The sequence below is a fragment of the Cytobacillus kochii genome, assembly GCF_020171845.1.
In the GTDB taxonomy this organism is placed as follows: Bacteria; Bacillota; Bacilli; order Bacillales; family Cytobacillaceae; genus Cytobacillus; species Cytobacillus kochii.
Genome location: NZ_JAIVAM010000001.1, coordinates 115,343 through 173,013, shown reverse-complemented (window position 1 = coordinate 173,013; position 57,671 = coordinate 115,343). Strand labels below are relative to the sequence as shown.

The window sequence follows — 57,671 nt, the reverse complement described above, 5'->3', positions numbered from 1 at the left end:
TTACTCCTTGACCTGCTTATATGGCAATAACTCGTTGATTCTCGAACTGACTCTTCGTACGTATAGTATCATTCTGATTTATACTCTTCCTTTTCTTCACTAATCATTCCAGGGAGCTCCATTAAAGGAACGGATGATTGCTTATTTATTGAATCTTGAATTTGTCCACGAAGAAGGCGTGCTTGGTCCCACCTTTTCTTAGCTTTATTACAGCTTATAGAAAGATTGAAATAATAACCGCTTGTTAAAATTATTTTTGTCATATTTTTATTGAATGGTTGCATTTCATGAATATGGGCTAGAGAAACAAATGTATTATCAATATCGTATTGAGATGAAAAATAGAACCAATACATATCCTGAGCCCCCCAAATACGAATAGGCGGTGTACTTTTTTTATCTAGCTTGTACTTAGCAGCTTGGAGAGCCCCTTTATAGGTCATTCCATACTCTCTCAAACTGTCTTTTACAATGGCTATTGGTGGTTTTTCCACAATAAAAGTTGTATTCTTTCCTTCGATTACTTGTGTATGAATATAGTTATTATGTACATTTATCGCTTTTAAAGCTTCCGTTTTGCCCTTCAGTAAATAATCAGTACGGTTTAGCATTTTTATCCCCTTTCTTATTTACTTATTTTCAATTAAGTAAATTAAGGGTATACTAACATCATGTTGGTATACCAACTGCACAGCGCTCAAGTCCGATGTCTGCCAGGACTGACTTGAGTGCTTTTATTTTAATTAGCTCTCCCCTAAGCTTCACCTCCTTGTCTATCGAACCAAAGAATGAGGTTACAAAAACAATGCATGTTATTATCAAGAAAAACATCTGATTACTTGCTTTCAATACCCCTTCAAATGTCTTCCAACTGGCTATTGTATACTCGAACGATCCCTTAAATCCCTCCATTCTTTTTTTATGAGCTTCGTATTTGAAAGGGGAGATTCATAAACAATATTCATAAATGGCAATTGCTTCTTTGCCAACAGGGGACCAAAATGAAATGAAGAGTTCTTTATGCCCCAATGATTCATGTCGGCAACTAATGGTTGAACCATCTTCTCGTCTCGATATTTCTCCGCTAACTCTTTCTCTATACGTAACTGTGTTATTACTTTTTTAAAATGGCGCGTTCTATGAAGACCTTTAATCTTAGCCCTTATAACATATGGAACAAATTCTCAACCTGACATTGTCTTCATGTTAAAATAAAAAGTGAGAAATAAAATGGTTCGTTATTCTTTAATACTCGAATAAAGTCCCTCATCTCCCACCGCTCACTTATCTCTATCTTTCTCTTCACACTCTCATCAAAAGAAATAAAGATATTCATCGTTTCTAAAAGACATTTTGTCGTATCTCCACCTATTGACTCAAACCCAAGCACAAGCCTTTCACTGCGACTAGTACATCAATACTATAAATATGATTAACTACCAAGACCTTTATCTTAGTAATTATACATATTTTTCTAAATATTTAAAATATATTTCGTCATATTTTTTCATTTTTTTTATTTACTTTAACTCTAGCAGTTAAATCCTTCTAGTTATTCACCTTTATCGCCTTCATACTGACAAGACTTATTTGATCGTACACAATTGGTCTTAGATCTTACATAATAGTAAGTTTTAGAAAAGCTAAATAAACACCAGGACACAATCCTGGTGTTATCTGAACCGTTTATTTATCCTTATCTAACCATACAAGGTTTCTTCGGATTAAACTGCCAATTTGGAATTAAGTATTGCATACTTTTGGCATCATCTCTGCTGCCAAGTCCGTATGTTTGATAGAGTTGATGAGCATCTGCTAGTTTCTCTCTATCTATCTCAATGCCTAAGCCCGGTTTTTTTGGTACTTCGATTTTTCCTTCTTTTATTATGAAGGGGTCTTTTGTTAGATGCTGACCTTCCTGCCAAATCCAGTGTGTATCAATAGCAGTTACTTTCCCTGGTGCACTAGCTGCGACATGGGTGAACATCGCCAGCGATATATCAAAGTGATTGTTAGAATGCGATCCCCATGTTAAGCCAAAGTCCTTGCATGTTTGAGCAACTCTCACAGAGCCTTGCATCGTCCAAAAATGGGGGTCGGCAAGGGGTATATCAACAGCTTGTAAGCGAATACTATGTGCCATTTGTCTCCAATCTGTGGCAATCATATTAGTTGCCGTTGGTAAGCCTGTTTCTAAACGAAACTCAGCCATAATTTCTCTAGATGAGAAGCCATTTTCAGCCCCACATGGGTCTTCTGCATAGGCAAGTATATGATTTTTCCCTTTACATAATGCGATGGCTTCATTTAAGGACCAAGCCCCATTAGGATCAAGTGTCACTCTAGCATGAGGGAAGCGTTCTTTAATGGCTATAATGGATTCCATTTCTTCTTCTCCATTAAACACGCCGCCTTTTAGTTTAAAGTCTTTAAATCCATATCTTTCGTATGAAGCTTCAGCAAGGGCTACCACCTGCTCTGGTGTGACAGCCTCTTCATGACGTAACTGAAACCAACGACTATTATCGCTTGATGGTGATTCATACGGGAGATCTGTTTTATGGCGGTCACCAATATAGAATAAATAGCCTAATACTTCAACTTGATCACGTTGCCTACCTTCTCCTAGCAAGTCCGATACAGGTACATTCAGATATTTACCAAGTAAGTCAAGGAACGCCGATTCGATAGCTGTAACAACATGAATGGTTGTACGTAAATCAAAAGTTTGTTGTCCTCTTCCTGCTACATCCTTGTTAGCAAATGCTTCATTGACCTGTTTAAGCACTTGTTGATAAGCACCAATTGAACTCCCCATGATTATTTCTGTTGCAGCTTCTAGCGTTTGACGAATAGATTCTCCTCCAGGAACCTCACCTACTCCCATTCGTCCAGAATGATCATGCAAAATTAAGATGTTTCGAGTGAAAAAAGGGGCATGCGCGCCACTTAAGTTCAAGAGCATGCTGTCTCTACCTGCAACAGGGATGACCTCCACCTTTGTGATAACGGGTGCTTCTTTAGCTATCATTTTATCTACTATATTTGCTTCCATACCTTTCTTCCTCCCCTATTAAACTTTCTTCAATTCTACTCGCTTAATTTCACCTACAAGGAATAAATAACTTAATATTGCGACTAAAGCGCTCGCACCAACAAACAACAACGCCATATTAAAAGATCCAGTTGTGCCTACAATATAGCCAATAATGATTGGAGTAGTAATACCTGCTACATTACCAAAAGTATTAAACAATCCTCCACTCACACCTGACATCTCTTTCGGAGAAGTATCCGCAACAACGGCCCATCCCAGAGACCCAAATCCTTTGCCAAAAAAAGCAAGGGACATTACAAAAACAACTACCCATTCTGTGGTCACATAGTTAGCAATGACAAGGCTCATAGAGAGAAGTAAACCAGTAATAATTGGTATTTTCCTTGCTGCCGTTATCGAGACACCCTTCTTCAATAAGAAATCAGAGAACGTTCCTCCCAATATACCACCAATAAATCCACAGATAGCAGGTAATGAAGCAACTAAACCTGCCTCTAATATATTCATACCTCTTTGATCCACTAAATAGACCGGGAACCATGTTAAGAAGAAATAGGTCAATGTCGTTATGCAATATTGTCCTAGGTAGACGCCGAGAAGCATTTTATTGCTTAATAATTGCTTTATATATTGCCAGTTCGGCCCTTGCTTTTTCTCCACTTGATTGGCCGCAGTATCCATATCAACTAATGCGCCGCCTTCTTTTATATAATCTAACTCTGCTTGATTAATTTTAGGGTGATCTTTTGGATTGTATATCGTTTTTAACCATACAAAGGCTACAATGATTCCGATGGTCCCCATGAAAAAGAAGACATATTCCCAACCAAAAGTGAAGGTGATATACCCCATAATAGGTGCGAATAGAACGGTAGCAAAGTATTGGCCTGAATTGAAGATTGCTGCGGCGGTCCCTCTTTCCGCACTCGGAAACCATGCTGCTACAATTCGGCTATTTGCAGGGAAAGATGGTGATTCTGCCAACCCTACAAAAAATCTTAAGGCAAATAAAATGATGACAACTGTTGTGACTGATTGAAATGAACCTATTAATCCTTGTACCAAAGTAAACAAAGACCATAGGAAAATACTCCAAAAATAAACACGCTTAGAGCCAAATTTATCAAGCAACCATCCACCAGGAATCTGCCCTAATACATAGGACCATGCAAATGCAGAAAATAAATACCCCATCATAACAGAATTTATACCTAGATCACTTGATAGCGCTGGACCGGCAATTGATAAAGTAGCACGATCAGCATAGTTGATAACTGTGACAATAAAGATCATTAAAACAATTAACCATCTCGCTTTTGTTTTCTTTCCGGTTGCTGGTGTTATTTGTCTTTCCGATTTAAGGACTGCCATGGTAATCACCCTCTTTTATTTTATTGAATGTAAGCGTAAACAATCTGCTGTTTTTTTAAATGATGAGTAGGTCACGCTGCCTACTCATCCTGATGCTAGCCTTTTACAAACACCGTTTTAATAGATGTAAAGAACTCTTTTGCAGCCTCTCCTTGTTCTCTTGAATGTGAACTCGATTCCTTCATACCACCGAATGGTGCTTGTAATTCAACACCAGCACTTTCAGCGTTAATCCGAATTAATCCCGCTTCCATCTCTTGAACAAATTTCAGCATTCTTGTAATATTTTGCGTAAAAATCGAGGCACTTAAGCCATAAGCAGAATCATTAGCTACTTCAACTGCGCTCTCTAATGACGAAACTTTTATGAGAGCGATAACCGGTCCGAAAATTTCTTCTCTAGCAATAGCGATTTCTTGATCTGCTACTTCAAAGATTGTTGGTTCGACAAAATAGCCGCCACTCTCCTTGTCTTCATATGGCTTACCACCTAGAAGAAGCTTTGCACCATCACTTACCCCTGTTTGAATAGCTTGTAATACATTTTTATATTGCGACTCACTTGCACATGGTCCCATCCAACTACTTGCATGAAGACCTGATCCAATCGTAATCTTTTTCGTTTCAATCACCAATTTTTCTACAAATCTATCATATACCGCTTCTTCTACAATTACTCGGCTCGTTGCTGTACACTTTTGTCCAGTAGAGAGAAATGCACCTTTAATAACGGCGTCAACTGCTAACTCTAAATCAGCATCCCTGGCAACGATTACTGGGTTTTTACCACCCATTTCAAGTTGATACTTCACGCCTCGTTTCATTGCCTCATTTGCGATTGATTTACCAACTGCATTTGACCCAGTAAAAGTAATTCCTTTTATATCTGGATGTTTAGCAATCCCTCCACCGACTACAGCGCCAGAGCCAGTGACCATATTTAGTACACCCTTTGGTAATCCTGCATCAGCAAAGCATTGAGCAATTTTCGCAAAAGTAACAGCGCTTTCACTAGCAGGCTTAATGACTACCGTGTTTCCATATATCAGTGCTGGTGCCACTTTCCATATTGGAATAGCAACAGGGAAATTCCAAGGAGTAATAACGCCCACAACTCCAAGTGGTACTCTTGTCGTAAACATCAATGCTTCATTATCGGTAGATGGAATGACATCACCTACTTTTCTCATTCCTTCTCCTGCATAATATTTTAAAATCGCTATGCCACGTTTCGTTTCACCCTTCGTCTCCGCAAGTGTTTTACCCATTTCCCTCGTAGCACATTCAGCAATTTCTTCTAACCGCTCCTCCATTAACCCAGCTACTTTATAAAGTATTTCACCACGCTGGGCACCACTTAAATTTCTCCAAGGTTTCTGCGCATGTTTTGCTGCTTCAACAGCTTTATCTAGATCATCAGTTGTTGACGATTGAATCACACCAACTATTTCACTCGGTGCCGCCGGATTGATACTTTCAATTGTTTCATTTGAATTCGACGCTATCCATTCCCCATTAATATAATTTAAGTAGTTTGTCGTTGTCACTGTACTCATTCCCTTACCCCCTGACAATCTTTTGCTTTTTTGGATACTTCTCTTTTGCTCGTTGCAAAATACTTTCTAATTGTTTGTAATGTTCAAGTTCTACAGGTGTGAAAGGTGCACGAACCTTGTTCTGAACTGGTAATCCTGACAGTTCCATACCTGCTTTAATTAAGGAGACTGCATAGCCTTTTCGCTGCTTACGGATCTCATTTATTGGTAAAATAATATCTTTATATATCTCGTGGACAATTTCATTTTCCCCTTGTAACAAAGCATCATAAAACTGTCTAGAAATATGAGGGATATAATTCGAAATTGCAGAGGAATACGAATCAAACCCTAATGGAATATAAGCTGGCATTGTTACCTCAGCCATAGGCATGCCATTCAACCAGCTTAAACGTTTACCGATACGATTGGTTAAACAAATATTCAGTTCCATATTCCCTACACCATCTTTTAGGCCAACAAGCTGCTCTAAATCTAGTAATTTCTCTAATGTGCTAGGTTGTAGAATCGCGTTATTCCTTTGATAAACAATAGCATTAAGTGATGTTTCTGAAATTACTTGATACAGATAATCATATAATCCCTCTTGTTCACCTTCTGCTAAATAGGGAGGTAATACAAGAAAGCCATCTGCTTTTTTATCTTCTGATAAGCGCGCATATGAAAGGGCATCCTGAATATTTCCACCTACACCTGTATAAACAGGTACCTTACCACCTGCTTCTTGGATGGCAACATCAAGCATGATTTCATATTCCTCTTTACTTAATGATTGGAACTCTCCTGATCCACATGCGATAAAGATTGCCTCTAATCCTTCTTCAATCAAAAATCGAATATTAACTTCTAACGCTTTTTCGTCTAATTTTCCATTTTCATCAAATGGAGCTACAGGAAATCCGAGAATACCTGTAGGTGCTTTTCTAGGTGAATGCATATTTCATTCCTCCCCTTTCAATTTGTTATGTATAATTGTAAGACAAATTAAATTAACTGACAATATGTTTTTTGAAAATTTTTATTTATTTTTCTAAAGGGCTTGCTATTCTTTTAATTCTATTTGTATTACAATTAGATTAATTAAACTATAGTAATTTGGATGGTGGACAATTGTGAAGAAAGATGCGCTTGATTTAATTAGTAGCCAAGTCGTACGAAAAACATTGGCTCAGCAAGTAGAGGAACAAATAATTGATTTATTAATTTCAAATAAACTTAAACCCGGTGACAAACTTCCTCCGGAAATGGAATTAATGGAACTTCTAGGTGTCAGTCGTCCCGTCATGAGAGAGGCGATGACTTCACTGGAATCTCTTGGTATTGTAAAAAGAAAAACGAGAGATGGTACTTACTTTACTGAGAGTATAAGTAATAAACCATTTTCAACCATGCTTTCCCTTGTTAGTGACAATATTGAAGCAATCGTTGAAGCACGCACCTCTTTAGAACTAGGACTTGTTACATACGCAGCAGAAAAAATGACAGATGAAACACTTGAAGCATTGAATGATACAATTATCAAAATGGAAAATTCAGTCGACAACGAATATGGTGAACATGATCTTATGTTTCATCGAATTATAGCCCTTAGTGTAAATAATCCTGTCTTACAAGGAATGATTGATTCGCTTTTACTCTCACATGTAAAAATCAACGCACAAATCAAATATCGTGAAAAAGAAAAAACGATCAGACATCATAAAGCCATTTATGAAGCACTAAAGAAAAAAGATCCTCAGGCTGCATTTCAAGCAATGTACAATCATTTGAAGTTTGTTGAAGGAAAAGTATTAGAATAAAAAACGAACCCAAACCGTATGTAAAGAACGGTACTGGGTTCGCTTTTTTTATCTAATTAAGTAATCGGTGCAGGATTAAATAGAGCTAAATCATTATGAAGCCCCCATTGATCTGCCCATGTCTTTCTTTCTCCACTTGCTACTTCAATAATGTGATGGAATATTTCCCATCCTACATCTTCAATTGTTGATTCACCTGTGGCAATCGTTCCCGCATTTACATCAATTAAATCATTCCACTGTTCTGCTAGAGCATTTCTTGTGGATACTTTTATGACAGGTGCCATTGCTAATCCATACGGTGTGCCCCTACCAGTTGTAAATACCTGTAGATGCATGCCAGATGCTAACTGTAATGTACCGCATACGAAATCGCTTGCCGGAGTAGCCGCATAAAGGAGACCTTTCTGTGTTGCTTTTTCTCCTGGTGCAAGCACACCAGAAATAGCACTACTACCAGATTTAACAATTGAACCCAATGATTTCTCTACTATATTAGAAAGTCCTCCTTTTTTATTGCCAGGAGATGGGTTCGCACTTCGATCTGCTTCACCTTTTTGAAGATACTCATCATACCATTGCATTTCTTTAATTAAAGCGTTTCCAATCTCTTTCGTTTCGCACCGAGGTGTCAAAAGATGGACTGCATCCCTTACTTCAGTTACTTCAGAAAACATGACTGTCGCACCAGCTCTTACTAAAAGGTCAGCAGCATAACCAACAGCAGGATTAGCTGTAACACCTGAAAAAGCATCACTTCCCCCACATTGTAAGCCAACCACTAAATCGCTTACTGAGCAGATTTCTCTTTTGCGAAGGTTTAGTTTCTCTAACTTTTCTTCGGCCATATTCATAATATTTGTTACCATATCTGAAAAACCTGCTTGTTCTTGTAAAGACAATATGTCGCGATCTTTACCATCAGGTGCGAGCATTAATGGTGATAACTTTTCACACCCAAGACCGATGATTAAAGCTTCCCCTCCAAAGTTCGGGTGCTTAGCTAAATTCTGCAAAGTCCTTATCGGGATGATTGCTTCTGGCGCTTGAATGGCTACTCCACATCCGTACTGATGATTAATAGCTACGACATCATCTACATTTGGATAGTTTGGCAGTAATTCATTTTTTATTCTCTTCACAGCAAAATCAAGTACACCTACAACACATTGCACACTTGTTGATATTCCCAAAACATTCTTTATTCCTACACTTCCATCAGGATTGCGAAATCCTCGGAATGTATACCCCTCTAATGGTGGGAGGGCATCAGGCACACGAGTTGCTATACTTAACTTATGTAAATCTGGTGGAATAGGAAGCTCAACCATCGACTCTTCTACCCAACTTCCTTTCTTAATAGGTTTCAACGCTTTCCCTATCACCTCTCCGTAACGGATAATCTCATCCTTTTCAGCTATTTCTTTAAGTGCTACTTTATGTCCTTCTGGTACTCTACTAGTAAGAACCAGACCGTTAGAAAAGGTTGTACCTTCCTTTAACCCACCAGCATTAACAACAATTGCTACATTGTCTTTTTCATGGACTTTTATAAAAAGGGGCTCTTCTTTTCGTTCTGTGTTCAATCGCATAATTCATCCCTCCTCATTTTGTATTATTGTAAGACAAATAAACTAAATGGTCAATAAATAGTGAGAATATTTTAAATAATATTCTCTCATTTGCATTGGTGACAAACTTTTCTTATAGAAAAGTAAGTCTAGAGGAAAGCCAGTAATATATTGCTATTTTTGATTCAGTATACAGAATAAACAAATAGCGTTATAATTTATATTGTCGACAATGTACAATTGTAATATCAATTTAATCGGCAAATCCAGGAACCATGGTAAAACTTTTAGAAAGAAGGGGTTAATATGAAAGGCTGGGAATTTACAGCAACCAATGTACCATTGAAAGTAGTTGAAAAACCAGATCCAGTAGCAACTGAGGGTCGTGTAATTATCGATGTGAAGGCAGCTGGACTTTGTCATTCTGATGTAGGAGCTTTACATGATCCAAAATGGATGGATATTATCGAGAAAAAACCAATCATTATGGGACATGAAGTAGCAGGTATGATTACTGAAGTTGGCGAAGGTGTAACCGATTTCAAAGTAGGTGACCGCGTTGGTGTTTGTCCTGTTAGCTTAGTTGGTATGGGACCTGGATATGGTTATGATGGAGGCTATTCAAATAAAGTATCTGCTCCCGCGATTGACCTTGTACCCATTCCTGATGGTGTAACTTATGCACAAGCGGCAGCTGGCACCGATGCAGGAATGACCTCTTATCACGCAATGTTCAAACGTGGTGAAGCTAAACCAGGAATGAAAGTAGCAGTAATTGGTATCGGAGGATTAGGTCAAATTGCTGCTCGTGCAGCTGTTGTGGCTGGCATTGAAACGTATGCAGTAGATGTAAGCCCTAAAGCACGTGAATTAGCCAAAGAAATTGGTGTAAAAGATGTATTTGAAGATATTAAAGAATTAGCCGATATTGCACCAGATTTAGTAGTCGATTATGCTGGCTTCGGTACCACAACAGCTGGCGCAATTGATGTAGTTGCACCAGGTGGTAAAGTTGTATTAGTAGGTATGGGGAAACTAGAATCTACAATTAATACTGATCCACTTATCTTAAAAGCTGCAAGCCTACTCGGAAGTGTTGGTGGAGATAAATACGATATTGCAGAAGTATATAAATTAATGGCTTCAGGCGATATCGATCCAGCCATTACTGAAATCACCTTTGATGAAATTGGAGAAGGTTTAGCTCGTTTAGAACGTCATGAAGTGACAGGACGTTTAGTAGCGATTATGGATTAATCAGACATTTAAGATACAAAATGGGTTTGGATTATCTTCTAAGCCCATTTTATCTTTTATAGATTCATTCAGTTATAGCTACTTATATTAATTCCTTAACAACGAATTTAGTAGGGTGTAAGAGGTGGACATGCAAATAATCCTTGTTCCTCAAAATGCTCAATACGTTTAAATCCTGATCATGATTACTTTGACATATCACATTCAATACACTACCGGTTTTAAATCCACTAAAAAGTGAGAAAACTTGATAATTGCAACCTTAAACTTCTAAAAATTCTTTATTCTAATTCAGAAAAAAAACGCACGGCTCAAGCCGTACGTTGTTCTATCATTATGCCTTATTTATTTCCTCTTTCAACTCTCCTCTCATTTTCTCTGTCCTTTGTGCATCCCAAGCAAAATAATCGCTCATAAATGTCACAACTGCTTCACTATAGTTCATTGCCCATTGTTTATTAAACAATATGGCACTTGTGCGTCGCATAAAGTAATCGGTTGGGGTTTCGGTCATTTCTTCTTCTAGGCTATAGATTAATGTAGCATAGGCTTCAAGGGATAGATTGACTTTATCATGCTCACCCTTAGCTTTTTTAGCAATTTCAAATACGTTTTTGACATTAGAGCCATAGCGTTCGACTATGCGCTTTGCTTCTTGTTCTGTGAATCCGATTGCTTTACCATTCTTTATTTGCTCTTCCACAAAAGACTGGTAGCCATTAGAACCACCTACATCACCGCCTGATAGAATGATGTGATCTGTTTGACATGATTGGGTGTTTCCTAATCTCTCTGCGACAACATCGACTGTTTTCTCGGCCATTTTGCGATAGCCTGTTAGTTTGCCACCTGCTATGGTGATGAGCCCAGTATCAGAATAGAATATTTCATCTTTACGTGAGATTTCGGATTCTTTTTTTCCTTCTTCGTAGATGAGTGGACGAACACCCGCCCAATGTGATTCAATTTGGTCTTTAGACAGTGATAATGTTGGAAAAACCAGTTCAACTGTTTTTAGTAGATAATCACGGTCCTCTTCTGTCATTTCTGGATTTACGAGGTCTCCCTCATATTTAGTATCTGTTGTACCTAGATATGTTTTTCCATTACGTGGAATGGCGAACACCATTCTTTTATCTGGTGTATCAAAGTAAACAGCGTTTTGTAACGGAAAGTCTTGTTGGTCGAATACTAAATGGACACCCTTTGTATGAAATAATTTCTTACCACTTAGAGAGCCATCTTTTTTTCTTAGTCCATCTACCCAGATACCTGTAGCATTAACAACTTCCTTCGCATAAATAGGGAAAGCTTCGCCAGATAATACATCAACTGCATTTATACCAATGACTTTGCCATTTTCATATATAAAGTCGTCTGCTTTGACATAGTTTGCCAAGGTTGCACCGAGTTCATCTGCTTTTTTAGCGACTTCAAGTGTGAGACGGGCATCATCCGTTTTATATTCTACATAGTAACCCGCACCTTTCAGGGTGTCTTTTACAAGTAATGGCTCTTTTTTTATTGCCTCTTCTTTAGATAGCATCTTCCTTCTTTCACTTTTCCTAACACCTGCAAGAAAGTCGTAAACCCTTAATCCAATACCAGTAGTAAACGGTCCAAAGGTACCTCCTTTAATTAACGGAAGCAGCATCCATTCAGGATTGGTAACATGGGGTGCGTTCTCATAAACGATGGCTCTTTCTTTTCCGACCTCTGCCACAACACCTATTTGCATTTGTTTTAAATAACGTAGCCCGCCATGAACAAGCTTTGTTGAGCGACTACTTGTGCCAGCAGCAAAATCCTGCATATCAATTAGTCCTGTATCTAAGCCACGTGACTGGGCATCAAGAGCAATTCCAGCTCCGGTAATCCCACCTCCGAGTACAAGTAAATCAAATTTTTTGTTTTTCAATTCGTTTAAGTTTGCGTTTCTATTCATCATCTATCCATCCTTCCTTGAATAAAAAGAAAAGACCGCAAATAGCCCTTATGTACAGGGTTGATTTGCGGTCTCTCATTCTCCAACATTTTATATTAACTTGTTTTATTGAAATGCGATTGTTGCTTTAATTGCTTTCTTCCAGCCGTTATATAGTTCGTCACGCTTGCTTGATTCCATTTGATTTTCAAAGGAATCTCCAATTTTCCAGTTATTAATGATTTCTTCTTTTGTCCAGAAGTCAACAGCTAAGCCGGCTAAATACGCAGCCCCTAAAGCCGTTGTTTCATTAATTTCTGAGCGCTCAACAATAGTGTCTAGTATATCACTTTGGAATTGCATTAAGAAATTGTTTTTCACAGCGCCACCATCGACACGCAATTTCTTTAGCTCAATACCTGAATCACTTTCCATTGCTGTTAACACATCTTTTGTTTGATACGCGAGGCTCTCTAATGTGGCACGAATAAAATGTTCCTTCGTCGTTCCACGTGTCATTCCAAAAGCAGCTCCTCGAATATCACTTTCCCAATAGGGTGTCCCAAGTCCAACAAATGCAGGTACAAGATAAACACCATCAGTTGATTCTACACGCGTTGCGTAGTTTTCGCTTTCTGGGGCAGTCTTAATCATTCTCATGCCATCTCTTAACCATTGAATAGCCGATCCGGCAACAAAAATACTACCCTCTAATGCATATTCTACCTTACCATCCAGTCCCCATGCAATAGTTGTGAGTAAACCATTTTCTGATTGCACTGGATTTTCACCTGTATTCATAAGCATAAAGCACCCTGTGCCGTACGTATTTTTTGCCATGCCTTTCTCAAAACAAGCCTGACCGAATAAAGCAGCTTGTTGGTCACCAGCAATACCGGAAATGGGAATCGTGATATCCCCAAAAATCTCTTTCGCTGTTTCCACATACACTTCAGAACTGGATTTCACCTCAGGCAGCATAGACTTAGGTACTGTAAGAATATCTAATAATTCGTCATCCCAGCTCAAGTCGTAAATATTATACATTAATGTTCTTGATGCATTCGTGTAATCTGTTACATGTGCTTGACCGTTAGATAACTTCCAAATAATCCATGTATCAATCGTTCCGAAAAGCAAGTCGCCATTTTCTGCCTTTTCACGTGCTCCTTCAACATTGTCTAATATCCACTTTACTTTTGTACCTGAAAAGTATGCATCAATTAATAAGCCCGTTTTCGAACGAAAAGTATCATTTAATCCTTTTGCTTTTAATTCATTGCAGATTTCACTCGTTTGTCTTGATTGCCATACGATGGCGTGATAGATCGGTAAACCGGTATTTTTATCCCATACAACCGTTGTTTCCCTTTGATTAGTGATCCCAATAGAGGCAATATCACTGCCTTGTATGTTATTTTCACTTATGACACCCGCCATAACAGAAAGAATAGAAGCGTAAATTTCCATCGCATCATGCTCAACCCAGCCTGGCTTTGGAAAATGCTGTTTAAACTCCCGTTGATATTCACCTACAATATGACCTTCTTTATTAAAAAGTATCGCTCTTGAACTTGTTGTTCCTTGATCTAGTGATAAGATATATTTTTTTGTCATGTCGGCATCCCCCTATTTATTAGAATAAAGATTGAAATACAAATGTTGCAAGAACAGCCCCAACTAATGGACCTATAACCGGAATCCAAGCATAGCCCCAGTCCGAAGACCCTTTGCCTGGGATGGGTAGTAATGCATGGGCAAGACGCGGGCCTAAATCACGAGCTGGGTTTATCGCATAACCTGTTGTTCCCCCAAGACTCATACCAATTGCGGCAATAAAGAATCCAACGATAAGAGGATTTAATCCCTCAGCAAATGAATTTAATCCAATGGCATTCAAACCAAAGACTAAAATAAATGTCCCAAGTACTTCACTTATAAAGTTAAATGGTGTATTTTTAATTGCTGGGCTTGTTGAGAAAACGCCCAGTTTCGTGCCTTGATCACTTGTAGCTTTCCAGTGTGGATAGAAGTATAAGATAACAAACGCTGCACCAATAAATGCCCCAATCATTTGTCCTGATACATAATATGCAACAGCTCCCCACTCAATACTACCAGCTAAAGCCGCTGCCAATGTTACCGCTGGATTAAGATGACCACCCGCACCAAAGAAATCTGAAACGTAGACACCAAACGCGACAGCAAACCCCCATGCAAATGAAGTGACAATCCAGCCACCACCATTAGCAAATGTCTTGTTTAAATTCAAATTGGCCCCAGCACCAACACCGAATACGACTAATATGAAAGTACCAATTAGCTCTCCTATAAAAATATCAGACATTCAGTAATCCTCCTAATCATTTAATAGACTATAAAACTACTTTTTAACATTACCCTTTCAAGAGAAAACAAAAAGAGGCATGCGAAAGAAAATAACGATCAAACGTTATTTCGCATGCCTCTCTAAATCTCCGACAAAATAAATTAACTTGTACGAACCATATTATAATAAAATGAAAACGATTGCAAATAAATAATTAAATTTTTTAGAAGAATAAGATAAGAGACATGTAAAGAAAAATCACCAGACCGATCGGTTTTTAGCAACAAGTAAGATACTTATCCCCATATTCACAGCCTTCCGAGTCGATAAGTAAACAAATCTGACTGAAGATGAGCGCCCTTCCAAGTCATTATATTTCTTCAGCGAATAGAAAATGCAATCTTTTTTTCAGCAATAAAAAAAGCCATCCTTTTCTACCAACCTGCTGCAAGTAGAAAAAGATCGCAGTTAATTATAGCTCCCATAGATCCCTGTTAGATGTTGAAACAGAGATAGCACCGGATTCGAGGGCTGATTCAATCTCTGATTTCTCCCTCACCAAGCCACCAGCAATTATTTTTATATCCGTTTTCTCATGAACTTCGCGAATGATTTCTGGAATAATGCCAGGTAATACTTCAATATAATCTGGCTTTGTATTCTTCAACAACTCTAGTCCATTCTCTAACGCCAGGGTATCAATGGAGAAAAGCCTTTGAATGGCTAGTACTCCTTTTTTCTTGGCTGTAATAATCGCTTGTCGCTTGGTCGAAATAATCCCAGCTGGTTTAATTTCTTGGCAAACGAATAAAGTGCCACTTTCATCATTCTTTAAACCATCAATCATATCCATATGAATGAGGATTTTTTTATTATGCTTCTTAGCTGTTGCTACAACACTTTTTATTTGTGTAATGTGAGAATCCAGTAAAATCATATACTCATATTGCGAAGAAATGACTTTCTCAAAATCCTTCATATTACGAATAGCTGGTAGGATTGATTGTTTGATCACTAAGATCAACTCCTTCTTCATTGCTCATATCTATCCATTAATAATAGAAACAGGTAAAGAAAAAAGCAATTACACTAAATACCTGTCTTAATCGTTAATCATTGGCTTCATTCATTATAAAGCATCTTCTGCACAAAAAAAAGAAAGCTAGATACTTGCTAAACCCAGATTAAAAGTGTTCCCTATTGATTTAAGAAGAAAACCTCAGGTATATACAGTAAATTATATAAAAGATAAAAAGACCAACATCTTTATAAGATGAAGGTCTTCTAAACAATTATATAATCGCTTCCTTCACAGCAACAGCACCTTCTCGGTCTCTTAAATCTTCATAAAAGTGTGCATGCGCTGTTAAAAAGTATGGGCCAAGCCAAAGAAACCCAATTCCAAGCGTTAAGATACATAGAAAAGCCCAACCGATGAAGCTTAGGTTCAAACAAAAATATCTCCACTTATGACCCTTCATCATTTTTCGACTTTCAGTTATCGCTTTGTTCACAGATAATTCTGGGTGGTCACGTAATATGTACATCGCTTGAGAATATGAAAGCGACTTAATGATGCCTGGGATAACCAATAATAAGGACCATAAGAAAATATAAATGCTTTGTAAAATCGTTAATCCCAAAGCTCTTAAGAAACTCAAATACTTAAATCCAGTAAATAATTCCTCCACTGGAAGCTTAGACCCTCTGATTAATGTAATGTACGACAATGAAAGACTTACACCAAATGGAATTAAGATGATACTAATTGCAATACTAATTAAATTATACCCTGCAGCATACTCCCATTCAGGATAAGGAATTAACAGGATTTCCATAAAAAATTCGGGGATGAACGTAATTAGAAAATATAAGAATGAGAGCAATACACCCTTTCCCCAATTGTCTCGCAATGATGCGAGAGCAAGTTGTTTAATTTGTTTACTTTTCATCTCGTTTCTCTCCTTTCACAACCAACATATTGTAACATAAGAAAAATATCCCATCAATTGCATATTTTTCTTTTTATATTCAACTATTAATCTTTAAAAAACGAACAAACATCTTTGATAATATCAAAAAATTTACCAATACATATTAATTACATTAATTACTACTAAAGGTATAAACGTATGTTTCTCATTCTAGCACCCGGTAATGCGCATACTCCCCCTCTAATAAGTTGTCATTATCCTTGTCATCTTGGCTATTTCTTAATTAAAGAAAGTAGCGTTACGAGATAATCACCACTAGAGATTCCAAGAAGGTTACTCTATCCCAGTGCTCTTTTGTTCTTTTAAGAAATTAATTACTTATGATTAATGCTTAGAAAATTTATTGGAGGTAAATTGCGTTTTTTATTTATCCTCTTACTCTTTCCCTATAAATGCCCGATAAATTTCACCGATGAGCCCATCCATTTGATGAATACCAAGCTCAGTATTCGTCAAAATTATTATCCCTTCCTTCTTTTGCGGGTATAGAGCAAGCAAACTTTGAAAACCTACTCCCCAACCAAGGGAACTCAATTCAAATCCATTGGATGTACTTCCTAAAAAGCAACCAAGCCCTAACCATTCACACTCTCCCTGTGATGTAAACATTTCATTTATAGTTAGGGGTGAGAGGCCGAGCTTACTATCACCAACGATTGCATCCATGAGTTCAATCATCAGCTTACTAATGTCTTTAGATGTTGACCATAACCCTGAAGCAGCTGGATAAGGATAATGTGGGTATTTCTCTTTCACTGTTGCTCCGTTCCTATCATGTCCTTGAGAAATATTTTCCCCATAAGTAACCTCATAGGTACTACACGCCATACCCAGCGGCTGCAATACCTTCTCTTCCATTAATAGCGTGAAAGATTTACCTGTGACTCCCTCTATTAACTTCTCTATCAAGCAAAAATTCGCATCTGCATAATGAAATCTCCCCACCTGATTCTCTTGCCTGATGATAGGCTCTCGACAATACTCAGTCTTCCCAAGAAAAAGTTGTTCTACTGTAGGGTAACCCCAACGTTTTTGATAGGGTAAAAAACTATTTGGCGGATCAATGATACCTGATTGGTGACTTAATAATTGTCTAAGGGTGAGGCTGGGTGAGGGTGTATTAGAGGATATTGTCCATGTTGTGACCAATTCATTTATTGGTGTATCAAGTTGGAGGAGCTGTTCATCTATTAGTTTGCAAGCTAAGACCGTAGTAAGCAATTTACTTATAGAGCACACATTAAACATCGTATTTCCCATAACAGGAAATTGGTCGTGTTTATTACGCACTCCATATTGTTCACTTTGAAAGATTTTCTTATTTTTAATCGTTGTTATTGTTAACCCTTGTATGTGTAACGCCTTCATTCTTTCTTCTATATTTAATGCTGTCATTATATATCACTCCTTTTTTAAAGGTAACACAAACATATGTTCTGTTCAATAAGAAAAAAAATCCCGCTTAATTAACGGGATCTCTTTTCTATATAGTTACTTCTTCTGTTTGCTGATGTTCATTATTTAAAAAACGAATGGTTTGAGGGGTAATGGCTAATATGACATAGTTTGGATCCTCAGGCCCTTCAAACCAACGGGAGAAAGAATCCTGCCAAATCTTCTTTTTTATCTCTTCATCTTCACTGACTCGACAATGTCCCTTGACTTCAATGTATTCATCATTCAGACCTTTACCAGTATAACCCAAAAGAATGGAAGTATGTCCATTCTCCTCAATCTCTTCAACCTTTTCTGTATTTTTCTTTGTCGCACTATAAAGAGTGAACCCCTCACTATCTTCACAATAAAAAGCCATATAACGAATATGTGGCGCATTTGATTCTACCGTTGCCAATACACCGATAGGATGATTCTTGATGATTTCTTTTGCCTTTTTTATTACTTTTTCATTTGACATCAATTTCAACTCCTAGTTTAACGGTTTGAATTCATTGATACAATTTTGCACTAAAGTTACCCCTTGACTAATTGACGCTCCTCCACCAAAGGCTGACGAAACAGCAATGGTTTCCATAATTTCTTGTTCTGTACATCCTTGATCGATACAGCCTTTCGTATGAAAGATAATACAATATTCATCTTGTGCTTGCACACTAATTCCTAGTGCAATTAACTGCTTTTGCTTGGCACTAACCGCACCTTCTTTGAAACATTCCTCTGTAAACTCGTTAAATTTCTCTGCATATGTTGGTAAAGTGTGCGATAAATGTGCCAAACCCTCTTTAAATTGAAGAATTGATTCTGCCATATTTGATTGTTGTTCCATCTCTTTTTCCCTCCATTTTTTTCAATATGTACAGATGTAGTATGTACTATTTCACATTTCTTAAAACTCGATCTAATGAAATCATGAAGAGGCTTAGCATTCAAAAAAAGGCTCCTCAAAAAATTTGAGAAACCTTGTGTTCGTATCTATTTTATTTACTACTATAATCATGTTCGTTCTTCGATGATGAACTCGATTGATTTTTTTGTTTCTTTCCTACTTTTTCCTCTTTTACTTCTAGTTCAATATCTTCAAGTGGTAATGGATCAACATGAGGATCTTGTTCTATTTTTTTCTTTTGCTCTTTTTTAACAGATTCTCTACTCATCTTTTTAGCCACCTTCCTTATTACTTTTGTATTTACCCTTTGAGGGAAAAATAAAACAAGGATAGCTTCAATAAATAGGTAGGCCTCATTTTAGAAAAAAATTTTTGGGGATCACATGTTATTTATTTTACTATTTAAGTATATGCTATTTTCTTCATACTCAGTAAATTGCTCCTCAGCATCCATTTGATAGGCAATTACTTTCTTATTCGTTTGTTTTACAACTGTTAGATATTTTTCTTCAATATAAAGGTATAATTGTATCTTTTTCTTTCCTTTACTATAACAAATGTGATAGGGGACTGTTTTTTGATTATGCGGCATAAATAAGTCTTCATTACCAGGGTAAATATGAATTCTCTTCAAAAAACTAGCTTCATTAAACATCATAACTACTTTCTCCTTAACCTGTCCCTCTATCAGATGGTTATCATATTCTAATGTAATCTCTTTTTCATTTATTTCTTGATGAATGGCAAATTTTTTTAATACCCATGCGACAGCCGCGCTTGGTGGACTAGTAATCATCTTGATTAAAATACCTAGTATTAATACAAAACCCATTGTCCATGTCATGCCTTGATCCTCCTAAAACTTTTAGTCATAAGCAATATATATAGCTAAAGCAATGATGGACAAAGCAATCACCACTATATAAATCATTGTTAAGTTTCGATTATTTTTTCGTGAAGATGATTGATAATTATCATCACTCCTATTCGTAATTAATAGGGTAGCAATAATCGCAACCATTAGGATGCATATAATTACGCCGTATAATATAATCATCTTTTATGCTCCTTTTTTTTGTATATTTCACTTTCTCCTTTATCTTAATTGAAACGAGCATTTTAATGACCAGCCAATTCATCTATTTTTTTACCATCCACTTCATTTAAGTAAGTGCTAATGCGGCACTAAAACGTTGGATACCCGTTCTTATTTGTTCTTCATTTGCTCGTCCAAAGGTAAACCGAACAAATAACTTCTTTGATCCCATCATCATTCCAGGAAAATAAATAACTCCTTGCTTAATGGCATTCTCTAACAACTTCATTTCATCAACGTCTCTGTTTATTTCACACCAAATATGAATACCACCTTGAGGAATGGTAAACACCACCTGATCCCCTAAATATTTCTTTAAACTAGCAACTACTTCGTTTCTTCTTTGCACTAGTTCTGTTTTGATCCTATCTAAATGTACAGGGAAATGCTTTGACTCCAAAAAATCATTAGCAATCCATTGTGTATAGCTAGCATGACCAAAATCAATCTGCTGCTTTGCATCCGATAATCTTTCTATTACCGAGTTCGGCCCGATAATCCAGCCAATCCTTAAACCAGAAGCAACTAGTTTTGATAACGAACTGATGTACAATACATTTCCGTTTTGATCCATTGATTTCAATGTAGAGACAGGATTGTTATTAAAAGAAATTAAGCTGTATGGATCATCTTCAATCACTGGGATTCCGTATTCAGATGAAATATCCAAAATCTCTTGTAATTGCTCTTTCCTAAACAGCCTCCCTGTTGGATTTTGGAATGCTGGATTTAAAAAAATCATACTAATTCGGTGTTTTTTATGTAATGAAAGAAGCTCGGCAGAAAGAGCCCTATTGCTTAGTGCTGATAGGGTATAGACTTGAATGCCTGCTGATTTAAAAATAGGCAGGTTGTAATGATAAGATGGATCTTCAATCACAACAGCATCACCAGGTTTTAATAAGCATTGCACAACAAGATGCAGGGCTTGTTGTGCTCCAGAAGTAACAAGGATAGAAGCTGGTGTTGTTTGAATATTTCTGTATTTCTCCACATGTTTCGTAATGGTATTTCTTAATGCTTCACTACCCTGAGGATGGTCGTAACCTAGTCTACCAATAAACGCTTGCGTTTGCGTAATTTCTCTTAAAATATCGATTGGATATAAATCTTCTGACAACTCACCACTCGCCATATTGATAAGTTTTCTTTTTTCCATTTCCTTACGAATTTTTTGCGTAATAGGCAAATTAGGTAAGAACGAACCTGCTTCAATATATCTGTTCCAACTTGGCATACGCTTTTTTGTCATGCCCCAAATATCTTTACTTATGACTGTACCACTTCCGATTCTTCGTTCAATTAATCCTTTTGATTCAAGGTCATCATAAGCAGCAACAATCGTACTTCTATTGACTTGAAAAGTTTTAGCTAACTGTCTTTCCGAAGGTAGATTTTTATCAGCTGGAAAAGTACCGTCAGAGATTCCGTTCTCTATTTCATCAGCAATTTGTTTATAAATCGGCTTCTTCAATTCACGGTTGATTTTTTCATCCATTATATACATCCCTTTTTAGTTAATACATATAGTGTAACCAACTTATCTAATAATGGAGTAGTACTTTGTTTTCTAAGTGAAATGAATAACATAGATCTTCACAACTCTATTTAGCATTGAAAAAAGGAAGAAGTTAAAAGACAATACACTAGTATCCGCTAATGCTTCCTATCCGTTTCTCTTTTCACTTTTTTAATTCCCTCCGTCCCAACAACACAACCAACAAGTGCAAGTATCATACTAGTTGAAATGGCTTTAATAGCATAATAAAACGCTGTGCCAGTTACACAGTCTAAAATAATGAAACGTTTAATCGTTGATGCTTTTATCGAATAAAATACGACTTGGTTTTCTTGAACTCTTTTCAGCGCGGCTCACGCACCTTTCACCTAGACATACTAAAAGGTACGTAAAGAGATTTTGTCCTATACCTACTATAAGAAATACGATGAATTTACACACCAAGAGTTACATTCATAAGAATTTATCTTTTTTTATACGCAGGACCCTCATACAAAATCCACTGGCAGCTTTTTTTCATCAAATCTTTTTTCCCTCTACAAAACTTAAATTTTTCATAAGTTTAAATTGATGGGGCATTTTCTACGTGTCAATGAATACAAAAACTTTGATATTAAAAAATGGACAGATATAATAGTTGCTAACAGATGTTTATAGAGGAAGATGAGTTTGGAGGGTTAGAATGACAGGCAAAAAACGTTTTACCAATCTAGATAATGTAGAAAACACCAAATCATTCAATGATTTTCGTCGCTGGCAAAAAGAACGAAGACAAAATAAAAAAGATCTTACTATCCAAATTGAGCAATCGCCAACAAAAGAAATTGTGCGATTAAACAAAAATAGAAAAGATGCTTCTATTACATGGATTGGACATTCTACTTTTTTCATTCAAATAGATGGATTAAATATCGTTACTGATCCTGTGTGGGCAAACCGTATGGGTCTCGGTAAACGATTAACAGCACCCGGTATTTCTATAACTGATTTACCCGATATCGATATTGTCTTAATCTCTCACGGTCATTATGATCATTTAGATTTTCCATCAATCAAAAAACTAAAAGGCGACCCCACTTTCTATGTACCAATTGGTTTAGGGAAAAGTTTTAGCAAACGGGGATATCAGCATATATTTGAAGCGAACTGGTATGATTCTTATAGACTTAATTCGTTGTCCCTTTCTTTTGTACCCGCTCAACATTGGACGAAAAGATCACTAACGGATACGAATACATCTCATTGGGGTGGTTGGATTATAGAAAATGAGCCTCACTCTATTTATTTTGTCGGTGATACAGGTTACTTTCGTGGGTTTAAAGAGATCGCCGAAAAGTTCAAGATCAAAACTGTATTAATGCCCATTGGCGCCTACGAACCAGAATGGTTTATGAAAGTCAGTCACATTAACCCAGAAGATGCAGTGAAAGCATATATGGAATTAAATGGCGCAACCTTTATCCCTATGCATTATGGTACTTATCATTTAGCAGACGATACCGGACCAGAAGCTATTGCTAGACTAGATGCTGAATGGGAAAAGCAACAATTAGATGCCAATCAACTAAAAAAATTATTCATCGGCGAAACATTTTGGTTATAACCGATTTGGATCGACTATCAAAAAGCATATTGATAAAGTTAACTAGGAAAGAGATTATGCATCCGGACGCTTCAGTAAAGATATCTAATAACTGATAAGCATCCTCCCGCTTCTTTACTGAATCCACTTTTTCGATAAACATCATGACATTTCATCCGTCTCTCTTTTCTTTAATTGATACTTGTTTGCTTCCTCCTTTTATCCAATGATTCTCTAGGCTTTTTATTTTCTTTTTACAGTAAGTATCTATGCAACATTATAGGCAAATCAAAAGCTCGCCATCAATGACGAGCTTTTATTTAACCTGATATTGTTTGGTCTTCTTTTCTTTTTCTATTTTTAATCAACTTCAAAATAAGTGGATAGCATAAAGATAATACTGTAAGAATCATTAAAATAACGGAAATCCCAGAAGAAAAGAAAATACTTAGACTGCCATTAGATGATGTCAGAGCCATACGGAAATTTTGTTCCATATCTGTTCCCACGATTAGTGCTAGTACTAATGGAGCAATTGGAAAGTCTAACACTTTCATAACTAAACCAATGAGACCGAACAACAATAATAAATAAAAGTCAACTGTAGAATAACTCAACGTGTAAGTGCCAATAAAAGCCAACATAATGATAAGCGGATACAGTACTTTAGCTGGCGTGTGAAGCACCTTTACGAGTAACCCAACTAATAGTACATTAATAATCACTAAAGCAATGTTACCGATAAACATACTGTTAATAAGTCCCCAAACCATAACCGGATCATTTTCAAAAAGCATCGGACCAGGTCTAACGCCGAGCATGATTAATGCGCCGAGCATAACAGCAGTGGTTCCTGAACCTGGAATCCCCATTGTTAATAACGGAATCATTGCTCCAACTGAGGCAGAGTTATTTGCCGATTCTGGTGCTGCTAAACCTTCCACAGCTCCTTTACCAAATTCCTCTGGTTTTTTAGATAACTGCTTTTCAGTAGAATAGCTAATCATTGATGCAATGGTTCCCCCCGCTCCCGGAAGTACACCAACAATAAATCCAAGAGGTGCACTCCTGAGAATTGGCCATTTAGAACGTTTCCATTGCTCTTTGGTGAACCATGTTTTACCCATGTCTTGATTTTCTTTTTGCTTTTTCTTTTCTTTATAAATCGTTAAGAAATTATAAAATACCTCACCTACCGCATAGATTCCAATGATGACAATTAGAAAATCAATACCTTCTGCTAAATGTGGCATCCCAAGGGTAAAACGATGAACACCGGTCTGCGGATCAATGCCAATTGTACTTAATAATAACCCTAAGCACATTGCAATAAAACCTTTGATCATTTTTCCTGTTGATAGCGAAACAATAGCTGAGAGGGTTAATAGCATAAGTAAAAAATATTCCGATGGACCGAACTGCAAGGCAAAGCTTGCTAACGGTTTAGCTAAAGCGACAAATCCAAAGGTGGCTAATATCCCCCCGATAAAAGAAGCTACTGCTGAAATGGCCATTGCTTGACCAGCCTGGCCTTTCTTTGCCATCGGGTAACCATCAAAGGTGGCAGCAATTGCCGAACCATCGCCAGGTGTATTTAATAATATAGAACTTCTAGATCCGCCGTACATCGCACCATAATAAATGGCAGCCATTAATATAATGGCACTTGTTGGATCCATTCCAAAAGTAACTGGGATTAAAACCGCAACAGCCGTGGCTGGACCTAACCCTGGTAACATACCAACAACAGTCCCCAAGAATCCTCCTATTACAATCCAAATGATATTAATTGGTTGTATGGCTGTCATCAATCCTTCTACAAAACCCTCCATATGATTCCCTCCTTTTCTATGGCAAACTTACACCTAATAGTTGACTAAATCCGTACCAAGTAATGAAGGAAAAACTCACAGTAACGATGACGTTAACGAGCCATTTTCTCCAACCATTCAAATAAAATAATAAGACACCTAAGAATAAAATCGTCGAAATTAAAAATCCTAGTGTTTCAAATGTCAGTGCATAAATGATACCGAGGATGATTGTAACAACAATTAACTGTATGGCCCTCTTACTAAATACATCTGTCAGTTTCTCTTCTTTTTCATGGATATTTCTCAGCTCATTCACCAGATAAATAACACTCAGGATAAGCATCAGTGCACTGATGCCAATAGGAAAATATAGAGGTCCATTAGCACTACCTAATGTAGCTTTTGGGATCTGAAATGAGCTGATTAGGAAAACTAAACTAACGGCTATCATTAATATGGGTAAACCTATTTTGATGATTCTCACTTAACAAATCCTCCCTTACTGAACCAGCCCTGATTCGCCAATTAAATCCTTATATAATTCTGCTTGTTCATCGAAAAACGCTTTCGTATCACTACTATTCTGGTAAAAATCATCCCAATCATTATTTGTTAAAAGTTCAGCCCATTCTTCACTCTTAACCATTTCTCCCAATTTTTCATCCCAATATTTGATTTCTTCTTCTGTCATATCTGGTGGCCCCATAATACCTCGCCAATGGGGGAAAACCATGTCAATACCTTCTTCTTTTAATGTAGGTACATCTTCTAATTCTTCTAATCTATCTTCCGAAGACACCGCTAAAATCTTTAGCTTGCCAGCTATATGTTGTTCCTTAACTTCTGATAATGAAGTCGTGACCGCATTTACATGATTTCCCAAAAGGGCTGTCACTACGTCCCCACCACCGCCATCATAGACGAGGAAATTTAAGTCTTTTGCTGCCACATCCCTCATTCCTGCCGCTTGCACAAATGATAGATGATCATCATTGCCTAGACCTGGTCCTACGCCAATTTTTATAGATGCTGGATCATTCTTAATATCTTCAAACAAGTCATTTATATTTTCATATGGAGCATCTACTGATACAGCAATAGCCTGCCATTCAGTTGCTAAAGTCGCAAGAGGTGTAAAATCCTCATAAGTTAACTTACTTTGTCCTAAGAAATGATTGGTTAATAGTAGACTAGAGTTTACAGCAAGATAATGACTATCCTTCGTATGCAGATAGCTCCACCCAACTTCACCACCGCCGCCTGGCTTATTAATAACATTAATATTATTATCTACTAGGCTATTATCCTTAAGAATTTTTTGCACAGATCGAGCTGTTAAATCCCATCCGCCACCAGGTGATGCCGGAGCTACTACTTCTATATTTTTTGTTGGATATTCCCCATTTCCTGAAGTTGAATTGGAAGAACACGCTGTTAATATAAGAACAGCTAGAACGAAAACTACCAGCTTTTTCACTATATCCACTCCCCTTATCTTGTTAAATTCTGAGTTAATATTAAATTCTGAATAAATAAATGTAAACGTTTTCTTAAAATTGTCTATTAAAAACTTAAAATCAATTAAATTCATTGTGTTCATTTGTGCTTTATTTCACAATAACTATAAGTGACAATACGACATACCATACACCGACCTATGTTTTCTCTCTTATACATAAAAAAACCGGTCCCTTTACGACCAGTTTTTCAACGATAAAAATAGTTTCTCTCGGGTCTCCCCACAACCCCATATACTTGTTCAACATAAGCTTTGTTTATACTTACTAAATATTCTAAGTAACGGCGAGCTGTTGTACGAGATGCTCCCATTTTCTCTCCGACCTTGTCAGCTGTTAAACCTGTTCCTCCCTTTTGTAGAATGGAGCGCACTTTCTCAAGCGTAACGTGATCGATACCAGCTGGCAAACCCGTTTGTTTATGTAATATGTCTGTTTGCGTGCGACCAAAGAAATAATCGGCAACCTGTTGATTGACTTCAGTGACAGAAGCGAATTTCCCCTTTTCTTCTTTGTACCTTTCTAAGGTTGCAATAAATACATCCAATGAAACCGGTTTAATTAAGTAAGAGATCACTCCATATTTTAGTGCTTTCAATAAATAATCTTTCTCGTTCGCTGCTGTAATTAAAATAATATCTACAAGAGGATACTTCTCCCTTATTTCCTCTAATAGATCAATTCCTAAACGATCTGGCATATATATATCCATAAGTAATAAATCAACTGGATGCAGTTGTAACAGTTCCATCATTGCATGAGCATTTAAACCTGTTCCAATTACCTTCATCCCATCTATTCTAGTTATATACTCTTCATGAAGTTGCGCAATCCGATAATCATCTTCGGCTATTGCTACTTTAATGATTTCCATTTTTACTCCCCTCTTCCTTTGGTAAATATACTGTAAAGATTGTACCCTTATGCTCATCACTGCTATATTCAATCACACCATTTAGAGATTCTATCTCTACTTGAACATTAAAGAGCCCGTAACCACGATTTTTCCCTTTAGATGATTGTCCCTTTTCGAATAGTTGCTGTGTCATTTCTTCAGCAATTCCCGTTCCATTATCTTGGATTTCAAAAATAATCTCGTCTCCAATATCGGTAACAAAAAATTTCACTTCCTTGAGCGCATTCTCTTTTACTGCATCGAAAGCATTACTAATTAAGTTTCCTAGAATAATAATAAGGGACGATAAAGTGAGGTTATCTGGTAACCCTTCTAAAGAACTCTCTTTATCTATTACAAAGTCTATTTTCTTTTCGGAAGCTTGTCCTAATTTTCCTAATAATATCGCTTGCACTCGTTCATCCTTTATTTTTGTAAAAATGATTTTTTCTTCTTTTTTTAATAATGTTGCTTCGCTGTTTATGAATTCAATCGCTTTCTCCTTTTTATCTAATTGAAGCAAGCCTAAGATGGCATATAACTTATTCGTAAATTCATGTGATTGTGCTCGTAAATCATCAGAGTACTGTTTCACTTCAGATATGGCATCTATCATTCGTTTAATTTCAGTACGATCTCGGAGGCTTGCTACTGTACCAATTCTCTTCCCAGCTTCTATAATCGGTTGTGTATTCATGATAATGGCTTTCTCATCAATTTGTATTTCAACATTTACTTGTTTCTTACAACTCTTCAGTCCTTCAATCATTACCTCTGAAGAAATGACTTCCTCTACTAATCTCCCTTCTACTCCACTCTCTAATGTCAATAGCTGAGCAGCGGAAGTATTGACCATCGTAATCATCCCTTTTTCATCAATAGAAAGAATCCCTTCCTTCACTGAATGGAGTATAGCGTTTCTCTCTCTGAACATGGCAGCAATTTCATAAGGTTCTAAGTTTAATGTGTCTTTCCTAATACTATTAGTCAATGAATAACCAGCAAAGATACCAAGAAACAAGATGATCACAGATACTTTAAGTATTTCTCTAATATCCTCCCAAATGGCTTCATATAAATGGTTCACTTCAAAAAGGACAATGACTGCTCCCTCTACTTTTTTATATTCACCATAATCGACCATTATAGGCGCAACGGCCTTAATCACTTTTTTATCTTCTTCTACTGTTTGCATCACATAAGAGCTTCCATAAATAAGTGCCTTTTCATGCTCTTCTATTGTTAATTCTCCAAAAGTATATTCATCATCAGTCGAGGCGATAATCATGCCATTGCGTTTTTGAAAAAACACTTCCATATTGTCTATCTTTTTTACTTGATTTACTACATTTCCTAAAGTATTTACTAGTTTATAAGAGTTGTAATAGTCATGTAATGCCGGCATATAAGAAATGGTCTTTGCTGTCTGCATTGTTAACTCTTCAGCCTTAGCCATATCATCATTTAATTTCATCACGATATACATCGCCGATAACAATACAATAATAGAAATAATTAAAATAACTATAAGGACGAGAATCTTAATTTTTATAGGAACTTTCAATAACTTTTTCATACAGTTCTCCAGTATTTATAGATTCTTTACATTATAGCAGGATTCTTTCTGAATAATCTATCTACTCATACAATCAATTCTCTATAGTGTGGGCAGAAGCATACGAAATAAGACGATAAAATGATACAACCTATATTTTATTGATAGCGTAAGATTATACCGAAAATTCCTCATGAAATAATCACTAACTCAAAAAACGAACAACCCAAGATTAGAGATTGTTCGTTTGCATTTGCCCATCCTATATAAACTCATTCTCCTGATGGCTTTAATATTACCTTTACCGCTTCTTTACTTATGCCTGCTTTAAATCCTGCTTCTGCCTCTTCCAAAGCGTACGTATGTGTAATAAGTTTTTCATATGGATACTTTCCTGATGCTGCCATGGCAATCGCACGTTTCATCGTTTGTTCTGTCACTCCGTATATTCCTTTTATATCAATCTCACCACGTACAATTTCACTAGTAGCTATGGTACTTTCTTGCGGGCTAATACCAATAAGTAAGACTTCCCCACCTTTTTTGCATATTCTCACAGCATCTGTCAGTGAACCATTAAACCCACTCGTTTCAAAAACATGATCTACGCCATTTCCATTCGTCTTATGAGCAATGGCCTCTAATAAGTTTTCATCATCAACATACACAATATCAGTAGCACCTAGCTCTAATGCTAATGTCAAACGATCTTTGTCCTTTGTTAATCCAGTGACAATCAATTGTTTAAATCCATAGTTGGATAGGGAGGCAACCATTGATAATCCAATGGGTCCCGGTCCAATAACAACCGCTGTTTCACCCGGCAGAATGTTCGCCCTTTCTATTGCGCGTACACCAATTCCAATTGCTTCTAGCATCCCTGCCACCTCAATAGCAACCTCCTCGGGAAGTGGGAGTACATTTTGATAATGGATAGAAGCATACTCTGCCATTCCACCATTTTCTCTAAAACCGTATCGTAATGATTCTGCCGGCACTTTACTCATGGAACCTTTGCCATGGTCACATAGATTCGTTTGCCCTTTCAAACAATTCTCACAATGGCCACAAGGAATATACGGATTAATGACTACATTTTTGCCAATCAAATGAGCATGATCCTTATGACCAACTTCCACGACCACTCCAGCAAATTCATGTCCTAGCGTGACAGGGGTAGATACCCATTCATACGCATTCATCCCTTCGTACATATGAAGGTCACTTCCACAAATGCTAGCAGCTAGCACTTGTACTAGCACATCATTCTCTTTTAAAGTAGGCGATTCTACATCTTTTATTTCAATACCTCGTGATCTATTAGTTTTTACTACTGCTTTCATACAAAGCTCTCCCTCTCTCTTTTACCATTCTTCTATCGCTAAAGCTCTTATTGGTGAGCCCGTCATTCCTTTTAGGTTTAGTGGCGTTCCCATAAAATAAAAATGTTTCTTTGTTAACTTCTCTAGATTTACTACATTCTCAAAAATCATGATATTTCGGCCAAGTAACTCCATATGAACATTACGTTGCATATTTGTATTAATATCGGCATTAGGAAGATCAAGACCAATCGCTTTTACTTTATGTTCCACTACCCAACTAGCAACAGAAGGATCTAATGATAAGCAATCATGAAAACCTGCAGCATTCCATTCACCTGGCCAGCAGCGAAATAAAACGATATCATCCTTCTTCACTTTTAGATTGTCACGACGAACAACCTCTTCTACCATATCTCTTGTTACAGGCTCATTTGCACTCTTATGAGAAACATCTACCAACACGGCATTCCCCATTGTTGCCTCCACAGGGATTTGCTCAATTGTCCAACCATCTTTAAAGAAATGATAGGGAGCATCCATATGTGTACCACTATGATCAGACATGATAATCGTTTTACTCGCATATCCTTCACACGGAGCTTGATATCGCGGTTTGGAAAAGTCATGTGTAACATGATCCATAAATACCACCTTTGGATGAGACGGGAATGATACCAGACCATCATATAAAACAACAGATAAATCGACTACTTTCATTATTAGCTCCTCCTTTTATAGTAAGTAACCCCATATTAAACAAGCTGCAATATAAATAATTCCTACATAAAACATAATCATTACTAAATAACCCATTATATCTTTAAGCTTTAGCTTTGATAAAGCGAGCGCTGGTAAAATCCAGAAGGGTTGAATCACATCATTCCATGCATTACCAAGCATAACAGACATAGATGTTTGGCTAAGACTTGCTCCTAACTCCTTCGCCGCATCAATCATAAATGGTCCTTGAACAACCCAGTGACCGCCGCCAGATGGAGCAAAGAAATTAATAAAGAAAGAACTAATAATTCCCCAGAACGGTAAACTTTCTGCCGTTGAAAAATTAACAAATATAGCAGCAATTGTATCAACTAGACCCGATGATGCCATAATCGCCATGATTCCTGCATAAAACGGAAATTGAAGAATGATTCCTGATATTGTACCAATTCCACTATTTAAGCTTTGTGTATATTTCGCAGGTGTTCCAAGAAGAATAATTCCTAAGAAAAGAATAATAAAGTTAATAATATTAAGATTCATTGTGTTACCATCGATGAAATAGAAAAGGATATAAACTAAACCAATGATACCAATAGCATAACTAAGTAATCGGCTATTATTAATCTTAGAAGCAAAAGTATCATCGCCTAATATATTCACTGATGCTTCTTTTTTCTCTTCGTATAAAGCAGGATTTATCTCTCTTACATTCTCTTTATTCTTTGGGTGAAGAGCAGCATTAACAAGTGGCAAAGTAATTAATAAGACAACCGTTGTAATTACCATTGGTAAAGAGAAAATGGTTTCACTTAAACCGATTATGCCCATTGCCGCTTCCATTGGATGACCTGGTGTAGAAATGAGCACAGGAATACTAGCTGATAAACCTAAACCGTAAAAGGTAAAACCACTATATGCCGCTGCAATAATTAAGGGATAATGCACACCTTTTACATTCATTGCTAATTTACGGGCGATAATTCCTCCGATAACTAACCCAAATCCCCAGTTTAGATAGCTACCAATCGACCCAACTAAAGTGGCCACTATAATTGCACCCTTAGGTGTTTTTACTTTAGCCGCAATTTTATTTAATAACCTATCCGTTAGAGGTGCAGTTGCTAAAACATAACCCATAGCTAAAATAACAGCCATTTGTGTCGTAAAGGCTAATAAATCCCAAAACCCATCTCCCCATGCTAGCACAAGTTCTTTTGGTGTTTGTCCCTCAATCAACATGGCTAGAATCATTGTTAAAATCGTTAATCCAATAGCAAATACAAATGCATCAGGTAAATACTTCCTCATTAAATTCGTGAAGAAGTTTGTCATTTTTTCCATCTAGTTCCCCTCCTTGTTGTCTCTATCTTTAAGCGCTTTCATTATTTGCAAAATTGCGTGATTCTTTTCTTCTACAATTGCTTGTACATTTCTATCTTGCCAATCATAAAAACCTTTCCCACTTTTTATACCCAGCTCTCCTGCTTCTACCTTTTTCACAAAAAATGGATCAGGATCTGTCCGATTTTCGAGATCTGGATATAAGTATGAAGCAATATGAAAATGAACATCTAGTCCATTTAAATCTCGTTGTTCAAGCGGTCCGCTAAATAATAACCGAGGCGCTAAACTATAACGAATAACAGTGTCAATATCTTCTGCTGATGCGACACCTGAAGCTAATAGTGAAATGGCCTCTCTTGCCATTGCATGTTGAATGCGATTGGCAATAAATCCTGGGATGTCTTTCTTAATCAGTACTGGCTTTTTGCCAACCTCTTTTAATAGTGACATCACTTTGTCTGTAGCTGCTTCCGATGTTGCTTTTGCTTTTACCACTTCAACGAGTGGAATGACATGAGCTGGCATGAAAAAATGTGTACCCATCATCCTTTGTGGATAGGTTAGGCATTCAGCTAAGCTATCAATAGACAACCCTGATGTGTTTGTTGCAATAATCGTCTCCTCTGCACAAAACCTCTCTATTTCCTGTAGCACCTGTTGTTTCAGGTCTCGTTTTTCGGGGACTGCTTCAATAATGAACTCAGCTGTTTCCACTTCACTCATTTCTACAGTCATAGAGACAGATGCCATTACACTTTTAACATCATCTGAATTGGAAAGAAGAGCAGAAAGTTGATATTCCATTCTCTCTTTTGCTAAATATAATGCTTCTTTATTCACATCTACTAACGTAACTTGATACCCATTTGTAGAAAACAATTGGGCAATCCCTATTCCCATTGTTCCTCCACCAATAACAGCGATTCTTTTAGTCATTCTAATAACTCCCCCCTCCAGCATTTATATGAATTACCTTAATTTAACAAAAACAAAAAAACCTAGCTATCCCAGGAAAATAAGAAAATTACTCGACTCTTATCTCCTTGAAAAAGCTAGGTATCCTTAAGTGTTATGAAAGGTGAATTTCATCGTTAAGAAGACGCTTTTCTTCAGAAAGAATAATATATTCAAATCATTTTGATAGTATTATCATATTTTAAAAGATTTAGATAGTCAATGGAAAATTTTCAATTCTAAAAACCTTTTAAGTTATATGATAAAATAGAACTGTTTAGTAAACCGAAATAGAAGGGAGCCACTATCATGGCACAAAATGAACTTAGCTCCGTACTTGTTACTGCTTATGCCAAAGCTCCACAAGGCACAGCGATGTATGAAGTATACAAACACGCAGGTATTGTACTCGAAATCAATTCTACTAACCATAAAATTATCAACGCAGAATTTACCTTTATAACTGGACTGACGCAAGATTTCTTTAAGAGATTAATGATTGGATTTGACATGAGTACAGACCTTCAAGGCCTTATCAACCGGATAGAAAAGCACTATTTCGCACCATCCACCACAGCAGTAATTGTTGCCTTAAAAGGAGCCCATAAAAGATATCATGAGAAATTAAAGCAATTGGAAGAGGGAGAATCAAATTGAGAACCGGTTATATTGCCGGTTTGTCTTTTATTCTCCTCCAACTAGATTAGCGTAAACAACAAAATATCTTTCTTAACTAAAAAATAACCAGCAAGGCATCCCCATCCCTCACTGGTTATGATGAATTATTTTATATTACCCCTTAGTTAATCTTACTTAATTCCTCTTGTGGCTTTGCCCACAGCCATTCTTTTAACGGTACTTCGTATAATTTTGTCATCCAACCAAGGATCTTACCAATAAAATAAGCCGCTATAACTGTGCCAACCCCGATAGCTCCTAGTGAATGGACAAAGATGAGGCAAACAGCACCGGCGACACAGACATTCAATAAATCGCTTGTAATTTTCGCCTTACTAAAAACCATCTTAAAACGCGCACTGATGGAATAGGTTAAGGCATCATAAGGCATAAGTGGTAACTTAGCATTAAAATATCCTAACAGGCCTACTGCCACAACAAATAAACTAATAAGCAAGAAGATAATTTTCATCCCAATTGTTTGTGGTGATGGAAAAAGTTGGACTAAAAGCAAAGTTAAATCCATAAATCCACCGAATAAGAACGAAATAATCAGTTGACCAACAACCTCTTTCACAATAAAAGATTTAGTCAAAATGCTTCCAACAATAATAAATAGAATATTCGCAGCGACAGTCATCATACCGATTTTCATACCAGTACTTAAACTTAACGCATAAGGTAATGATGATACTGGTGAAACCCCTAAATCAGCTTGAATAGAAAAACTAACGCCTAGTGATAAAAAAAATAAGCCTAGTACATAAAGAACTAGTCTTTTAGCCATAATTTGTTTCACCCGATTCTAATTTGTTCAATGTTTCACTTACTCATTTTATCATCGAAACAAATATATAAAAAATATATATATGATAAACTAGTTATATCAAATTACATATGATGAAAGGGGAGAAATAATGGATATCAGACAGCTTCAATATTATAAAACAATCGTCGATCAAGGGAGTATTTCTAAAGCAGCAAAAGTTCTGCATATGGCGCAACCCCCTTTGAGCCAAGTTTTAAAAAAGCTAGAAACCGACTTAGGTTCTACCTTAATTCATCGTTACCGAGAAAAATGGGAGTTAACAGAGACAGGAATCATTTTGTACAAATATGCAACACAAATGTTAATGGAAATGCAAGTTGTAGAAGAACAAATACAAGAAATCGAACGAGGAGATGCTGGAACTGTGCGAATCGGGGTATCTTCTTCTTGCTCAAATCTGCTGCTTGATTATATCAGCTTATATCGAAAGGAATTTCCCTATGTCAAGGTCAGTATTTTAAACGGTAATACCGAGGAATTATTGAAAAGACTCGACCAAAGAGAAATCGATATGGCTTTTCTATTAAGACCAATGAATAATGAGCAATACAAAATAAAAAGTTTGAACAAACGATCTTGTGTAGCGATTATTCCAAGTGAATGGGCAGATCAACTGTCTCCTGACAGAACAACTTTTGAAGAAATAGCTTCCTTTCCTTTCATCTTATTAGGAGCACTAGAAGGTTTGACTTTCACTGAAAATATCCTTAAGTCCTTTGAGGAAAGAAATTTAACTCCAAATATCATTATTGAATGTAAAGATGTGATGATGGCCATCCAACTTGTCAGTAAAGGCCTGGGGATATCGATGATTCCGCAAATGGACAATGCTCCTCAGCTGTTTGAAAATATTGAAGTTCGAGCAATACAATCTTATGAATATCAAATGGAACCTGTTATTTTGCGCCTCAAAGAGAAACAAATGTCCAAAGCCTCTTGGCACTTTTGGGAAATGATTGACGGCAAAAGTTAAGGCACTATCAGCCGCTCTACCTGCGGTGGATCCAACAGAAAACTGGCTGAGATTGTAAAATGGTCTTAGTAGTTAATAATAGAGGGGTTAAAAATCGAAAAACTAGATATTATTCATACCCTTTTACTAAAACCAATCCTCTTCCTTTTGCCGATAAATAATTTAGTGTACTTCATTCAAAAACCCCCTATAGAAAAAACCACAGATTCCTCTGTGGTTAATATCGTTAGATTCATTTTTTAAAATCAACTTGCTCAACATGATCTCCAAATGTAATATTAGTTACTTGTGGCTTCGTTTCAGCTATCACTTTACCTCCGCGAATAGAATAAAGGACTGTCGCTTGTTTCCTAACGGCCTCATATTCATTTTCTGCTTCAAGGATAATAAAATTCGCCGGTTTACCTTTATCAATACCATATTCATCCTCGATTTGTAATGTCTTTGCACTATTTTTCGTAATCAAATCGATTGAATTGACAATTTGTTCATAACCGAGCAACTGGGAAGCGTGAATACCCATATGAAGTACTTGTAACATATTGCCTGTTCCAAGAGGATACCAAGGATCAAAAATATCATCATGACCAAAGCAAATATTAAGTCCTGCTTCTTGGATTTCTTTTACCCTAGTCAATCCCCTTCTTTTTGGATACGTATCAAATCTACCTTGCAAATGAATATTGACTAATGGGTTTGAAACAAAATTAATGTTAGACATCTTTAGTAAGCGGAACAGCTTATATGTGTATGCATCATTATAAGACCCCATCGCTGTCGTATGACTTGCTGTTGTTCGTGTTCCTAAACCCCGCTCATACGCCTCTTTAGCTACAACTTCAACAAAACGTGACTGTTCATCATCTATTTCATCACAATGGATATCAATTAAACGATTGTATTTTTCGGCAAGGTCAAAAGCAATCTTCATCGACTCTACGCCATATTCTCTTGTAAATTCAAAGTGTGGAATGCCACCAACGACATCGACACCCATTTTCAACGCTTCTTCCATCAGCTCTGCCCCACTTGGATACGATAAAATCCCTTCTTGCGGGAAAGCAACAAGCTGGATATTAACATAGTCTTTCATTTCTTCTTTTACTTCCAATAAAGCTTTAACAGCTGTTAAGGTTGTATCAGTGGTATCGACATGTGTGCGAACATGCTGAATCCCTTGGGCAATTTGCCATTTTAGCGCTTGCTTCGCCCTTGTTTTAACATCTTCTGGAGTTAAAAATGCTTTACGCTCTGACCATCTTTGGATTCCCTCAAATAAAGTACCACTTCTATTCCATTCTGGCTCACCTGCTGTTAAAGTTGTATCCAGATGAATATGAGGTTCAATAAATGGAGGTAAAGTGAGCGCCCCATCAACATCAATTACTTGTTCACCATCTGGAACTTCAATTGTTTTTTGAGTAATCTCGTGAAAAACACCATCTTTAATAATTAATTGCCATAGCCCTTCTTTACCCCGTAATTTCGCGTTCTGTATGATCATTTGTTGTCATCCCCTTAGATTTTGATATTTTTGCTACAATGAAGGTTAAAACGATATAAATGATTGCTGTGCCAAACAATGCATTAAGAGGTGTAATGCCCGGCATAATTTGAGCAAAAGTAACCCCTAGTGCCCATGCTCCCATGGCCACCCAATTAATGACTTTAAATTTCACTTGCTCAAATTCTACATAGTTTCTACGTTTAATGAAGAAATAATCTGCTATGATAATCGCACCGATAGATGGTACGGCAGCACTTAGGATATTTAAGAAACCAACGAAGTTATTGTACATCCACATAGCAAAGATTGTACCAATCAAACCATTTACGACAACAAATACTTTCTTGGAAATCTTCGTAATATTGGCAAAACCAAGCCCCGATGCATATAAGGCGTTATCATTTGTTGTCCAGATGTTAAGTCCTAATACAAGTACAGCTGGAATCATCAATCCTTGTAAAAACATGACTTCAGATATATCAGCTAAACCATATGCCATCGCACCGACTGCACCAAATAAAAACATAAGTGAATTTCCTAAGAAAAAGGCGATGACTGTTGCTGTTACGGCTTGCTTAGAAGTCCTAGCAAACCTTGCAAAGTCAGGTGTCAATGTTCCGCCGCTTATAAATGACCCTATGCAGATGGACAATGCTGCAGCAACCGTCATCGTTTGCGCAGGTGTGTAATCCATTAAGCCTTCTAAGCCACCAAAAGAAGAAATTCCTTCTATAACTGAATAACCACCCAAGAGCGTGATTGCAGGTACTGCAATAAACCCTAAAATAACCAATGACTTCATCCCGTAGAGTGAAGTGATTGTCATCGCAATACCGAAACCAAAGATAAGTGCATACACATTCCAATCTAGCGCTGTTGCTACAGGAACAGCAAACATAGCCACACCAACACCAAACCAACCAACTTGTGTAAATCCTAGTAAAAAGGAAGGCAAATACGACCCTTTCTCTCCAAAAGCATATTTAGCTAATAGATGTGTGGACAATCCTGTCTTGGCAGCAATATGTGCAAGAGCACCTGTATATATGCCTAATAGTAAATTCCCTAAGAGGACGATGACAATAAACTCACTAAAGCTCAGCCCTATACCAAGCTCTCCTCCTGCTAACATACTTGCTGAGAAAAACGTGAACCCTAACATAACGAATAATGTCTTCCAGAAATTATTTCTCTGCGATTTTGGCACCGCTTGCCACGAAAACTCTTGATCGATTTTACTCATGTAAATCCCTCCATCAGTTTTCTGATACCAAAAAGCAGAAAAAAAGAGACTAATCATCAGTAAGATCTGACAATTAGCCTCTAATTTCATTATCTGTATATGATTATATATAGTATTTCTCTCTAGAAAATACTATATCACTACAGAAATAATGTTATCCGCTGCCCTTGCCAGCCTCTCTGGACTGAATTAAAGGTACCAGTATTTAATTGAGTTTATTATTGCAGATAATCAAGCTGCAGTCAATAGTATTTCATTTATGAAATATTTTACAATAACATTCCATTCAATGGTATTTACCTGTGGAATATCTATACGATCAAGATGAAATAATAGAGCAGAAACTTACGTTTTTATAAACCTAGGTAAATTCAAATACCTTCGTCTCTGCTTTATAAATATATTAAATATGTAATAAAAAGGAAGACAATAATCATTAAGTTAAACGATCACAAAAAATCTCAAACTAGCGAACAGGAAGTAACATATCTTGCGAAAGCCATTTGCATTTACTATTTTTATTTTTTATCTATTAAAGAAAGAGCAACACATAGACTTTTTGAAGGAAAATCATCTATCAAAAATGAATATTTCGAAATAATTTCTTATTCCGTTAATGAACAATTCGTGATACACTTATTGAAAGATATTGTCCACGTGGACGTGACAACTGTACATTATATTAATATATTAAATTTGAATTTGGAGGATCATCATGAAAAACTTCATACGTAAATGGAGCGAAATTAGTTTAGTAAAGCGTATTCTAGCTGGTCTGATTATTGGTATTATATTAGCTTTAGTTGTTCCACAAGCTAGTTGGATTTCTATATTTGGTTCTCTATTTGTCGGTGCTTTAAAAGCTGTTGCGCCTGTATTAGTCTTATTTTTAGTTATTAACGCTATCAGCAGCCACAAAGTTGGGCAACAAACAAATATGAAGACGATCATTTTACTATATGCAATAGGTACATTCTCAGCTGGTGCTATCGCTGTTATTGCTAGCTTCATATTCCCTGTTAACCTGACACTTCAAACTGGAGCAGAAGATGTTACACCTCCAGGTGGTATCATGGAAGTATTGCAAACATTGTTATTTAATATAGTAGATAATCCAGTTAACGCATTAATGAATGCAAATTATATTGGTATTTTAGCTTGGGCAATCGTACTGGGCGTTGTTTTGAAATCGATTGCTGCAGATACAACAAAAATTGCATTAGCCAATATCTCAACAGCTATCACCACTATTGTTAAATGGGTAATTGAGTTAGCACCAATCGGTATTTTAGGTCTTGTTTTTGATGCGATTGCTACAAATGGACTTTCCGCATTAACAGAATATGGACAGCTTTTAATCTTGCTGCTTGGCTGTATGTTCTTTATTGCACTTGTAGTAAATCCATTAATCGTTTTCTTTTTCACAAGAGAAAACCCTTATCCAATGGTTTTACAAACATTAAGAGAAAGTGCGATTACTGCATTCTTCACTAGAAGCTCTGCTGCTAATATCCCTGTAAACTTAAATCTTTGTAAAAAGATGGATTTAGATGAAGATACTTATTCTATCTCTATTCCACTAGGTGCTACAATTAATATGGCAGGAGCTGCTGTGACTATCTCCGTATTAACACTAGCCGCTGCCCATACTCTAGGTATTGAAGTAGATCTATGGACAGCCATTATTTTAAGTGTCTTATCTGCTGTATCTGCTGCCGGTGCATCAGGTGTGGCTGGGGGGTCTCTATTATTAATTCCTCTAGCAGCTAGCTTGTTCGGGATTTCTAATGATGTAGCCATGCAAGTCGTTGCAGTTGGATTCATTATTGGAGTTCTACAAGACTCTTGTGAAACCGCATTGAACTCATCTTCTGATGTATTGTTTACTGCGACTGCAGAAAAGGCAAAAAAACGAAAACAAAATCACGTGGCATAAAGCATAGAGGTTGGGACATAAGTATATAGCTAATAATTTATCCGAATGATTAAGGCGTATCTAACATCTAATCATTCGGTTTTTTTCTGTGATTTGAATCCTTATATGAATAAGAATAGTGAAATGAAGCGGAAGACACTCGACTCCTGCGGGAAATAGAGGGAAAGCTGAGACCCCGCAGGCAATGCCGAGGAGGCTCAGCCCCTCCCCGCGGAAAGCGAGTGTCTGTAGTGCAATGGAACGGACTTTTTTGCAAATAATTTTTTATAAACTATAATTTGTTATTGTTCGTTTTTGAAATTAGTTCATCTAGTAATGTCGTGACTCCTTATTTAAATAACTGCTGATGAATTTCACTTACCTGCGCTTCTAAATCCTTCATCATTTGTTCAATTAAGAATTTCACAGTTGGGATTCTGTCAATAAGCCCAACAACCTGACCACCATTTATGAAGCCGTTTTCAAAATCACCCTCAATAGCGCCTAATACATGCTGTGTTTCTGATGTTTTTGCTAAATATTGTTCAACTGAATCATTTTCCTGTTCCGCTAGCACTGTTTGAGCATACGGCACAGTGATGACTCTTCTTACTTTCCCATGTGGTCTGCCCAATATCATTGTTGAAAGGTCGTCACCCTGAATGATTTTTTTCTTATAGTTTTCATGAAAAGGTGCTTCTTCTGTGGCAATAAACCTCGTTCCCATTTGGCAACCACTTGCTCCTAACATCATAGCTGCTGCTAATCCGCTCCCATCACCAATACCACCAGCTGCAACAACTGGAACATTAACAGCCTTGACGATTTGTGGAATTAACGTAAAAGTCGTAAGTTCTAAGCTTGAGTTAATTCCTGCTGCCTCAAAACCTTCCGCTACTAATATATCCGCTCCTGCTCGTTCCGCCTTCATAGCATGTTTCACTGAAGCGACAACGACAATGACTTTTATCCCCACCTCATGTAGCTTAGCTATGTATGGTGCTGGATTACCAGCTGATAGAGAAACAATCGGCACTTGCTCTTTTATAACCAATTTCATCATCCCTATCACGTCTTCTGTAACAGTCAGGGGAATATTGACGGCAAACGGTTTTGTTGTCATTTTTTTCACTGCTTTAATCTTTTCGGCTACTTCTTCAACGGATGATGTCCCACACCCGATTGTCCCTAAGCCTCCTGCTTCAGATATAGCCGCTGTTAATTGTGCAGAGCTGATATTGCCCATCCCTCCTTGAATAATGGGATATTGAATATTTAAAAGAGTTGTTAAGTATTTCATTTTTTCACCACCTGTAATAATTATGTTATAATAAATTTTAATGTATGACAATTCTAAAAAATATAAAAGTGAGGAAAAAATAATGATCATACCTTACCGAGACAAAAAACCTTCTGTAGATCAAACCGTATTTCAAGCACCAGGGTCTTATATTATTGGTGATGTAATCATTGGAAAACAATCCTCTGTTTGGTTTAATGCTGTCATTAGAGGAGATGAAGATAGAATAATCATTGGAGAACGTTGTAGTATTCAAGATAATGCAACCATTCATCTATACGAAGGTTCACCAACAATTATTGAAGATGAAGTAACAGTAGGCCATAATGCTGTTCTTCATGGTTGCCATATTGGTAAGCGCTCAATTGTAGGTATGGGATCAACCATTTTAGATGGGGCACACATTGGAGAAGAATGTATTATTGGTGCCAATACGCTTATACCAGCCAATAAAAAAATTCCGCCACGCTCCCTTGTGATCGGCTCACCCGGAAAAGTTGTACGTGCAATCGATGAGAAGGATCTGGCGTTAATACAACTTTCTATTGATAGTTATGTGCAAAAAGGCGCAGAATTTCAAGGGCAACAAGTGAAAAACGATGGCTGAAATAGCCATCGTTTTATTCTTCACTCATTAAAGGATGCTTCGACACATCATAATCAGCATCTTTTCGTTTGATATCATTATCCTTCCGAAAAATCTCTTCGAAGAATTCATTAGCAGGTTCTGCAAGTAATTTATAATATTGCGTAAATAAAAGTGCTGCATGGTTCCCATTCCACTCTACAGGAAGAAGCTCCTTCGGTAGACCTGGATCGATAAAGAGAAATTTACGGTATTCATGAACAAGTAATGTCCTTTCGACAAAACATTCTGCTTTAGTCATTTTCCCATCTTGGATCATACTTTGATGAATAATATATTGCTTACTATATGTAGAAATAAACTCTTCATACTTTGCTTGAATTTCATCTACAGGCCAACTTCTCTCCACTAATGACAGGCTATCTTGAGGCCCCTTATATTCTGAAACAAAGAAGTCAACATAAGACTCTATCTCATACTTCTTAACAAGTTGCTTGACTTCTTTTTCTAGGTTATTTGGTGAGATCCAAAAACCATTTTGAAAACTACCGAATCCACTCCAAACAAGCTCTTTTCTGAACTCATCACGAACCTGGCGTTTTTCCTCTGGAATCGAATACATAAGGAAACACCATTTACCTTTCCAACTATGCGGGTTCAGTTTAAATATCCTACCCGCAGCTTCCTCCATCCGATCTTCTCCACGCAGGGTCAAATAGTAATAGCTTTTATTCCCTTTCTTTTCAGACTGAACCCAGCCTTGCTTGTACATTCGGGACATTGCTACTCTTGTTGACTGCTCATTATGGCCAAATTCTTTCAGTAGGTGGATGAGCGTACCTATCCAAATCTTATTGCCATAATGACGCAAGTAATCTCCATATATCGTAAAGATTAAAGATTGCGTATTATTGCCCATTTCTATCACACTCTTTTTCCATTCGTACTTTATCTTTTATCTTATCTAAAAAAGACAAAGAAACGCAATAGTTATTTCCCTTGAAACACCGGTTGTCTTTTTTCACTAAATGCTTGCAGTGCCTCGACACGATCATTTGTTGGTAACGTTAGTTCATATGCCTTCGATTCAATCGCCATCCCAGTTTGAATATCTGTGTTCATCCCTTGTGAGATTGCATATTTTGCCTGGATAAGCGCAACAGGCCCGCTTTTCAACATTTGTTGTGCGAAGTTAATACAAGTCGATTGTAAAGCCTCTTTCTCTACTACTCTTGTCAAAATTCCTAATCCATATGCTTCATTAGCTGATATTTTCGCGGCTGTGAAGATTAACTCCTTCGCTTTCATCTCTCCAACCACTCTCGGTAAGCGCTGTGTACCACCTGCACCTGGAATGATGGCCCAGCTCGTTTCGGTTAAACCTAATTTAGCATCTTCTACTGCGAGAGCAAAATCACAAGCAAGAATCAGTTCGAACCCTCCACCAAAGGCATATCCGTTTATTGCAGCAATCGTTGGCATCGGTAGATTAGCAATATCATTGAACACATCACGAATTAAGCGGACATTTCTTCTTGTTTGTTGTTCATTCAATGTTTTTCTTTCTTTTAAATCTGCTCCAGCACTAAAGGCTTTATCTCCTGCCCCTGTGAAAATAACCACACGTACATCAGGATTTATTTGCATATCCGCTACCGTTTCTTGAAGCTTTTTCAGTGTAGCATAATCAAAACAATTAAGGACGTCTGGACGATTAATCGTAACCGTTGCAATATGATTCTCTAGCTTGAATAATACGTTTGTCATTGAGTTTTCCTCCTTTAAAGGATACTATTTGATAGATATGATCGCTGGATGTTTAGCCTAGTGATACCATAATTGTATGGATTGTTAATTTGGGATTTTGCCATTGCTATAATGCTCTCTTTTGTGAGGCTCTCATTTACCAAGAACGAACTTACGACGTTGCATTGATCACTTTCCTCTGATAATGGTTCTTGCCTCTTCACTTATTAAAACAAGATTTACTCCCTATTAAATGCCACAATGTCCCCTTATACATGAAGGGGACATGGCCAAACAATATCATTCTTTATTCTTCTACATTTTTCACAATAGCAGCAATTCCTTGTCCCACTCCAATACACATCGTTGCTAGTCCATATGTTTCTTTTCTACGTTTCATTTCATATATCAACGTCGTAAGAATTCTCGCACCACTTGCCCCTAATGGGTGACCGAAGGCAATCGCCCCTCCGTTGACGTTAACTTTGTCTGTATCTAATTCAAGTTGTTTCACGCATTCTATTGATTGTGATGCAAAAGCTTCGTTTAGTTCAACCAATCCAATATCAGCTGTAGATAAATGGGCACGATTTAGCGCCTTTCTTGATGCATAGATTGGGCCGAGTCCCATGACTGCTGGTTCTAGTCCGGCTGTTGCACCAGCAACATAGGATACTAATGGTTTTAGTCCTAACTCTTTTGCTTTATCCGCACTCATAATTAACAATGCACTTGCACCATCATTGACACCAGAAGCATTACCTGCAGTAATTGTTCCGCCTTCAAAAATGGGACGTAGTTTAGCTAACTTTTCTAATGAGGTATCGGGGCGTGGGTGCTCGTCCGTATCCACTACTACTTCATTTCCTTTACGATCGTGATAGACAACAGGGACGATTTCCTTTTTAAAAATATTAGCGTCCATAGCTTTTTTTGCACGTTGTTGGCTTTCGTAAGCAAATGCATCTTGATCTTCACGAGAAATATTGTAACGTTTGGCTACATTTTCAGCTGTTTGAGGCATAGAGTCTGTGCCATACATTTCATGAAGCTTTTTATTCGTAAAACGCCAACCAATCGTTGTATCGAACATTTCCATATTACCTCTTGGGTAGTCTTTACTCGGTTTAGCCATCACAAATGGTGCACGCGTCATACTCTCCGTACCACCAGCAATATAAACGTCACCTTCCCCAACGGCAATCGCACGTGCTGCATATAAAACAGCATCTAATCCGGACCCACAGAGACGGTTCAATGTTGTACCTGCAACATCAATAGGTAAACCTGCTAAAAGGGCTGACATACGACCAACGTTCCGATTGTCTTCTCCCGCTTGATTGGCATTGCCTAGGACCACCTCTTCTATTTGCTCAGCAGGTAACCCAGGGTTCCGATCGACCAATGCTTTAATGACTGTTGCACCTAAATCATCGGGACGGACATCCTTTAATGCGCCTTTATAGCGACCAATTGGTGTTCTTACTGCATCAACGATAACAACTTCTCTCATTTTACAGATGCCTCCTCTGATTTTTTCGTGTAATCATAGACGCCTTTGCCAGATTTTCTTCCCAATCTGCCAGCTTTGACGTATTGTTCTAGTAATGGAGCAGGACGGTATTTTTCACCTAATTTTTCATGTAGATACCTTAAGTTGTTTAATCTTGCATCCAAACCTACCAAATCGACTAATTCGAATGGTCCCATCGGATAATTCAGACCTAACTTAATCGCTTTATCAATATCTTCTGGCGTCCCTAATCCTTCTTGAAGCATATAAAATGCTTCATTTCCGACGAGCGCACTCATACGACTAGTTACAAATCCTGGAAACTCATTTACAACAACTGTTTCTTTACCCATTTTGCCAGCAACACCTTCAATAAAAGCAACTGTGTCATCATTCGTTTCTAATCCGCGAATGATTTCAATTAGCGGCATTTTATGTACCGGGTTGAAGAAGTGCATGGCGATTGTTTTTTCTGGGCGGTTCGTATAGGAGCCAATTTCCGTCGGGCTCATTGTTGATGTATTAGAGGCAAAACGACAATGTCCAGGTGCATATTGATCAATCGTTTCAAAAATGTCTTTTTTAATGCTCGCAATTTCTGGAACAGCCTCAATAACAAGATCCGCATCAGCCACTACTTGTTTCAAGTCTGTTGCATAGCTTAGATTCGCTTGAGCCGCGGCTGATTGTTCACCCGTAATTTTCCCACGAGAAACACCTTTTGCAAAAATACTTTCAATCTCTTTTTTTGCACTGTTCAATGCTTCTTCCTTTATATCATTCAAGACAACTTCGTATCCACCGACTGCGCTCACATAAGCAATCCCTCTGCCCATCACGCCTGATCCGACAACAACAATTTTACTCATCATGCTCTCCTCCTCTATTTCCCATTAATAAATGAAGGCGGATGCCAAGGGTAAATAGTCTTGGCATCCGCATATGTGTATTCCTTAAATGCCGAATGGGTTCAGCGGTTTGTTCCCAAAGTAAGAAATAATACTTTTTGTTTCTGTATAAAGATCCAATGTTTCAATACATAATTCACGACCGAAACCAGACTGTTTGTAACCACCAAAAGGTGTACCAGGAAAAGCAGAGAATGGGCAGTTCACCATAACAATTCCTGCTTCAATTTTGTTTGCTACTCTTGTTGCTTTTGCTCCGTCTTTTGTCCAAACAGCGGAGCCCAAACCATACACAGTATCATTCGCCAGTTTAACTGCTTCTTTTTCATCTTTGAATTTCATGATAACAACAACTGGCCCAAAGATTTCTTCTTTAACCACTTTCATCTCATGATTCACATTAGCAATCACTGTAGGCTCATACCAAAAGCCATTTTCAAACCCTTCTACTTGCGCACCTTTACCACCCGCAAGAATTTCAGCGCCTTCTTCTTTGGCAGATTGCACATAACCATCAATGACATCCCATTGGTTCTGATCGATAATGGCACCAACATGTGTCCCCTTATCAAATGGGTTACCTAATGTTAATGACTTTGTTTTTGCAACAAATTTCTCTACAAATTCATCGTAAATATCCTCATGTACATAGAGACGAGAACGCGCTTCACAAGATTGACCTGTGTTATAGTAAATTCCGTAGATTGATCCTACAACTGCTGCATCAATATCCGCATCATCGAAAACGATATTTGGTGATTTTCCACCTAGCTCTAATGTCACGCGTTTCAATGTATTTGAAGCTTTCGCCATAATATCTTTACCAATTGGTGTTGATCCTGTGAAAGCCACTTTATCCACTTTATCGTGCTCAACTAAGTAATTCCCTACATCTTTACCTGATCCAGGAACAATATTTACTACTCCTGCCGGGACACCTGCTTCGATGCAGATTTCTCCTAAAATAATCGCTGTAAGTGGTGTTAAGCTAGCTGGTTTCACAACGATTGAACATCCAACTGCAATCGCAGGAGCAACCTTCCAAGCAGCCATCATTAGAGGATAGTTCCAAGGGATGATTTGTGCACAAACCCCTACAGGTTCCTTTTCAGTATAATTGTGAAATTGTCCTGCCATTGGATTGACTGTTCCACGGTGACCAACAATCGCGCCTGCATAAAATTCAAAATCCTCAATCGCTTGCATCACTTGTCCTTGTGCTGTGCTTAATGTTTTACCCGTATCAAGCATCTCTAATTCAACGAGTTCATTAAAGCGACTACGCATAATAGCAGCGATTTTATTCATAATACGCGATCTTTTATTAACGGGAAACTTCTTCCACTTTCCGTTGTCAAATGCATCTCTTGCTGCTAAAACTGCTTTTTCTGCATCTTCTTTTGACGCTTTTGCCACCTCTGCCAATAATTCACCAGTAGCAGGGTTATAAGTTTTGATTGTTGCTCCGCCTGTGCTTTCTACTTTTTCGCCATTAATTATCAGGTGATAGTAATCTCTCTTCATTGATACTGCTTCTTTAGCTGTTTCTTGAACTGTTGCCATGTCTACCACTCCTAATCTTTATTGCCCGATATATTCAGGTTGTCTTTTCTCTATAAATGCTTGAACGCCTTCTTTTGCATCCTTTGTTAAACCAGCAACTCGTTGCCCTTCTGCTTCTTTTTCTAAATAAGCATCTAGCGGGAGATTCTCTGCCAGTGTTAAGTATCTTTTAATTAAGCCAATGGCTTTTGTAGGCATTTTTGCTAATTTAATTGCAAATTCCTCTACTTCTTTTTGCCAAGTATCTTGTGGAATGACGCGATTAATCACACCCAGCTCCAAGGCTTTCTGCGCAGGGATTTTTTCCCCTAAAACAGAAATCTCTATCGCTTTCGCTCGGCCAACTACATGGCTAAGAAAATGTAAATTACCAGAGTCCGGAATTAGACCAATATTAACAAAAGCATTGATAAAACTAGCTTTTTCTGAAGCAAGACGGAAATCACAAGCTAAAGCTAAACTAAACCCAGCGCCTGCAGCTACGCCATTCACCGCCGCAATAATAGGTTTTTCGCAAGCCATTATTGCTTTTACCATCGGTGTGTAATGATTTCTTAGTAAATCACCGTGATTCGTATCATCATTTACCTCGGCTAAATCTTGCCCGGAACAAAACGCTCTACCTTCACCAGTAATAACGATGCAGCGTACTTTTTCATCTTTAGCCGCTTGCTTTACTGCTTGTGTAATTTCGCGATTCATTTCTGCAATAAAAGCGTTCAATTTATCGGGTCGATTCAGCTTGATCCAACTGATTCCTTCATGACATTCATAATTAATTGTATTGAACATTGCCAACCTTCTTTCTATTTTCCGTGGAATTTGGGCTTTCTTTTCTCAATAAAAGCATTCATTCCTTCTTTTTGATCTTCTGAAGAGAAGAGTAGATAGAAGTTCTTTCGTTCATATTGCATGCCTTCATATAAAGAATAATCAACAGCTTTATTAACGGAATCTTTAATGAGGCGGATAGCTAGTGGCGGCTTTTCTGCAATCATTTTCGCAAACTTTAATGTTTCTTCTTCTAATAGTTCGCCAGATACAATTCTATTTACAAAGCCATGAGATTGCGCCTCTTCTACTTGAATACGTTTCGCACTCCATATCCACTCTAATGCGAGCGTGCGACCTACAAGTTTGGTTAAACGCTGTGTACCTCCAGCACCTGGCATCACACCTAGATTAACTTCGGGAAAGGAGAATTCCGTACCTTCAGCTGCAATCAATACATCACAACTTAAAGCCAGTTCAAATCCCCCTCCGAAAACAAAGCCTTGAACCGCACCGATAATCGGTTTTTTTATCACTGAAAGACGATCCCAATCTTGAAATTGGTTTAATAGCTCTAGATGAATGGGATCATCATTCGACATTTCGTCAATATCTGCGCCTGCTGAAAAAGCTCTTCCTTTTCCTTTGAGTAAGATGACTCTCACGGTATCGTCCTGATCATAACTCTCCATTACCTGAACAATTTCTTTTATCATTTGACGATTAAGGGCATTCAATTGCTTCGGACGGTTCAGCTCTATGATGCCAATATAACCCTCCACTTTTGTTTCTATAAACACGTATTCACTCATTCGTCTTCTTCACCGATAGCAAAGCTAACCAGTTTACCTGCAAACCCCATTACATCTTTCGCTGATGCTTTACCTTCAGGTGACTTCATACCATTTTTCAATGCTTCATGATTTTCATAATACATTTCACACATTAAATAAAATTTGGGCTCATCTCCTGTTGGTGTACCGACCATTTTTGTTACTTTCATTTTTTGTAATCCAGGAATTTTTTCAGTAATTGGCACGTGTACATTGTAATAATGCTCATCGAATGCTGCCTTATCTTCCGGTTGCTTGTAAAATGCGATTAATTTGACCATTGTTTATATTCCCCTTTACATTAAGTTTGATATTGGTTTCATTGCTTCAAATGGATTTTTACATGATTTACAATATAAAATACTTCTGCAGGCTGTCGGTCCAAAAATATTATCAAGCGTGACATAGGTTGATCCGCAATAGGGGCAATCCACATGCCAAGAACCGTCTTCTGTAAAATGCTTTGGAGGCGGAGCAATACCAAACGCCTTTAGTCCTTTTTGTCCTTTTTCCGTAATGCGATCTGAAGTCCATGGAGGTGCAGTTTTGAATAATACTTCTACTGCTTCTACCCCCGCTACACTTTGGATTTGTTCGACCACATTCTTCTTGATGATTTCAAGTGCTGGACACCCTAAAAAGGTTGGAAGCATCGTAATCGATACATGGGAATCATGTATTTCTACACCCTCGATCATCCCTAGGTCTACCACACTCACTGTGCTAATTTCAGGGTCCTGAACTAATTCAAGCGCTTCCATAATGTCCTTTTCAGCTACTAAAGTCGGTTGATACATCTCTATTCCTCCTCACATGTTCTAAAAAGTCTTACCAAGGAACAGAAGGATTGAGGCGATAAACCTCTGATAACGTACTTAACGCACGGTCAAGTTCCTCAGTGTGTTCCCCTAAACGTCCATTTCGATCTGGTTGCTGTATGATAGGCGATTCGATATGAAGCGCTTTCACTACTTCTTCAAGTGCTGCTTCCCATCTTTGTTTTAATACCGTTGCATCTTCAATTAAAGCAAATTCTTTAAAGCTTTGAGATGCATTACCATAAGAGAAAACATCACCAAAGTCAGCCATTACTCCTTCAATTGCTTTGTTCATACGCTCTTTAGCCTCGTCAGATGAGGATAATAATTGCGTAAACCATGTTCTCCAGTGTATATGATGGTAAAACAATTCCATGCTAACTTTTGTGGCTACTTCAGCCAGTGGCTGATAGGTGGTTTTTTTCAATGAATCTATTTTTACTTTTTTCGCTAGCGTATAGAAATAATTGCGAACAACTGCATATGCCCAATCATATCTTGGTGTTTCCATATAGTAGCCTGCACCATTTTCGCGTTCTACTAATATACTATTCTTTCTTTCCTTCGCCGATCGTCCATGTGCTAGATCATCTATCTTTCCATACCCCAGCTCTTCTAGTAAACCGAAATACATTTTCGCATGACCCATCGTATCTTGACTGATGGAAGATGAAGCAACATCTTCTTCAATATGAGGCGCCAATCCTAGCCATTCTGAACCGCGGTAAGAGAGGAGAAAGTCATCATCAGCAAGCTGAAATAAAAGCTCAGCAAGTGCTTCTTTATGGGCTGGTGTCATTTCTACTGCATTCGTGCTCATCTTACTTCTCCCCCCATGATAGAATCTCTTTTTCATCTAACATTTGTTGCTCGTAATGGCGCCATTTTTTCTTTAAGTAGCCATACCCTTTTGTTGTTCTGTATTCCTTATTATCTAACCGGTTCAACATCTGCTTTTCTTCATAATTTAAACCACGAATTTCTTTACGATTAACCACCCAAATATCTGCTACAGGTTCACGGCGTAAAAAGTTCTCCTGGGCCATAACCATAGCCATTTCAGCGTTAGGGGCAAGCAAGCTAAATTGATGTTGAAAAGCTGCTTTTGATGTCTTCTTACTAAATACTTCGAATTCTTGAAAAAATTCATTACTACCCATCTGACTTCCTCCTTTAGCTAATCTGACCTAATGCTTCTCGCACCCAAGCATTATTTTCGTAAGATACGCGGCGAAGATTTAAGCGTTCCTGAGATTTAGGACCATTATTTTTCATTATTTCTTTTAATTTCGACCAATCAGGTTGTTGATAGATCCATTCTTGCTTCTCTTCATCAAAACGAATGGTTGGATCAGGAATCTCTAAACCAAGAGATAGAATTCTAGGTACATATTTTGTAAGGAACGCTTGACGCAATTCTTCATTTGTCTTTGGTCTGATTTTATATTTGATGGTAATATCTTGTTTTGACTTGCCTACTTGGGAACTTGGGGGTCCGAAGAATAACAGAAGTGACTCCCACCATCTTGTCACAGCATCTTGCACCATTTCTCTTTGTTCCTCTGTTCCCTCTGCTAATGCCATGATAATCGATTCACCGTGTTGAGCGTGGAAGACTTCTTCCGCACAAATACGATGCAATGCTCTTGAATAGGGTGCATACGAACTGTTAAGCATATTGGTCTGTGTAATGATAGCCGCACCATCTACTAACCAACCAATTAAACCTGCATCTCCCCAACTCGGTGCCGGCATATGAAATACATTGTGAAATTTCAATTTTCCTGTAAAAAGATCCTGCATAATGCCATCTCGTGTTTTGCCAGTAGGCTTAAGTAAGTCTTCAGCGACACGCAATAGTAATTGGCCATGCCCCATTTCATCTTGTACCTTTGCCATGATGCCGAGTTTTCTTTGTATAGACGGGGCTTTAGGTACCCATTCTTTCTCTGGAAGCGCTCCCATAATCTCACTGATTCCATGCATGGAAATCAATTTAATTAATGCATTGCGATAATCTTCAGGCATCCAATCATCAGCTTCGATTTGTTCACCGCGATTGATCCGTTCCATAAACTGTTCATACTTTTGTTCTTCTGTCTCCGCTACAACTGAACTACTCATCTACCTTCCCTCTCTTCTTTAATTTATTTTCCATTTTATATAACGTTTATATAACGATATTATATATTATAGTTATGTTATAAAGCAAATTTATTTTTCTGATTATTCATTTTAATTTTTTCACAAGATGACTTCGACTTGTCGCTTATCAACGATTCTAACAGCTTTTCCTTCTGATCTTGGAATACTCCTTGGTGGATGTACTTTAACTTTCATCGAAACTAGACAGTTATTTTTCATGGAATGCTGGACTTTTTTCATTAAACCTAAAGTATATCCCTCTAAATCGACACCGTTCGATTTTTGATACATAACTTCATCCATTTCTACATGAAGTTCTACACTATCCAGTACACCATCATTCAATAAATGTACTTGATAGATAGGTGCCAATTCTTCTATTTGTAATAAATAATGCTCGATTTCAGAAGGGAATACATTTACACCCCGAATAATCATCATGTCATCGATTCGCCCTTTAATTCGTGACATTTTTTTCGTTGTTCTACCACAGGAACAAGTACCTGATTTTACTGAAGCTAAGTCTCCTGTACGATAACGAATAATCGGGAACGCTTCCTTCGTTAAACTAGTAAAAACAAGTTCGCCGATTTCTCCTTCAGCTACTGGTTCTAACGTATCCGGATCGATTACTTCTACCAAGAAATGATCGTCAGCAATATGCAGACCTTGTTGTTCTTCATGACATTCCATCGCTACACCTGGTCCCATCACTTCACTTAATCCGTAAATATCACTTGCCTTTATACCGAACAACTCTTGAAGTTTTTTACGCATACCTTCTGTCCATGGTTCTGCACCAAAAATGCCATATTTTAAGGAACTCTTAGCTGGATCTTTGCCTTGCGCTTTCATTTCTTCTGCAATTTTTAAAATATAAGAAGGGGTACCTGCAATCACTGTCGGTTTGAAATCCTCAATAATCATTATTTGGCGATCGGTATTGCCACCAGATACCGGAACTGTCGCCATTCCTAATCTTTCTGCACCAAAATGAATCCCTAATCCCCCAGTAAATAGCCCATAACCATAGGCATTTTGGAAAATGCCATCCGGTTCACCACCAGCTAAGGCAATCGCACGAGCAGCTAAATCTGCCCAGTTATCAACATCATTTTGAGTATAACCAACAACCGTTGGTTTCCCACTTGTACCAGATGAAGCATGTACGCGAAGGACATCCTTCATCTCTACCGCAAACAAGCCGTAAGGGTAGTTATCTCTTAAATCGGATTTTTTCGTAAAAGGAAGTTTACTTAAATCATCAAGGGTTTGGATATCATTCGGAGTAATATTTAATTCTTGAAACTTATTTTGATAGAAAGGGACATGTTCAAATACTCGATTCACAGTTTTCTTTAATCCTTCTAACTGTAGCGCTTCCATTTCAGACTTACTAAAGGTTTCAGCTTTGTGTAGAATCATCTTTTTATCTCCTTATTGGTTATTGTGGCTTTTTCCTTTTGATAGCTACTCGTATAAGTACATTATTTTAATCGTTGAAACACCTCAATTTAACAGTGTTGTTATGTGGAGATTGTGTAAGTATTTTTGTAAAAAAGCTTTTGAGCACTAGCCTTCTATAGAAAAAGCCCGTTTTTAAAACGCTTTCATTTAAAAAACATATATAAATATAACCTTTTACAAGTTTCCAACCGTAAAAAAGTTATATTTATTTTCACTTAAATTATCACATAATTTTTTAAATGTAAATAAAAATCAGATATTTTAAAATAGAGTTAATATAATTAAAATAAGTTAAAAACATTGGTAATTAAGGTTATAACCGTAAATTATTTATTTCTAAAATATTTGACAAATCATAATTATCCAATTATCATTCCGTATATAACATTATTTAGTTAACCGTATTTTTTTAGTTATAACATTAGTATCTAAACTTTTATTGGAGGTTATATCATGGCCAAATATACGATTGTAGACAAAGAAACTTGTATTGCTTGTGGCGCTTGCGGTGCTTCAGCTCCAGATGTGTATGATTATGATGACGAAGGAATCTCTTTTGTCATTCTCGATGATAACCAAGGAAATGAACCAATACCGGAAGATCTCCTCTTTGACGTTGAAGACGCCATCGATGGATGTCCAACAGATTCGATCAAATTGAGTGATACACCATTTAACGGTGTGCCCGTTGAATCATAAAGAATTAATTCCTTGGGCACTTTGCGTACTCGGGTTTTATTCTTGTAAATAGTTCGCTCACTTCGTAATACATAAACCTTGCTTATATTCTTTGGGTCTCATTTAAATGGCGAATTATTTCTTGTTAGATACAGAATACTGTCTGTTTCGTCGCTTATCCTTTCCGAAATCTTTTTAAGAGCAACGAACTTTACAATTGCTATGATTGATAATCCAGATAATTATAAATATAGCAAAATAAGGAATAACCAATTAATATCATTATATAATTTTTCTATAGTAAGAAACTATTAATTACGGGCTTCCTTTATTTCGAACTTGCTCCAAAGATAAAAATTATACTCAGATTACCTTTTGCGCGGCGGACATCTCCGGGTTTCTTTCTGAATGACTTGCTAACATCTTTTGCGAGGCACTCATCCCCGGGTTTCTTTCTGAGTGACTTGCTAACATCTTTTGCGAAGCGCTCATTCCCGGCTTCCTTTCTGAGTGACTTGCAAACATCTTTTGCGCGGCGCTCATCTCCAGCTTTCTTTCTGAGTGATTTGCTAACACTTTTTGCGAAGCGCTCATTCCCGGCTTCCTTTCTGAGTGACTTGCAAACACCTTTTGCGCGGCGCTCATCCCAGGGTTTCTTTCTGAGTGACTTGCAAACACCTTTTGCGCGGCGCTCATCCCAGGGTTTCTTTCTGAGTGACTTGCTAACATCTTTTGCGCGGCGCTCATCCCCAGGGTTTCTTTCTGAGTGACCTGCAAACATCTTTTGCGAGGCACTCATTCCCTGTTTCCTTTCTGAGTGACCTGCAAACATCTTTTGCAAAGCACTCATCCCCGGGTTTCTTTTTGAGTGACTTGCTAACATCCTTTGCAAAGCACTCATCCCCGGGTTTCTTTTTGAGTGACTTGCTCACATCTTTTGCAAAGCGCTCATCTCCGGCTTTCTTTCTGAGTGACTTGCAAACACGCCTTCTTTTTAGAAAATGATTAAATACTGCGAAGACAAATGAGACCACCCAATATTCTGGGTGGTCTCGAAATTCTATATAGAAAAAGGTGATCTAGTCAATTATTGTCCATAATGGATATATAGCTCAGCACGTCGGAAAGGGGGTCCATAGGCGAGAGCGAAAAAATATGGATGGTGTGTATATGGGACAATAACCGCTAGAGTACTATCATCTTTTGATGATATTCCTTAATCCTGCGATATTATTTTGATAAATCCTCTTGTAATGCCTTTAAAAATTCAACACGGCTATTTGCAGGGCCGCCTTCTAATAGTGGATCAATTGTATTTACATATACTTGATTTTCTTTAAATGCCGTAATGTTTTTCACAATTGGATCGTTTTGTAATTCTTCTAAAGCGTTTTTAGCCTCGGCATTTTCACTTTCAGCAAATTGGATGAATAGGTGGTCTGGATTCATATCTGCTAACTGTTCCATTGAAAGTTGAGCTTGGTTCTCTGCTGCTTCAATCTCTGCTGGCACTTCTAATCCTAATTCACTATATAAAACAGGATTGACGAATACATCTTGTGGATATACAAATACTTGACCTGCGCGAATACGTACAGCTGCTACTTTTTTACCTTCTAATTCACCAGCAATAGATGCTTTTGCAGTTTCTACATCTTCTTTATATGCATTTAATACTTCTTCTGCTTTATCTTCTTTTCCAGAAATCTCACCCATTAACTTTAAGTTTGCTTCCCAATCAGTAGAGATATGAGAAACAGGAATGGTCGTAGCAATTTTCTCTAATTTCTCTGTTACATCTGCAGGAAATTTAGATGTTGCTAAAATAACATCTGGTTGTAACTCAAGCACTTTTTCAAAGTTCGGTTGTCTTTTTTCACCGATAGATTCTGCTTTATCTGTGATAGAAGTATAAATTTCAGGAAATTCTCCCCCAACTGAAATCGCACCCACTGGATGTACATCTAATGCTAACGCATCTTCCATTGCTTCCATGGCACCAGTAATTACGATTCGCTCTGCATTAGCAGGGATTTCGTATGATTTACCTAAGTACTCAATGGTTTTTGTACCATCTTCACTGTTTTCTTCGGTTTTTGCATCATCTTCCTCTTTGTTCGAAGCATTTGACTCTTCACTACTACCTCCACCACAAGCGGCTAATACTAACATGATGAACATCATTAAACTAGCTAACATCCACTTTCTATTCACTATTATTCTCTCCTTCTAGTTCTTCTTCTTTGTTAGATTTGTTATAAATGTATTACTTTCATACTCTTCTCTGAACAATCCTTTTTCTACAAGTAATGGTAGCAGCTTATCGAAAAATAGTTGTAGTGACCTTATTGAACCACCTGGTAAAGCAATAAAACCATCCATTGCTCCTTTATCCAGCCAGTATTCAATCTGCTGTGCAGCCTCCTCGACTGTGCCGATGATTATCCAATGAGCCGAACTGATAACCTCTGGTCTTGATAGTAATTGCTGAACTGTTGGTTCATTTTGAATAATATAATCTTTTAACAGTTCTGCATGTGTTTTGCTATACACTTGAAGATTATTATGCGGTATGTGTGCTGCAGTTACTTTGTCTTCTTTAGCAAATCCACTCAAATCCAAGCCAAGTATACGCCGAACCATTGCCAATTGTTGCTCCTGACTCAGATGT

55 protein-coding genes and 1 pseudogene (1 of these 56 cut by a window edge) are annotated in these 57,671 nt (G+C 37.5%); 8 read left to right on the top strand and 48 right to left on the bottom strand.

Annotated elements, in window-relative coordinates:
- Nucleotides 1-68: 68 nt before the first annotated feature.
- The 5 genes from LCM23_RS00820 to kdgD all read right to left on the bottom strand — a co-directional run bounded on the left by LCM23_RS00820 (nt 69) and on the right by kdgD (nt 6,922).
- The gene (locus tag LCM23_RS00820) at nt 69-611 is read right to left on the bottom strand and encodes a competence protein ComK (protein WP_224934666.1); all 543 of its coding nucleotides are present in this window, start codon (nt 609-611) and stop codon (nt 69-71) included.
- A gap of 1,085 nt (nt 612-1,696) precedes the next feature.
- Entirely contained in the window at nt 1,697-3,055 is a 1,359-nt protein-coding gene (gene gudD / locus LCM23_RS00815) for a glucarate dehydratase (RefSeq protein WP_224934664.1), read from the bottom strand.
- Nucleotides 3,056-3,073: 18 nt separating this feature from the next.
- Nucleotides 3,074-4,429, bottom strand: a complete 1,356-nt coding sequence (locus tag LCM23_RS00810; RefSeq protein ID WP_224934662.1) for an MFS transporter — start codon at nt 4,427-4,429, stop codon at nt 3,074-3,076.
- Nucleotides 4,430-4,524: 95 nt separating this feature from the next.
- Nucleotides 4,525-5,985, bottom strand: coding sequence for an alpha-ketoglutaric semialdehyde dehydrogenase GucD (gucD, locus tag LCM23_RS00805; protein WP_224934660.1), 1,461 nt, complete (start codon nt 5,983-5,985; stop codon nt 4,525-4,527).
- A gap of 4 nt (nt 5,986-5,989) precedes the next feature.
- Entirely contained in the window at nt 5,990-6,922 is a 933-nt protein-coding gene (gene kdgD / locus LCM23_RS00800) for a 5-dehydro-4-deoxyglucarate dehydratase (protein ID WP_224934658.1), read from the bottom strand.
- A 175-nt stretch (nt 6,923-7,097) separates the two neighbouring features.
- Between kdgD and LCM23_RS00795 the strand changes: the two genes are divergently transcribed.
- Nucleotides 7,098-7,784 (top strand): FadR/GntR family transcriptional regulator, encoded by a 687-nt coding sequence (locus tag LCM23_RS00795; RefSeq protein WP_095370419.1) that lies wholly within the window; start codon nt 7,098-7,100, stop codon nt 7,782-7,784.
- A gap of 56 nt (nt 7,785-7,840) precedes the next feature.
- On the opposite strand, the gene garD is transcribed toward LCM23_RS00795, so the two are convergent.
- Nucleotides 7,841-9,376, bottom strand: a complete 1,536-nt coding sequence (garD, locus tag LCM23_RS00790; RefSeq protein WP_224934656.1) for a galactarate dehydratase — start codon at nt 9,374-9,376, stop codon at nt 7,841-7,843.
- A 285-nt stretch (nt 9,377-9,661) separates the two neighbouring features.
- Between garD and LCM23_RS00785 the strand changes: the two genes are divergently transcribed.
- On the top strand, nt 9,662-10,612 hold the full coding sequence (locus tag LCM23_RS00785; protein ID WP_224934654.1) for a zinc-binding dehydrogenase: 951 nt from the start codon (nt 9,662-9,664) through the stop codon (nt 10,610-10,612).
- Between the two features lie 334 nt (nt 10,613-10,946).
- Here LCM23_RS00785 and LCM23_RS00780 read toward each other — a convergent pair whose 3' ends face one another.
- The 12 genes from LCM23_RS00780 to LCM23_RS00725 all read right to left on the bottom strand — a co-directional run bounded on the left by LCM23_RS00780 (nt 10,947) and on the right by LCM23_RS00725 (nt 21,797).
- Nucleotides 10,947-12,560, bottom strand: coding sequence for a glycerol-3-phosphate dehydrogenase/oxidase (locus LCM23_RS00780; RefSeq protein WP_404826570.1), 1,614 nt, complete (start codon nt 12,558-12,560; stop codon nt 10,947-10,949).
- A gap of 102 nt (nt 12,561-12,662) precedes the next feature.
- A complete protein-coding gene (gene glpK / locus LCM23_RS00775; RefSeq protein WP_224934650.1) occupies nt 12,663-14,153 on the bottom strand; it encodes a glycerol kinase GlpK in 1,491 nt (496 codons plus the stop codon).
- A gap of 19 nt (nt 14,154-14,172) precedes the next feature.
- Nucleotides 14,173-14,883, bottom strand: a complete 711-nt coding sequence (locus LCM23_RS00770) for an MIP/aquaporin family protein (protein WP_281202853.1) — start codon at nt 14,881-14,883, stop codon at nt 14,173-14,175.
- Nucleotides 14,884-15,337: 454 nt separating this feature from the next.
- Entirely contained in the window at nt 15,338-15,880 is a 543-nt protein-coding gene (locus LCM23_RS00765; RefSeq protein ID WP_307319033.1) for a glycerol-3-phosphate responsive antiterminator, read from the bottom strand.
- 277 nt (nt 15,881-16,157) lie between these two features.
- On the bottom strand, nt 16,158-16,817 hold the full coding sequence (locus LCM23_RS00760) for a DUF975 family protein (RefSeq protein WP_224934648.1): 660 nt from the start codon (nt 16,815-16,817) through the stop codon (nt 16,158-16,160).
- 417 nt (nt 16,818-17,234) lie between these two features.
- Complete coding sequence (locus LCM23_RS00755) at nt 17,235-18,254, bottom strand: serine hydrolase domain-containing protein (protein WP_224934646.1); 1,020 nt, start codon at nt 18,252-18,254, stop codon at nt 17,235-17,237.
- A gap of 88 nt (nt 18,255-18,342) precedes the next feature.
- On the bottom strand, nt 18,343-18,774 hold the full coding sequence (locus LCM23_RS00750) for a pyridoxamine 5'-phosphate oxidase family protein (protein ID WP_224934644.1): 432 nt from the start codon (nt 18,772-18,774) through the stop codon (nt 18,343-18,345).
- A gap of 12 nt (nt 18,775-18,786) precedes the next feature.
- Entirely contained in the window at nt 18,787-19,143 is a 357-nt protein-coding gene (locus tag LCM23_RS00745) for a carboxymuconolactone decarboxylase family protein (protein ID WP_224934642.1), read from the bottom strand.
- Between the two features lie 151 nt (nt 19,144-19,294).
- Nucleotides 19,295-19,471: a hypothetical protein gene (locus tag LCM23_RS00740; RefSeq protein ID WP_224934639.1), complete on the bottom strand. Its 177-nt coding sequence runs from the start codon at nt 19,469-19,471 to the stop codon at nt 19,295-19,297.
- A 111-nt stretch (nt 19,472-19,582) separates the two neighbouring features.
- Complete coding sequence (locus tag LCM23_RS00735) at nt 19,583-20,047, bottom strand: YfmQ family protein (protein WP_224934637.1); 465 nt, start codon at nt 20,045-20,047, stop codon at nt 19,583-19,585.
- Between the two features lie 21 nt (nt 20,048-20,068).
- Nucleotides 20,069-20,260 carry a hypothetical protein gene (locus tag LCM23_RS00730; RefSeq protein WP_224934635.1) on the bottom strand — a complete coding sequence of 64 codons (192 nt, stop codon included), beginning with the start codon at nt 20,258-20,260 and terminating at the stop codon, nt 20,069-20,071.
- 106 nt (nt 20,261-20,366) lie between these two features.
- Nucleotides 20,367-21,797, bottom strand: a complete 1,431-nt coding sequence (locus LCM23_RS00725; protein WP_224934633.1) for an aminotransferase-like domain-containing protein — start codon at nt 21,795-21,797, stop codon at nt 20,367-20,369.
- Nucleotides 21,798-22,500: 703 nt separating this feature from the next.
- On the opposite strand from LCM23_RS00725, the gene LCM23_RS00720 reads away from it, so the two are divergent.
- Nucleotides 22,501-23,421 carry an MBL fold metallo-hydrolase gene (locus LCM23_RS00720; RefSeq protein WP_224934631.1) on the top strand — a complete coding sequence of 307 codons (921 nt, stop codon included), beginning with the start codon at nt 22,501-22,503 and terminating at the stop codon, nt 23,419-23,421.
- Between the two features lie 61 nt (nt 23,422-23,482).
- On the opposite strand, the pseudogene LCM23_RS00715 reads toward LCM23_RS00720, so the two are convergent.
- The 10 genes and pseudogenes from LCM23_RS00715 to LCM23_RS00670 form a co-directional block, all read right to left on the bottom strand.
- A pseudogene (locus LCM23_RS00715) lies at nt 23,483-23,601 on the bottom strand (DUF1801 domain-containing protein); the annotation flags it as partial.
- Between the two features lie 119 nt (nt 23,602-23,720).
- Nucleotides 23,721-25,232: a tripartite tricarboxylate transporter permease gene (locus LCM23_RS00710; protein ID WP_224934629.1), complete on the bottom strand. Its 1,512-nt coding sequence runs from the start codon at nt 25,230-25,232 to the stop codon at nt 23,721-23,723.
- A 16-nt stretch (nt 25,233-25,248) separates the two neighbouring features.
- Complete coding sequence (locus LCM23_RS00705) at nt 25,249-25,698, bottom strand: tripartite tricarboxylate transporter TctB family protein (RefSeq protein ID WP_095370437.1); 450 nt, start codon at nt 25,696-25,698, stop codon at nt 25,249-25,251.
- Between the two features lie 15 nt (nt 25,699-25,713).
- Nucleotides 25,714-26,691, bottom strand: coding sequence for a tripartite tricarboxylate transporter substrate binding protein (locus tag LCM23_RS00700; RefSeq protein ID WP_224934627.1), 978 nt, complete (start codon nt 26,689-26,691; stop codon nt 25,714-25,716).
- A gap of 230 nt (nt 26,692-26,921) precedes the next feature.
- The gene (locus LCM23_RS00695; protein WP_224934685.1) at nt 26,922-27,599 is read right to left on the bottom strand and encodes a response regulator; all 678 of its coding nucleotides are present in this window, start codon (nt 27,597-27,599) and stop codon (nt 26,922-26,924) included.
- Nucleotides 27,592-29,202 (bottom strand): sensor histidine kinase, encoded by a 1,611-nt coding sequence (locus LCM23_RS00690; protein WP_224934625.1) that lies wholly within the window; start codon nt 29,200-29,202, stop codon nt 27,592-27,594. Before LCM23_RS00690 ends, LCM23_RS00695 begins: the two co-directional genes overlap by 8 nt.
- Before the next feature lie 251 nt (nt 29,203-29,453).
- Nucleotides 29,454-30,524, bottom strand: a complete 1,071-nt coding sequence (locus LCM23_RS00685; protein ID WP_224934622.1) for a zinc-dependent alcohol dehydrogenase — start codon at nt 30,522-30,524, stop codon at nt 29,454-29,456.
- A 21-nt stretch (nt 30,525-30,545) separates the two neighbouring features.
- The gene (locus LCM23_RS00680) at nt 30,546-31,223 is read right to left on the bottom strand and encodes a cyclase family protein (protein ID WP_224934620.1); all 678 of its coding nucleotides are present in this window, start codon (nt 31,221-31,223) and stop codon (nt 30,546-30,548) included.
- A 15-nt stretch (nt 31,224-31,238) separates the two neighbouring features.
- On the bottom strand, nt 31,239-32,570 hold the full coding sequence (locus tag LCM23_RS00675; RefSeq protein ID WP_224934618.1) for a short-chain fatty acid transporter: 1,332 nt from the start codon (nt 32,568-32,570) through the stop codon (nt 31,239-31,241).
- On the bottom strand, nt 32,571-33,509 hold the full coding sequence (locus LCM23_RS00670) for a 3-hydroxyacyl-CoA dehydrogenase NAD-binding domain-containing protein (RefSeq protein WP_224934616.1): 939 nt from the start codon (nt 33,507-33,509) through the stop codon (nt 32,571-32,573). It abuts the gene before it with no gap.
- Between the two features lie 327 nt (nt 33,510-33,836).
- Between LCM23_RS00670 and LCM23_RS00665 the strand changes: the two genes are divergently transcribed.
- Nucleotides 33,837-34,184: a DUF3870 domain-containing protein gene (locus LCM23_RS00665; RefSeq protein WP_095370442.1), complete on the top strand. Its 348-nt coding sequence runs from the start codon at nt 33,837-33,839 to the stop codon at nt 34,182-34,184.
- 142 nt (nt 34,185-34,326) lie between these two features.
- On the opposite strand, the gene LCM23_RS00660 is transcribed toward LCM23_RS00665, so the two are convergent.
- Complete coding sequence (locus LCM23_RS00660) at nt 34,327-34,992, bottom strand: YczE/YyaS/YitT family protein (protein ID WP_224934614.1); 666 nt, start codon at nt 34,990-34,992, stop codon at nt 34,327-34,329.
- A gap of 130 nt (nt 34,993-35,122) precedes the next feature.
- Between LCM23_RS00660 and LCM23_RS00655 the strand changes: the two genes are divergently transcribed.
- Nucleotides 35,123-36,007 (top strand): LysR family transcriptional regulator, encoded by an 885-nt coding sequence (locus LCM23_RS00655; protein ID WP_224934612.1) that lies wholly within the window; start codon nt 35,123-35,125, stop codon nt 36,005-36,007.
- Between the two features lie 232 nt (nt 36,008-36,239).
- Here LCM23_RS00655 and LCM23_RS00650 read toward each other — a convergent pair whose 3' ends face one another.
- The gene (locus LCM23_RS00650; RefSeq protein WP_224934610.1) at nt 36,240-37,511 is read right to left on the bottom strand and encodes a cytosine deaminase; all 1,272 of its coding nucleotides are present in this window, start codon (nt 37,509-37,511) and stop codon (nt 36,240-36,242) included.
- The gene (gene codB, locus LCM23_RS00645) at nt 37,480-38,757 is read right to left on the bottom strand and encodes a cytosine permease (protein ID WP_224934608.1); all 1,278 of its coding nucleotides are present in this window, start codon (nt 38,755-38,757) and stop codon (nt 37,480-37,482) included. Before codB ends, LCM23_RS00650 begins: the two co-directional genes overlap by 32 nt.
- A 715-nt stretch (nt 38,758-39,472) precedes the next feature.
- On the opposite strand from codB, the gene sstT reads away from it, so the two are divergent.
- Complete coding sequence (gene sstT, locus LCM23_RS00640) at nt 39,473-40,693, top strand: serine/threonine transporter SstT (protein ID WP_224934606.1); 1,221 nt, start codon at nt 39,473-39,475, stop codon at nt 40,691-40,693.
- A gap of 328 nt (nt 40,694-41,021) precedes the next feature.
- Here sstT and LCM23_RS00635 read toward each other — a convergent pair whose 3' ends face one another.
- Nucleotides 41,022-41,972 carry an NAD(P)H-dependent flavin oxidoreductase gene (locus tag LCM23_RS00635; RefSeq protein WP_224934603.1) on the bottom strand — a complete coding sequence of 317 codons (951 nt, stop codon included), beginning with the start codon at nt 41,970-41,972 and terminating at the stop codon, nt 41,022-41,024.
- An 82-nt stretch (nt 41,973-42,054) separates the two neighbouring features.
- Here LCM23_RS00635 and LCM23_RS00630 point away from each other — a divergent pair, with 82 nt between their 5' ends.
- Nucleotides 42,055-42,579, top strand: a complete 525-nt coding sequence (locus LCM23_RS00630) for a gamma carbonic anhydrase family protein (RefSeq protein WP_224934602.1) — start codon at nt 42,055-42,057, stop codon at nt 42,577-42,579.
- A gap of 13 nt (nt 42,580-42,592) precedes the next feature.
- Here the strand turns inward: LCM23_RS00630 and paaX are convergent, their stop codons facing one another.
- From paaX to LCM23_RS00565, 13 genes are all read right to left on the bottom strand, one after another.
- The gene (gene paaX / locus LCM23_RS00625; protein WP_224934600.1) at nt 42,593-43,477 is read right to left on the bottom strand and encodes a phenylacetic acid degradation operon negative regulatory protein PaaX; all 885 of its coding nucleotides are present in this window, start codon (nt 43,475-43,477) and stop codon (nt 42,593-42,595) included.
- Between the two features lie 71 nt (nt 43,478-43,548).
- On the bottom strand, nt 43,549-44,325 hold the full coding sequence (locus tag LCM23_RS00620; protein ID WP_224934598.1) for an enoyl-CoA hydratase-related protein: 777 nt from the start codon (nt 44,323-44,325) through the stop codon (nt 43,549-43,551).
- Nucleotides 44,326-44,611: 286 nt separating this feature from the next.
- Nucleotides 44,612-45,817, bottom strand: a complete 1,206-nt coding sequence (locus tag LCM23_RS00615; RefSeq protein ID WP_224934595.1) for a thiolase family protein — start codon at nt 45,815-45,817, stop codon at nt 44,612-44,614.
- Complete coding sequence (locus LCM23_RS00610; RefSeq protein ID WP_224934593.1) at nt 45,814-46,689, bottom strand: 3-hydroxyacyl-CoA dehydrogenase; 876 nt, start codon at nt 46,687-46,689, stop codon at nt 45,814-45,816. Before LCM23_RS00610 ends, LCM23_RS00615 begins: the two co-directional genes overlap by 4 nt.
- A gap of 81 nt (nt 46,690-46,770) precedes the next feature.
- The gene (locus LCM23_RS00605) at nt 46,771-48,288 is read right to left on the bottom strand and encodes an aldehyde dehydrogenase family protein (protein WP_224934591.1); all 1,518 of its coding nucleotides are present in this window, start codon (nt 48,286-48,288) and stop codon (nt 46,771-46,773) included.
- 18 nt (nt 48,289-48,306) lie between these two features.
- Complete coding sequence (locus LCM23_RS00600) at nt 48,307-49,080, bottom strand: enoyl-CoA hydratase-related protein (RefSeq protein WP_224934589.1); 774 nt, start codon at nt 49,078-49,080, stop codon at nt 48,307-48,309.
- Nucleotides 49,081-49,094: 14 nt separating this feature from the next.
- On the bottom strand, nt 49,095-49,871 hold the full coding sequence (locus LCM23_RS00595; RefSeq protein ID WP_224934587.1) for an enoyl-CoA hydratase/isomerase family protein: 777 nt from the start codon (nt 49,869-49,871) through the stop codon (nt 49,095-49,097).
- Nucleotides 49,868-50,173 (bottom strand): EthD family reductase, encoded by a 306-nt coding sequence (locus tag LCM23_RS00590; protein WP_095370457.1) that lies wholly within the window; start codon nt 50,171-50,173, stop codon nt 49,868-49,870. The genes LCM23_RS00595 and LCM23_RS00590 overlap by 4 nt, the downstream gene beginning before the upstream one ends.
- A gap of 15 nt (nt 50,174-50,188) precedes the next feature.
- Nucleotides 50,189-50,689 (bottom strand): 1,2-phenylacetyl-CoA epoxidase subunit PaaD, encoded by a 501-nt coding sequence (gene paaD, locus LCM23_RS00585; protein WP_224934585.1) that lies wholly within the window; start codon nt 50,687-50,689, stop codon nt 50,189-50,191.
- A gap of 31 nt (nt 50,690-50,720) precedes the next feature.
- Nucleotides 50,721-51,530, bottom strand: a complete 810-nt coding sequence (gene paaC / locus LCM23_RS00580) for a 1,2-phenylacetyl-CoA epoxidase subunit PaaC (protein ID WP_224934583.1) — start codon at nt 51,528-51,530, stop codon at nt 50,721-50,723.
- 1 nt (nt 51,531) lies between these two features.
- On the bottom strand, nt 51,532-51,870 hold the full coding sequence (gene paaB / locus LCM23_RS00575; RefSeq protein WP_095370460.1) for a 1,2-phenylacetyl-CoA epoxidase subunit PaaB: 339 nt from the start codon (nt 51,868-51,870) through the stop codon (nt 51,532-51,534).
- A 13-nt stretch (nt 51,871-51,883) separates the two neighbouring features.
- Complete coding sequence (paaA, locus tag LCM23_RS00570) at nt 51,884-52,834, bottom strand: 1,2-phenylacetyl-CoA epoxidase subunit PaaA (protein ID WP_224934581.1); 951 nt, start codon at nt 52,832-52,834, stop codon at nt 51,884-51,886.
- A 120-nt stretch (nt 52,835-52,954) separates the two neighbouring features.
- Nucleotides 52,955-54,280 carry a phenylacetate--CoA ligase family protein gene (locus LCM23_RS00565; protein WP_095370462.1) on the bottom strand — a complete coding sequence of 442 codons (1,326 nt, stop codon included), beginning with the start codon at nt 54,278-54,280 and terminating at the stop codon, nt 52,955-52,957.
- A 495-nt stretch (nt 54,281-54,775) separates the two neighbouring features.
- On the opposite strand from LCM23_RS00565, the gene LCM23_RS00560 reads away from it, so the two are divergent.
- Nucleotides 54,776-55,021: a ferredoxin gene (locus tag LCM23_RS00560; RefSeq protein WP_095370463.1), complete on the top strand. Its 246-nt coding sequence runs from the start codon at nt 54,776-54,778 to the stop codon at nt 55,019-55,021.
- A 307-nt stretch (nt 55,022-55,328) separates the two neighbouring features.
- Here LCM23_RS00560 and LCM23_RS00555 read toward each other — a convergent pair whose 3' ends face one another.
- The 3 genes from LCM23_RS00555 to LCM23_RS00545 all read right to left on the bottom strand — a co-directional run.
- A complete protein-coding gene (locus tag LCM23_RS00555) occupies nt 55,329-55,892 on the bottom strand; it encodes a hypothetical protein (protein WP_224934579.1) in 564 nt (187 codons plus the stop codon).
- A 338-nt stretch (nt 55,893-56,230) separates the two neighbouring features.
- Nucleotides 56,231-57,214, bottom strand: coding sequence for an ABC transporter substrate-binding protein (locus LCM23_RS00550; RefSeq protein ID WP_224934577.1), 984 nt, complete (start codon nt 57,212-57,214; stop codon nt 56,231-56,233).
- Nucleotides 57,215-57,229: 15 nt separating this feature from the next.
- On the bottom strand, nt 57,230-57,671 hold the final stretch of the coding sequence (locus LCM23_RS00545; protein ID WP_224934575.1) for an NtaA/DmoA family FMN-dependent monooxygenase. The gene runs 869 nt beyond the window's last position; the window shows 442 of its 1,311 coding nt (coding positions 870-1,311); the start codon falls outside the window, past its right edge; its stop codon occupies nt 57,230-57,232.

Coding starts and splice junctions, on each gene's coding strand:
- LCM23_RS00750 (WP_224934644.1), bottom strand. CDS start 18,774: ATGTCAAATGAAAAAGTAATAAAAAAGGCAAAAGAAATCATCAAGAAT.
- LCM23_RS00620 (WP_224934598.1), bottom strand. CDS start 44,325: ATGACAAACGTATTATTCAAGCTAGAGAATCATATTGCAACGGTTACG.
- LCM23_RS00680 (WP_224934620.1), bottom strand. CDS start 31,223: ATGAAAGTAGTCGATTTATCTGTTGTTTTATATGATGGTCTGGTATCA.
- gudD (WP_224934664.1), bottom strand. CDS start 3,055: ATGGAAGCAAATATAGTAGATAAAATGATAGCTAAAGAAGCACCCGTT.
- LCM23_RS00670 (WP_224934616.1), bottom strand. CDS start 33,509: ATGACTAAAAGAATCGCTGTTATTGGTGGAGGAACAATGGGAATAGGG.
- LCM23_RS00740 (WP_224934639.1), bottom strand. CDS start 19,471: ATGAGTAGAGAATCTGTTAAAAAAGAGCAAAAGAAAAAAATAGAACAA.
- LCM23_RS00590 (WP_095370457.1), bottom strand. CDS start 50,173: ATGGTCAAATTAATCGCATTTTACAAGCAACCGGAAGATAAGGCAGCA.
- LCM23_RS00560 (WP_095370463.1), top strand. CDS start 54,776: ATGGCCAAATATACGATTGTAGACAAAGAAACTTGTATTGCTTGTGGC.
- LCM23_RS00635 (WP_224934603.1), bottom strand. CDS start 41,972: ATGAAATACTTAACAACTCTTTTAAATATTCAATATCCCATTATTCAA.
- LCM23_RS00675 (WP_224934618.1), bottom strand. CDS start 32,570: ATGGAAAAAATGACAAACTTCTTCACGAATTTAATGAGGAAGTATTTA.
- LCM23_RS00565 (WP_095370462.1), bottom strand. CDS start 54,280: ATGATTCTACACAAAGCTGAAACCTTTAGTAAGTCTGAAATGGAAGCG.
- LCM23_RS00690 (WP_224934625.1), bottom strand. CDS start 29,202: ATGAAAAAGTTATTGAAAGTTCCTATAAAAATTAAGATTCTCGTCCTT.
- LCM23_RS00780 (WP_404826570.1), bottom strand. CDS start 12,560: ATGATGAATAGAAACGCAAACTTAAACGAATTGAAAAACAAAAAATTT.
- LCM23_RS00630 (WP_224934602.1), top strand. CDS start 42,055: ATGATCATACCTTACCGAGACAAAAAACCTTCTGTAGATCAAACCGTA.
- LCM23_RS00595 (WP_224934587.1), bottom strand. CDS start 49,871: ATGAGTGAATACGTGTTTATAGAAACAAAAGTGGAGGGTTATATTGGC.
- LCM23_RS00745 (WP_224934642.1), bottom strand. CDS start 19,143: ATGGAACAACAATCAAATATGGCAGAATCAATTCTTCAATTTAAAGAG.
- LCM23_RS00660 (WP_224934614.1), bottom strand. CDS start 34,992: ATGGCTAAAAGACTAGTTCTTTATGTACTAGGCTTATTTTTTTTATCA.
- codB (WP_224934608.1), bottom strand. CDS start 38,757: ATGAGTAAAATCGATCAAGAGTTTTCGTGGCAAGCGGTGCCAAAATCG.
- LCM23_RS00785 (WP_224934654.1), top strand. CDS start 9,662: ATGAAAGGCTGGGAATTTACAGCAACCAATGTACCATTGAAAGTAGTT.
- glpK (WP_224934650.1), bottom strand. CDS start 14,153: ATGACAAAAAAATATATCTTATCACTAGATCAAGGAACAACAAGTTCA.
- LCM23_RS00710 (WP_224934629.1), bottom strand. CDS start 25,232: ATGGAGGGTTTTGTAGAAGGATTGATGACAGCCATACAACCAATTAAT.
- kdgD (WP_224934658.1), bottom strand. CDS start 6,922: ATGCATTCACCTAGAAAAGCACCTACAGGTATTCTCGGATTTCCTGTA.
- LCM23_RS00820 (WP_224934666.1), bottom strand. CDS start 611: ATGCTAAACCGTACTGATTATTTACTGAAGGGCAAAACGGAAGCTTTA.
- gucD (WP_224934660.1), bottom strand. CDS start 5,985: ATGAGTACAGTGACAACGACAAACTACTTAAATTATATTAATGGGGAA.
- LCM23_RS00810 (WP_224934662.1), bottom strand. CDS start 4,429: ATGGCAGTCCTTAAATCGGAAAGACAAATAACACCAGCAACCGGAAAG.
- LCM23_RS00755 (WP_224934646.1), bottom strand. CDS start 18,254: ATGACAGCATTAAATATAGAAGAAAGAATGAAGGCGTTACACATACAA.
- LCM23_RS00730 (WP_224934635.1), bottom strand. CDS start 20,260: ATGATTATATTATACGGCGTAATTATATGCATCCTAATGGTTGCGATT.
- LCM23_RS00685 (WP_224934622.1), bottom strand. CDS start 30,524: ATGAAAGCAGTAGTAAAAACTAATAGATCACGAGGTATTGAAATAAAA.
- LCM23_RS00650 (WP_224934610.1), bottom strand. CDS start 37,511: ATGATCATACAGAACGCGAAATTACGGGGTAAAGAAGGGCTATGGCAA.
- paaX (WP_224934600.1), bottom strand. CDS start 43,477: ATGGGCAATAATACGCAATCTTTAATCTTTACGATATATGGAGATTAC.
- LCM23_RS00770 (WP_281202853.1), bottom strand. CDS start 14,883: ATGTCTGATATTTTTATAGGAGAGCTAATTGGTACTTTCATATTAGTC.
- LCM23_RS00605 (WP_224934591.1), bottom strand. CDS start 48,288: ATGGCAACAGTTCAAGAAACAGCTAAAGAAGCAGTATCAATGAAGAGA.
- paaA (WP_224934581.1), bottom strand. CDS start 52,834: ATGAGTAGTTCAGTTGTAGCGGAGACAGAAGAACAAAAGTATGAACAG.
- LCM23_RS00615 (WP_224934595.1), bottom strand. CDS start 45,817: ATGAGAGAAGTTGTTATCGTTGATGCAGTAAGAACACCAATTGGTCGC.
- paaD (WP_224934585.1), bottom strand. CDS start 50,689: ATGTATCAACCGACTTTAGTAGCTGAAAAGGACATTATGGAAGCGCTT.
- LCM23_RS00725 (WP_224934633.1), bottom strand. CDS start 21,797: ATGGATGAAAAAATCAACCGTGAATTGAAGAAGCCGATTTATAAACAA.
- LCM23_RS00610 (WP_224934593.1), bottom strand. CDS start 46,689: ATGATGAGTAAAATTGTTGTTGTCGGATCAGGCGTGATGGGCAGAGGG.
- LCM23_RS00760 (WP_224934648.1), bottom strand. CDS start 16,817: ATGAAAAGTAAACAAATTAAACAACTTGCTCTCGCATCATTGCGAGAC.
- LCM23_RS00720 (WP_224934631.1), top strand. CDS start 22,501: ATGACAGGCAAAAAACGTTTTACCAATCTAGATAATGTAGAAAACACC.
- LCM23_RS00735 (WP_224934637.1), bottom strand. CDS start 20,047: ATGACATGGACAATGGGTTTTGTATTAATACTAGGTATTTTAATCAAG.
- LCM23_RS00600 (WP_224934589.1), bottom strand. CDS start 49,080: ATGTTCAATACAATTAATTATGAATGTCATGAAGGAATCAGTTGGATC.
- LCM23_RS00655 (WP_224934612.1), top strand. CDS start 35,123: ATGGATATCAGACAGCTTCAATATTATAAAACAATCGTCGATCAAGGG.
- paaC (WP_224934583.1), bottom strand. CDS start 51,530: ATGAGCACGAATGCAGTAGAAATGACACCAGCCCATAAAGAAGCACTT.
- garD (WP_224934656.1), bottom strand. CDS start 9,376: ATGCGATTGAACACAGAACGAAAAGAAGAGCCCCTTTTTATAAAAGTC.
- paaB (WP_095370460.1), bottom strand. CDS start 51,870: ATGGGTAGTAATGAATTTTTTCAAGAATTCGAAGTATTTAGTAAGAAG.
- LCM23_RS00665 (WP_095370442.1), top strand. CDS start 33,837: ATGGCACAAAATGAACTTAGCTCCGTACTTGTTACTGCTTATGCCAAA.
- sstT (WP_224934606.1), top strand. CDS start 39,473: ATGAAAAACTTCATACGTAAATGGAGCGAAATTAGTTTAGTAAAGCGT.